Annotated in this window: 54 protein-coding genes (2 of these 54 running past the window's edge); 34 read left to right on the top strand and 20 right to left on the bottom strand. The window is 63.8% G+C overall.

Annotated elements, in window-relative coordinates:
- From BN1118_RS01580 to BN1118_RS01550, 7 genes are all read left to right on the top strand, one after another.
- Positions 1–2,075, top strand: partial view of a heavy metal translocating P-type ATPase gene (locus BN1118_RS01580; protein ID WP_043554264.1) — the 3' portion only. Its footprint begins 346 nt before the window's first position; the window shows 2,075 of its 2,421 coding nt (coding positions 347–2,421); its start codon lies beyond the left edge, outside the window; its stop codon occupies positions 2,073–2,075.
- 10 nt (positions 2,076–2,085) lie between these two features.
- Positions 2,086–2,475: a Cu(I)-responsive transcriptional regulator gene (cueR, locus tag BN1118_RS01575; protein ID WP_042035872.1), complete on the top strand. Its 390-nt coding sequence runs from the start codon at positions 2,086–2,088 to the stop codon at positions 2,473–2,475.
- An 84-nt stretch (positions 2,476–2,559) separates the two neighbouring features.
- Complete coding sequence (locus BN1118_RS01570; RefSeq protein WP_043142562.1) at positions 2,560–3,714, top strand: GGDEF domain-containing protein; 1,155 nt, start codon at positions 2,560–2,562, stop codon at positions 3,712–3,714.
- Positions 3,715–3,745: 31 nt separating this feature from the next.
- Positions 3,746–4,009, top strand: coding sequence for a YihD family protein (locus BN1118_RS01565; RefSeq protein WP_042870400.1), 264 nt, complete (start codon positions 3,746–3,748; stop codon positions 4,007–4,009).
- Between the two features lie 195 nt (positions 4,010–4,204).
- A complete protein-coding gene (ccoG, locus tag BN1118_RS01560; RefSeq protein WP_043142559.1) occupies positions 4,205–5,653 on the top strand; it encodes a cytochrome c oxidase accessory protein CcoG in 1,449 nt (482 codons plus the stop codon).
- A 141-nt stretch (positions 5,654–5,794) separates the two neighbouring features.
- Positions 5,795–6,784, top strand: a complete 990-nt coding sequence (locus BN1118_RS01555) for a serine/threonine protein kinase (protein WP_043554263.1) — start codon at positions 5,795–5,797, stop codon at positions 6,782–6,784.
- Positions 6,785–7,197: 413 nt separating this feature from the next.
- Positions 7,198–7,806: a thiol:disulfide interchange protein DsbA/DsbL gene (locus tag BN1118_RS01550; RefSeq protein ID WP_042870394.1), complete on the top strand. Its 609-nt coding sequence runs from the start codon at positions 7,198–7,200 to the stop codon at positions 7,804–7,806.
- Between the two features lie 93 nt (positions 7,807–7,899).
- Here BN1118_RS01550 and phnE read toward each other — a convergent pair whose 3' ends face one another.
- The 5 genes from phnE to BN1118_RS01525 form a co-directional block, all read right to left on the bottom strand.
- Complete coding sequence (gene phnE, locus BN1118_RS01545) at positions 7,900–9,435, bottom strand: phosphonate ABC transporter, permease protein PhnE (protein ID WP_043554290.1); 1,536 nt, start codon at positions 9,433–9,435, stop codon at positions 7,900–7,902.
- On the bottom strand, positions 9,435–10,196 hold the full coding sequence (locus BN1118_RS01540) for a phosphonate ABC transporter ATP-binding protein (protein WP_043554261.1): 762 nt from the start codon (positions 10,194–10,196) through the stop codon (positions 9,435–9,437). Before BN1118_RS01540 ends, phnE begins: the two co-directional genes overlap by 1 nt.
- Complete coding sequence (locus BN1118_RS01535; RefSeq protein ID WP_043554260.1) at positions 10,193–11,038, bottom strand: putative selenate ABC transporter substrate-binding protein; 846 nt, start codon at positions 11,036–11,038, stop codon at positions 10,193–10,195. The genes BN1118_RS01540 and BN1118_RS01535 overlap by 4 nt, the downstream gene beginning before the upstream one ends.
- 124 nt (positions 11,039–11,162) lie before the next feature.
- Entirely contained in the window at positions 11,163–12,341 is a 1,179-nt protein-coding gene (gene pncB / locus BN1118_RS01530) for a nicotinate phosphoribosyltransferase (protein WP_043554258.1), read from the bottom strand.
- A gap of 101 nt (positions 12,342–12,442) precedes the next feature.
- Positions 12,443–13,078, bottom strand: a complete 636-nt coding sequence (locus BN1118_RS01525) for a nicotinamidase (protein ID WP_043554257.1) — start codon at positions 13,076–13,078, stop codon at positions 12,443–12,445.
- Positions 13,079–13,153: 75 nt separating this feature from the next.
- Between BN1118_RS01525 and BN1118_RS01520 the strand changes: the two genes are divergently transcribed.
- Together BN1118_RS01520 and BN1118_RS01515 are read left to right on the top strand one after the other, a co-directional pair.
- Complete coding sequence (locus tag BN1118_RS01520; protein ID WP_043142945.1) at positions 13,154–13,804, top strand: NUDIX hydrolase; 651 nt, start codon at positions 13,154–13,156, stop codon at positions 13,802–13,804.
- Positions 13,801–14,298: a 2-thiouracil desulfurase family protein gene (locus tag BN1118_RS01515; RefSeq protein ID WP_043554256.1), complete on the top strand. Its 498-nt coding sequence runs from the start codon at positions 13,801–13,803 to the stop codon at positions 14,296–14,298. The genes BN1118_RS01520 and BN1118_RS01515 overlap by 4 nt, the downstream gene beginning before the upstream one ends.
- Here the strand turns inward: BN1118_RS01515 and BN1118_RS01510 are convergent.
- The 3 genes from BN1118_RS01510 to BN1118_RS01500 all read right to left on the bottom strand — a co-directional run bounded on the left by BN1118_RS01510 (position 14,229) and on the right by BN1118_RS01500 (position 17,751).
- The gene (locus tag BN1118_RS01510) at positions 14,229–15,188 is read right to left on the bottom strand and encodes an acyltransferase (protein ID WP_043554255.1); all 960 of its coding nucleotides are present in this window, start codon (positions 15,186–15,188) and stop codon (positions 14,229–14,231) included. The genes BN1118_RS01515 and BN1118_RS01510 overlap by 70 nt on opposite strands.
- A gap of 7 nt (positions 15,189–15,195) precedes the next feature.
- Positions 15,196–16,095 carry an acyltransferase gene (locus tag BN1118_RS01505; RefSeq protein ID WP_043554253.1) on the bottom strand — a complete coding sequence of 300 codons (900 nt, stop codon included), beginning with the start codon at positions 16,093–16,095 and terminating at the stop codon, positions 15,196–15,198.
- 141 nt (positions 16,096–16,236) lie between these two features.
- Positions 16,237–17,751, bottom strand: coding sequence for a YifB family Mg chelatase-like AAA ATPase (locus BN1118_RS01500; RefSeq protein WP_043554252.1), 1,515 nt, complete (start codon positions 17,749–17,751; stop codon positions 16,237–16,239).
- 384 nt (positions 17,752–18,135) lie between these two features.
- On the opposite strand from BN1118_RS01500, the gene ilvG reads away from it, so the two are divergent.
- The 6 genes from ilvG to ompA all read left to right on the top strand — a co-directional run bounded on the left by ilvG (position 18,136) and on the right by ompA (position 26,017).
- The gene (gene ilvG / locus BN1118_RS01495) at positions 18,136–19,782 is read left to right on the top strand and encodes an acetolactate synthase 2 catalytic subunit (RefSeq protein ID WP_043554251.1); all 1,647 of its coding nucleotides are present in this window, start codon (positions 18,136–18,138) and stop codon (positions 19,780–19,782) included.
- Positions 19,779–20,069 carry an acetolactate synthase 2 small subunit gene (ilvM, locus tag BN1118_RS01490; protein WP_043554250.1) on the top strand — a complete coding sequence of 97 codons (291 nt, stop codon included), beginning with the start codon at positions 19,779–19,781 and terminating at the stop codon, positions 20,067–20,069. Before ilvG ends, ilvM begins: the two co-directional genes overlap by 4 nt.
- A gap of 12 nt (positions 20,070–20,081) precedes the next feature.
- A complete protein-coding gene (locus tag BN1118_RS01485) occupies positions 20,082–21,026 on the top strand; it encodes a branched-chain amino acid transaminase (protein ID WP_043142926.1) in 945 nt (314 codons plus the stop codon).
- A gap of 142 nt (positions 21,027–21,168) precedes the next feature.
- The gene (ilvD, locus tag BN1118_RS01480) at positions 21,169–23,010 is read left to right on the top strand and encodes a dihydroxy-acid dehydratase (protein ID WP_043554248.1); all 1,842 of its coding nucleotides are present in this window, start codon (positions 21,169–21,171) and stop codon (positions 23,008–23,010) included.
- Between the two features lie 88 nt (positions 23,011–23,098).
- A complete protein-coding gene (gene ilvA / locus BN1118_RS01475) occupies positions 23,099–24,619 on the top strand; it encodes a threonine ammonia-lyase, biosynthetic (RefSeq protein ID WP_043554247.1) in 1,521 nt (506 codons plus the stop codon).
- A gap of 291 nt (positions 24,620–24,910) precedes the next feature.
- Positions 24,911–26,017, top strand: coding sequence for a porin OmpA (gene ompA / locus BN1118_RS01470; RefSeq protein WP_043554246.1), 1,107 nt, complete (start codon positions 24,911–24,913; stop codon positions 26,015–26,017).
- Positions 26,018–26,065: 48 nt separating this feature from the next.
- On the opposite strand, the gene BN1118_RS01465 is transcribed toward ompA, so the two are convergent.
- Positions 26,066–26,518, bottom strand: a complete 453-nt coding sequence (locus BN1118_RS01465; RefSeq protein WP_043554245.1) for an HPP family protein — start codon at positions 26,516–26,518, stop codon at positions 26,066–26,068.
- Between the two features lie 78 nt (positions 26,519–26,596).
- On the opposite strand from BN1118_RS01465, the gene BN1118_RS01460 reads away from it, so the two are divergent.
- Both BN1118_RS01460 and BN1118_RS01455 read left to right on the top strand, forming a co-directional pair.
- Entirely contained in the window at positions 26,597–27,151 is a 555-nt protein-coding gene (locus BN1118_RS01460; RefSeq protein ID WP_043554243.1) for a TetR/AcrR family transcriptional regulator, read from the top strand.
- Positions 27,152–27,203: 52 nt separating this feature from the next.
- Positions 27,204–28,301, top strand: a complete 1,098-nt coding sequence (locus BN1118_RS01455; RefSeq protein ID WP_043554241.1) for an EF-hand domain-containing protein — start codon at positions 27,204–27,206, stop codon at positions 28,299–28,301.
- A 70-nt stretch (positions 28,302–28,371) separates the two neighbouring features.
- Here the strand turns inward: BN1118_RS01455 and priA are convergent, their stop codons facing one another.
- Complete coding sequence (gene priA, locus BN1118_RS01450) at positions 28,372–30,579, bottom strand: primosomal protein N' (RefSeq protein WP_084213974.1); 2,208 nt, start codon at positions 30,577–30,579, stop codon at positions 28,372–28,374.
- Positions 30,580–30,725: 146 nt separating this feature from the next.
- Here priA and rpmE point away from each other — a divergent pair, with 146 nt between their 5' ends.
- The 3 genes from rpmE to BN1118_RS01435 all read left to right on the top strand — a co-directional run bounded on the left by rpmE (position 30,726) and on the right by BN1118_RS01435 (position 33,929).
- Positions 30,726–30,941, top strand: coding sequence for a 50S ribosomal protein L31 (gene rpmE, locus BN1118_RS01445; protein WP_033129027.1), 216 nt, complete (start codon positions 30,726–30,728; stop codon positions 30,939–30,941).
- Positions 30,942–31,057: 116 nt separating this feature from the next.
- Positions 31,058–32,491 (top strand): DUF2867 domain-containing protein, encoded by a 1,434-nt coding sequence (locus BN1118_RS01440; protein WP_043554287.1) that lies wholly within the window; start codon positions 31,058–31,060, stop codon positions 32,489–32,491.
- Positions 32,492–32,672: 181 nt separating this feature from the next.
- Positions 32,673–33,929, top strand: a complete 1,257-nt coding sequence (locus BN1118_RS01435; RefSeq protein WP_043554239.1) for a malic enzyme-like NAD(P)-binding protein — start codon at positions 32,673–32,675, stop codon at positions 33,927–33,929.
- 76 nt (positions 33,930–34,005) lie between these two features.
- Here the strand turns inward: BN1118_RS01435 and BN1118_RS01430 are convergent, their stop codons facing one another.
- From BN1118_RS01430 to trmA, 4 genes are all read right to left on the bottom strand, one after another.
- Positions 34,006–34,188: a hypothetical protein gene (locus BN1118_RS01430; protein ID WP_021138483.1), complete on the bottom strand. Its 183-nt coding sequence runs from the start codon at positions 34,186–34,188 to the stop codon at positions 34,006–34,008.
- Between the two features lie 54 nt (positions 34,189–34,242).
- Positions 34,243–35,568, bottom strand: coding sequence for a two-component system sensor histidine kinase RstB (rstB, locus tag BN1118_RS01425; RefSeq protein WP_043554238.1), 1,326 nt, complete (start codon positions 35,566–35,568; stop codon positions 34,243–34,245).
- An 85-nt stretch (positions 35,569–35,653) separates the two neighbouring features.
- Entirely contained in the window at positions 35,654–36,361 is a 708-nt protein-coding gene (gene rstA / locus BN1118_RS01420) for a two-component system response regulator RstA (protein WP_043554237.1), read from the bottom strand.
- 206 nt (positions 36,362–36,567) lie between these two features.
- Complete coding sequence (gene trmA, locus BN1118_RS01415) at positions 36,568–37,701, bottom strand: tRNA (uridine(54)-C5)-methyltransferase TrmA (protein ID WP_043554235.1); 1,134 nt, start codon at positions 37,699–37,701, stop codon at positions 36,568–36,570.
- A 171-nt stretch (positions 37,702–37,872) separates the two neighbouring features.
- Between trmA and BN1118_RS01410 the strand changes: the two genes are divergently transcribed.
- The 7 genes from BN1118_RS01410 to BN1118_RS01380 all read left to right on the top strand — a co-directional run bounded on the left by BN1118_RS01410 (position 37,873) and on the right by BN1118_RS01380 (position 44,157).
- Positions 37,873–39,015 carry a DUF5610 domain-containing protein gene (locus BN1118_RS01410; protein WP_043554233.1) on the top strand — a complete coding sequence of 381 codons (1,143 nt, stop codon included), beginning with the start codon at positions 37,873–37,875 and terminating at the stop codon, positions 39,013–39,015.
- 90 nt (positions 39,016–39,105) lie between these two features.
- Positions 39,106–39,639: an ATP--cob(I)alamin adenosyltransferase gene (locus BN1118_RS01405; RefSeq protein WP_043554231.1), complete on the top strand. Its 534-nt coding sequence runs from the start codon at positions 39,106–39,108 to the stop codon at positions 39,637–39,639.
- Between the two features lie 99 nt (positions 39,640–39,738).
- On the top strand, positions 39,739–41,421 hold the full coding sequence (locus BN1118_RS01400; protein WP_043554230.1) for an HAD-IIIC family phosphatase: 1,683 nt from the start codon (positions 39,739–39,741) through the stop codon (positions 41,419–41,421).
- Positions 41,414–41,644, top strand: coding sequence for an acyl carrier protein (locus BN1118_RS01395; RefSeq protein ID WP_043554228.1), 231 nt, complete (start codon positions 41,414–41,416; stop codon positions 41,642–41,644). Before BN1118_RS01400 ends, BN1118_RS01395 begins: the two co-directional genes overlap by 8 nt.
- On the top strand, positions 41,641–42,405 hold the full coding sequence (locus BN1118_RS01390; RefSeq protein ID WP_043554226.1) for an AAC(3) family N-acetyltransferase: 765 nt from the start codon (positions 41,641–41,643) through the stop codon (positions 42,403–42,405). The genes BN1118_RS01395 and BN1118_RS01390 overlap by 4 nt, the downstream gene beginning before the upstream one ends.
- The gene (locus BN1118_RS01385; protein WP_043554225.1) at positions 42,395–42,799 is read left to right on the top strand and encodes a VOC family protein; all 405 of its coding nucleotides are present in this window, start codon (positions 42,395–42,397) and stop codon (positions 42,797–42,799) included. The genes BN1118_RS01390 and BN1118_RS01385 overlap by 11 nt, the downstream gene beginning before the upstream one ends.
- The gene (locus BN1118_RS01380) at positions 42,796–44,157 is read left to right on the top strand and encodes a DUF4910 domain-containing protein (protein WP_043554224.1); all 1,362 of its coding nucleotides are present in this window, start codon (positions 42,796–42,798) and stop codon (positions 44,155–44,157) included. The genes BN1118_RS01385 and BN1118_RS01380 overlap by 4 nt, the downstream gene beginning before the upstream one ends.
- Here the strand turns inward: BN1118_RS01380 and BN1118_RS01375 are convergent.
- The 6 genes from BN1118_RS01375 to pseF are packed head-to-tail and all read right to left on the bottom strand — an operon-like array spanning position 44,139 to position 49,424.
- Complete coding sequence (locus tag BN1118_RS01375) at positions 44,139–44,885, bottom strand: crotonobetainyl-CoA--carnitine CoA-transferase (RefSeq protein ID WP_043554223.1); 747 nt, start codon at positions 44,883–44,885, stop codon at positions 44,139–44,141. The genes BN1118_RS01380 and BN1118_RS01375 overlap by 19 nt on opposite strands.
- Positions 44,882–45,145: a hypothetical protein gene (locus BN1118_RS01370; RefSeq protein WP_043142876.1), complete on the bottom strand. Its 264-nt coding sequence runs from the start codon at positions 45,143–45,145 to the stop codon at positions 44,882–44,884. Before BN1118_RS01370 ends, BN1118_RS01375 begins: the two co-directional genes overlap by 4 nt.
- Positions 45,142–46,437 (bottom strand): motility associated factor glycosyltransferase family protein, encoded by a 1,296-nt coding sequence (locus BN1118_RS01365; RefSeq protein WP_043554222.1) that lies wholly within the window; start codon positions 46,435–46,437, stop codon positions 45,142–45,144. The genes BN1118_RS01370 and BN1118_RS01365 overlap by 4 nt, the downstream gene beginning before the upstream one ends.
- Positions 46,430–47,476 (bottom strand): pseudaminic acid synthase, encoded by a 1,047-nt coding sequence (gene pseI / locus BN1118_RS01360; RefSeq protein ID WP_043554221.1) that lies wholly within the window; start codon positions 47,474–47,476, stop codon positions 46,430–46,432. The genes BN1118_RS01365 and pseI overlap by 8 nt, the downstream gene beginning before the upstream one ends.
- A 6-nt stretch (positions 47,477–47,482) precedes the next feature.
- On the bottom strand, positions 47,483–48,739 hold the full coding sequence (pseG, locus tag BN1118_RS01355; protein WP_043554220.1) for a UDP-2,4-diacetamido-2,4,6-trideoxy-beta-L-altropyranose hydrolase: 1,257 nt from the start codon (positions 48,737–48,739) through the stop codon (positions 47,483–47,485).
- Entirely contained in the window at positions 48,729–49,424 is a 696-nt protein-coding gene (gene pseF / locus BN1118_RS01350; RefSeq protein ID WP_043554219.1) for a pseudaminic acid cytidylyltransferase, read from the bottom strand. Before pseF ends, pseG begins: the two co-directional genes overlap by 11 nt.
- Positions 49,425–49,589: 165 nt before the next feature.
- On the opposite strand from pseF, the gene BN1118_RS01345 reads away from it, so the two are divergent.
- The 7 genes from BN1118_RS01345 to BN1118_RS01315 form a co-directional block, all read left to right on the top strand.
- The gene (locus tag BN1118_RS01345) at positions 49,590–50,126 is read left to right on the top strand and encodes a GNAT family N-acetyltransferase (RefSeq protein WP_122974396.1); all 537 of its coding nucleotides are present in this window, start codon (positions 49,590–49,592) and stop codon (positions 50,124–50,126) included.
- Positions 50,123–50,356, top strand: a complete 234-nt coding sequence (locus BN1118_RS01340) for an acyl carrier protein (RefSeq protein WP_005318271.1) — start codon at positions 50,123–50,125, stop codon at positions 50,354–50,356. The genes BN1118_RS01345 and BN1118_RS01340 overlap by 4 nt, the downstream gene beginning before the upstream one ends.
- Positions 50,356–51,105, top strand: coding sequence for an SDR family NAD(P)-dependent oxidoreductase (locus tag BN1118_RS01335; protein ID WP_043554217.1), 750 nt, complete (start codon positions 50,356–50,358; stop codon positions 51,103–51,105). Before BN1118_RS01340 ends, BN1118_RS01335 begins: the two co-directional genes overlap by 1 nt.
- Complete coding sequence (locus BN1118_RS01330; protein ID WP_043554216.1) at positions 51,105–52,475, top strand: AMP-binding protein; 1,371 nt, start codon at positions 51,105–51,107, stop codon at positions 52,473–52,475. The genes BN1118_RS01335 and BN1118_RS01330 overlap by 1 nt, the downstream gene beginning before the upstream one ends.
- A complete protein-coding gene (locus tag BN1118_RS01325) occupies positions 52,475–53,533 on the top strand; it encodes a LuxE/PaaK family acyltransferase (protein ID WP_043554215.1) in 1,059 nt (352 codons plus the stop codon). Before BN1118_RS01330 ends, BN1118_RS01325 begins: the two co-directional genes overlap by 1 nt.
- Positions 53,512–54,717, top strand: coding sequence for an acyl-CoA reductase (locus BN1118_RS01320; protein ID WP_052449143.1), 1,206 nt, complete (start codon positions 53,512–53,514; stop codon positions 54,715–54,717). The genes BN1118_RS01325 and BN1118_RS01320 overlap by 22 nt, the downstream gene beginning before the upstream one ends.
- Before the next feature lie 158 nt (positions 54,718–54,875).
- A protein-coding gene (locus BN1118_RS01315; RefSeq protein ID WP_043554212.1) for a glycosyltransferase family 2 protein crosses the window boundary here: on the top strand, positions 54,876–55,664 show its 5' portion. 195 nt of this gene lie beyond the right edge of the window; the window shows 789 of its 984 coding nt (coding positions 1–789); the start codon lies at positions 54,876–54,878; its stop codon lies beyond the right edge, outside the window.

Below are 55,664 nucleotides of genomic sequence, written 5' to 3'. Positions count from 1 at the left end.
GCATCGAGCTGGTGCCCGGCATGCAGACACCCGCCGCCCTGCGCGAGCAGATAGAGGCGCTCGGCTTTGGTGCCCAGCTGGCGCAGGGCTCGGCCAGTGCGCGCCGCCAACAGTTGCAGGCGCGTGAAGAGCAGGAGGCCGCCGCCGCGCACAAGGCGCTGATCCAGGTTGTTATTTCGGCCCTGCTGACCCTGCCGCTGCTGGTGGGCATGATCGCCATGGCGGGGCTGCTGCCCTGGCATATGCCCGCCTGGCTGGAGCTGGTGCTCGCCACTCCGGTGCAGTTCTGGATCGGGGCCCGTTTCTATCGCGGCGCCTGGCTCGCCCTCAAGAACCGCGCGGCCAATATGGATGTGCTGGTGGCGACCGGCACCAGTGCCGCCTACTTCTACAGCCTCTACCTGCTGCTGACGCTGGGGATGGCCGCCAGCGGCAAGCTCTATTTCGAGGCGAGCGCCATCATCATCACGCTCATTTCGTTGGGCAAACTGCTGGAGGCCCGCGCCCGCCGCAGCACCCAGTCCGCCATTCGCGAACTGATGGCGCTGCGGCCGGAAACCGCCACCGTCTGGCGTGGCGAGAGCTGGCAGAGCCTGGCCATCGACGAGGTGCTGCGCGGTGATCGGCTGCGGGTGCTGGTGGGCGAGCGGGTGCCGGTGGATGGCAAGATAGTGAGCGGCGAGAGTGAGCTGGATGAATCCATTCTCACCGGCGAGAGCCTGCCGGTGCCGCGGGGTATCGGGGAGGGCGTGCTGGGCGGCGCCATCAACCGCTCCGGCGTGCTGGAGATCGAAGCCACGACCGTGGGGGAGGATTCCAGCCTCAGCAAGATCATCGCCCTGGTGGAGAGCGCCCAGATGGGCAAGGCCCCGCTGCAACAGCTGGTGGACAAGGTCTCCGCCGTGTTCGTGCCTGTGGTGATGGCCATAGCCCTGTTTACCCTGCTGGTGTGGTACGCCATCGGCAACGACTTCGGTCAGGCGCTGCTGGCCGCCGTGGCTGTGCTGGTGATCGCCTGTCCCTGCGCGCTGGGGCTGGCGACGCCGGCAGCCATCGTCACCGGCACCGGGGTGGCGGCTCGCCACGGCATCCTGATCAAAGACGTGGATACCCTGCAGAAGGCCCACGCCATCAAGGCGCTCATCTTCGACAAGACAGGCACGCTCACTCAGGGGCGGCCCGTGCTGGCGAGCTGGAGCGGCAATGACGAGCAGTTGCGTCTGGCAGCCGCCTTGCAGCAGGCGAGCGAGCATCCGCTGGCACTGGCCATGCGTGAGGCGGTTGGCACAGACGTGGTGCTGCCCCAGCCGGAGGAGGTCGAGGTGCGGGTCGGTGCCGGGATCAAAGGCCAAGTGGCGGGCCATGAGGTGGCCATCGGCAACGCCTCTTTGCTGGCTCAGCTCGGGATTGAGCAGCCGCAGCAGGATGAACAGCCTGCCGACGGTGCGACCCGGGTCTGGGTCGCCATCGACGGCGTAGCCGTCGGCATAGCCGCCCTGGCCGATACCCTGAGGCCGGAGAGCCCGGAAGCCATCGCCACCCTGCGCCAGCGCGGCATCGCCAGCTGGCTGGTGAGCGGCGATGCGCCAGCACCCGTGGCCCATATCGCCGCCAAGCTGGGGCTGGACGGGGCGTTCGACTCTGTGCTGCCCGCCGGCAAGGTAGACAAGGTGGAGGCGCTGCGCGCACAAACTACCGGGCTGGTGGCCATGGTGGGGGACGGGGTGAACGACGCCCCTGCACTGGCGGCGGCGGACGTGGGCATCGCCATGGGCTCAGGCTCGGACGTGGCGATGGAGACGGCCTCCATCACCCTCATGCGATCGGATCCGCGGCTGGTGGCCGATGCCATCGACATCTCGGCGGCCACCTGGCGCACCATACAGCAGAACCTGTTCTGGGCCTTCGTGTTCAACATCATCGGCATTCCGTTGGCGGCACTGGGCTATCTCAGCCCCGAGCTGGCGGGCGCGGCCATGGCCCTGAGCAGCATCACGGTATTGAGCAATTCCCTGTTACTGAAACGCTGGCAGCCCAAGGCGGGCACCCATGCCGGCGCTCACCTGGATTCGTAAGGAGTCATCAATGAACATCAGCAAGGTTGCCAAGGCCACGGGGCTGACCGCCAAGACCATACGTTACTACGAGAGCATCGGCCTCATCTCGGCGCCGGTACGCAGCGATAACGGCTATCGCAGCTACACGGAAGGGGCGCTGCGGGAGCTGCGCTTCGTCAAGCGGGCGCGGGAGACAGGCTTCAATCTGGAGGAGTGCCAGGAGCTGCTGGCGCTCTACCGGGACGAGCATAGAACCAGTGCCCAGGTGAAGAAGCTGGCGCAGGAGAAGATAGTCGATCTGCGGGCCCGCATCGCCGGCTTGCAGGCCATGCTGGCCTCCCTCGAGGGGCTGGTCTGCTGCTGCCACGGGGATGAAAGCCCCGAGTGTCCCATCCTGGACGAGCTGGAGCGCGGCTGACCAACCGCTTAATAACGGACGTTTTATTGTTGGCCCGGAAGGGGTAGTGGTAGACTGTGCGGCTCTTGTACAGGGAGTACGCAGTTGACTCAGAGTGTGACACGTCAGGTGAAGCAGGCCATCATGGCCCAGCTCTATACTCACGCCTCATTCAGCCTGCCTTGCCTGGGTCTGCTGGCGCTCGGCTGGAGCCTGTTGTTCCACGATTACCTGCCCGCCGGCGAGGCGCTCGGCTGGCTGGCACTGGTCAGCCTGCTGCTGCTGTGTCGCGGCTGGCACCTGCGCTGGCGTCAGCCCAGGCTGGCGCAGATCCCCTTGCCTGTGCTGGAGCGCGAGCTCTTCATCGGGGTCACCATCACCTCCATCATCTGGGCGCTCGGCGTGCTGCTCTACATGGACAAGCTGCCCGACACCTATCGCGCCGCCATGATGATGCTCTCCAGCCTGATCCTCACCGGCAGCGCCATCATGCTGTTTGGCAGCCGCCGCTCCCTCTACGGCGCCGTCTTGCCGCTCGGGCTGGCCATGCTGTTCGAGCTGGGGGCTGGCAACGAGCAGGAGCGGATCGTCTCCTGCATGCTGGCGGGCTATCTGTTTGTCTTCTTGCCGACCCTGCTGCGCCGTCTGCGGCGGGATCAGGTCGCCTCCCTCTATCACCGCTTCTCCAACGCCGATCTGGTGGCCGAGCTGAAGGCGGTCTCAGAGCACCTCAAGCTCACCTCCCGGCTGGATGGCCTGACCGGCATCGCCAATCGCGCCCATCTGGATTACAGCCTGGAGCGGGCCTGGCGCCGCTGTCATCGCGCCAGGGCGCCCCTGTCACTGGTGCTGGTGGATGTGGATTACTTCAAGCAATTCAACGATCTCTATGGTCATCAGCTGGGGGATGAGTGCCTGCAGCGGGTGGCGGGTCTGCTGGCCGAGGTGCAGCGCCGCGAGGATGATCTCGCCGCTCGCTACGGCGGGGAGGAGTTTGCCCTGCTGCTGCCCTGTACCAGCATGCAAGGGGCGCTGCAGATCGCCGAAAACGTGCGGGTGGCGCTCAAGGAGCTGGGCATTCCTCACCAGAAATCCCTGGTTTCCGGCCGGGTCAGTTGCAGCTTCGGGGTGGCGACCCTGGTGCCGGATCAGAGCGGCTCCATCGCCGAGCTTATCCAAAAAGCGGATGCGGCCCTCTATCAGGCCAAGCATAATGGGCGGGATCGTATCGAAGTAGCCTTGATGGGTAAGGTTGCCTGAGTTTCACATGACAGATTTAAAGAGGTTGTCTATGCAATGTCATCGTATCGAAGAGCTGCTGGAGTTGTTGCAGCCTGCCTGGATCAAGGAACAGGACCTCAGCCTGGTGCAGTTCGTGGCCAAACTGGCGGCGGAAGCCGGCTATGAGGGTGCCTTGTCCGACCTGACCGACGACATGCTGATCTACCACCTCAAGATGCGGGAGTCCGACAAGCAGGCGATGATCCCCGGCCTGGCCAAGGATCATGTACCCGACTTCAAGGAAGCCCTGCTCAAGGCGCGCGGCATCAAGTAAAGATTGCTCCAGCTGGAGCCTTTGATGGTGTTCAAAGGAATCTCTGAGAAAGGCGTTTCGTCAACTGGCGACACGCCTTTTTTGTTGCTTGAAATTGCGACATCACTCGAACATTAGATACATTTTACCCACACAATTAGCAGGTTGTTTAAGATATAATCCGCCCCATAACAAATAAGGGAGCTGTGTCTTGCAATGGCCGATCATGAAAAAATCGATATCAAGGATGTCACCGGCGATGTAACGGGGACGTACAACCCCAATACCTTCAAAGCCGGCGATGACAGGTTCAATCCCGGCAACCGCATCTACGTGAGGGCGCAACCCGGTTACTGGCAGCGGGTGCGCAAGGCCATGGGCTGGTTCTTCGTGGTGCTCTTCGTCGCCTTGCCCTGGTTGCGTTATGACGGTCGTCAGGCCGTGTTGTTCGATATCGGCCATCAGCAGTTCCACATCTTCGGTGCCACCATCTGGCCGCAGGACCTGACCCTGCTGGCCTGGATCTTCATGATCGCCGCCTTCGCGCTCTTCTTCGTGACCACCTTCCTCGGCCGGGTCTGGTGTGGCTATCTCTGCCCGCAGACCGTGTGGACCTTCATGTTCATCTGGTTTGAAGAGAAGCTGGAAGGGGCGGCCAACAAACGGCGCAAGCTGGATGCGGCTCCCTGGAGTGGCGAGAAGCTGGCCCGCAAGGGCGCCAAGCATCTGGCCTGGATCCTGCTGTCGCTGGGCACCGGTCTCACCTTCGTTGCCTACTTCCAGGATGTGTTCCAGCTGGTGCCTGACTTCTTCACCCTGCAGGCGAGCGGCTGGGTCATCTTCTGGGTGCTGTTCTTCGCCGCCTGTACTTACGGCAACGCCGGCTGGATGCGCGCCATCATGTGTATCCACATGTGCCCCTATGCCCGCTTCCAGTCCGCCATGTTCGACAAGGATACCTTTATCGTCGGCTACGACACCAAGCGTGGCGAGACCCGGGGAGCCCGTGCCCGCAAGGCCGATCCCAAGGCGTTGGGGCTGGGTGACTGCATCGACTGCGACCTCTGCGTGCAGGTCTGCCCGACCGGCATCGACATCCGCGACGGCCTGCAGTACGAGTGCATCAACTGCGGCGCCTGCGTCGATGCCTGTGACCAGACCATGGATCGCATGGGCTATCCGAAGGGGCTGATCAGCTACACCACCGAGCACAAGCTGGCCCACAACAGCACCCATGTGGCGCGGCCCAAGCTGCTCGGCTACGGCCTGGTGATGGTCATCATGCTGGGGGTGTTCGTCTACAACGCCATGTCCATCATGCCGATGGGGCTCGACATACTGCGGGATCGCAACCAGCTGTTCCGCGAGAACAGCGAGGGGCTCATCGAGAACACCTACACCCTCAAGATCCTCAACAAGACCCTGCATGCCCAGACCTATCAGCTGGATGTGGAAGGGTTGCCGGAGCACCAGTGGTTCGGTCCGCGCGAAGTGACCCTGAAGGCGGGCGAGATCTATACCCTGCCGGTGAGCGTGGCCGTCGACCCCTTCAACCTGAAGAAGCCGACTCTGGACATCCAGTTCGTGCTCAAGCGGGATGGAACGGCACCGGATGACAGCAAGGGCACACTGCGCCAGGCCAGCAAGTTTATCAGCCGGTTGTGATGGCGGAGAGAGCTGTGGGGGGCCGGCCAGTTCAGGCCCCCAGTGACCGCAGTGATGGCAGGAAAGCGTGGCGCAACCGGTTGGGTTGAACGCCATTGAACCGAGTGATGATAGACTGGGGCGCAACGGCGCCCCTTTCTTATGGTGGATGACATGCGTTTCAACTATTCCGACCTCAATCCCGATCTCATCATGGACGCGCTGGATCTCAGCGGCCTGCGTATCGACTCCGGCCTCATCGAGCTCAACAGCTATGAAAACCGGGTCTACCAGTTTCAGGATGAAGAGCGTCGCCGATACGTGGTGAAGTTCTACCGCCCAGGTCGCTGGAGCCGGGCCCAGATCCTCGAGGAGCATGAGTTTGCCGCTCGCCTTTGTGAGACGGAGATCCCGGTCGCCGCCCCCATCGCGTTTGATGGCGAAACCCTGCTGGAACATCAGGGCTATCCCTTCGCCATCTGGCAGAGCGTGGGTGGCCGTCAGTTCGAGGTGGACAATCTGGATCAGCTGGAGTGGGTGGGGCGCTATCTCGGCCGCATCCACCAGATAGGCGCCAGCCGCCCCTTCCATCACAGGGTCCGGCTGGATGTGGAGAGCATGCTGCACGAGCCGCGTCAGCTGCTGGCGTCCGGCGAATGGCTGCCGAGCGGGCTGGCCAAGTCCTTCTTCGGCGTGCTGGACGAGCTGATCAAGCACGTCTGTGACGCCATGACCCTGGATGTGGCACAGATCTCCCTGCATGGCGACTGCCACCCGGGCAACATCCTCTGGCGCGATGGTCCCATGTTCGTCGATCTCGATGACTGCCGTACCGGCCCCGCCATCCAGGATATCTGGATGCTGTTCAACGGCGAGCGTCACGAGCAGCTGATCCAGCTCGATACCCTGCTGGCGGGCTATGAGGAGTTCATGGAGTTCGACCCGCGTGAGCTGGCGCTGATCGAGCCGCTGCGGGCCATGCGTATCGTCCACTACATGGCCTGGCTGGCCCGGCGCTGGGAAGATCCGGCCTTTCCACGCCACTTCCCCTGGTTTAATACCGACCACTACTGGCGCCAGCAGATCGCCATACTGCACGACCAGCTGGAGGCGCTCAAGGCACCGCCTCTGACGCTGACGCCGGGGTGGTGATGCAGCAGATCCCCATATCTGCTGCACGATCAGCTGGAGGCGCTCAAGGCGCCGCCTCTGACGCTGACGCCGGGGTGGTGACGCGGCAGATCACCATATCTGCTGCACGACCAGCTGGAAGCGCTCAAGGCACCGCCTCTGACGCTGACGCCGGGGTGGTGAGGCGGCAGATCTCCATATCTGCTGCACGACCAGCTGGAGGCGCTCAAGGCGCCGCCTCTGACGTTGACGCCGGGGTGGTGAGCAGGTGGGCCGTCGGCATATGCCCAGCGATTGTCAGCCGATGGCACTCGCCGCCGTTGAGCCTGCCGGTGTGGTCCTTTGCCATTGACGCCGACATGGCGACACAATAGGCTTGGCACTGCTTCGGTTCGCCGGGCGTGCCTCACAGTGATCCCTTAACAGGAAACGTCATGAAAAAAGTACTATTTTTCCTCGCTGCCATGCTGATGATCCCCATGGTTCACGCCGCCCCCGAATTCAAGGAAGGCGTTAACTACGACGTGGTCAAACAAACGGGTAGCGCCCAACCTGAAGTGCTGGAGTTCTTCTCCTACTACTGCCCCCATTGCGCCAAATTCGAGCCGATTGCCGCGGATCTGAAGAAGAATCTGCCGGAAGGCGTGCCGATGAAGAAAAACCCGGTGGCCTTCCTGGGCCGCGAGATGGGTCCGGAGATGCAGCGTGCCTACGCCGTTGCCAGCCTGCTGAATGTTGAAGGCAAGCTGACCCCGGCCATCTTCGACAAGATCCACACCCAGCGTCAGTACCCGCAGAGCCGTACCGACGTGAAGCAGATCTTCGTGGACAACGGCGTGCCGGCCGAAGAGTTCGACGGTGCCGTCGATAGCTTCGCCGTCTCCGGCATGGTCTCCCAGTTTGACCGCAACACCGAGAGCTACAACATCCGCGGTGTGCCGGCCTTCCTGGTCAACGGCAAGTACATGGTGAAGATCGAATCCATTACTTCCCAGGAGCAGTTCAACCAGCTGGTGAAATTCCTGCTGGCCAAGAAAGACTGATGGTTGCCTGACCTCATGAAAAAGCCCGCCGGTGCAAACCGGCGGGCTTTTTGTTTATCGGGGCCGGCTCGACGCCGGCAGTTTGCTTTTGATTCAGATCTGGCAGTCCCGCTGGGAGGGCGCGGGGCGCGGCAACCGGGAGCGGCGACTGATCCCCTCCGCCAGCCAGACCAGCAGCAGGATGGCCAGGATCAGGGTGGACGCCTGATCGTAACGGAACAGGCTGAGCGACACATAGAGCTGCTGCCCCAGTCCGCCTGCACCCACCACCCCGAGTATGGTGGCGGCCCTCAGGTTCATCTCGCCGCGATAGAGGCTGTAGGCCAGCCACTGGCGTGACACCAGTGGAAACAGACCGTACCAGAAGCTGGCAACGGGGCCCGCGCCGCTCAATTGCAGGGCGAGGCGAGGGCTCTGATCCGCGTTTTCCAGCGTCTCCACGAACAGCCTGGCCAGCACCCCCGTGGTGTGCAGGGTGAGCGCCAGTATGCCCGCCACCGGCCCCAGTCCGACCGCGATCACCAGCAGGCTGGCGAAAATGAGCTCGGGCACGGATCGCAGCAGGTTGAACAACAGTCGCAGCGGCCAGAAGTTGCGGGCTAGGCAGGCCAGCGGCAGCGCCAGCAGGGCGCTCAACAGGGTACTCAGCAGCGCCATCTGCACCGTATCGAGCAGGCCAAAGCCGACTGTTCGCAGAAAAGGCCCCGACCAGTCCGGTTGCAGAAACTCGCCGATGAACTGGCCCAGTCCGCCGAGGGAGAAGCTCAGCATGCGCCAGTCGAGCTGGTGGAACGCCATGGCGCTGGCCAGCCCCAGGCAGGCCAGCAGTTGCAGGCCGGGGGAGCGGGTGTGGCGCAGCCAGGCGCTGAGCCCATCCGCCAGGGTTACCAGCAGGATGAAGGCCAGCAGCAGGGTCACCACCTCGCCGCCGGCAAACATGCGCAACGAGAGCTCGAGCTGCTGGCCGAGCCCGCCGGCACCGACGAAGCCCATGATGACGGAGGCGCGCAGGGCACACTCCCAGCGATAGACGGTGTAGGAGAGCAGCTCCTGGCGCACCGCGGGCAACACGCCGTAGCAGAGCGCCTGCAGCCGGCCGCTGCCGCCGAGCAGCAGGGCGCGGGCCGGTTGCAGGGCACCGCTCTCCATGATCTCGTTGTAGACCTTGGCCAGCATGCCGCCGTAGCTGACGGCAATGGCCAGGATGGCGGCCAGCGGCCCGAGCCCGGACAGGCGTACGAACAGCAGCGCCCAGATGAGCTCGGGCAGGCTGCGCAGCAGGATGGCGATGAACCGGCTGAAGGCGCGCAAGGCGCCGCGCAGCGGGCTGGGGATGGGGCCCAGCTCGGCCAGCGACAGGGCGCGGGAGCCGAGCAGGGCGAACGGAATGCCGAGCAGCAGGGCGCCGGCCAGCCCCAGGGTCGCCACGGCCAGACTCTCCAGGGTGGCGGTCAGGGTCAGGGCGAGAAAGTCCTGATCCACCCGGGGTGGCCAGCTGGTGGCGAGAAAATTGCCCATCTGTCGCCAGCTCTGGCCTTCGAGCAGGCCGAGCCAGCCGTCGGCCTGCTGCCACAGGCTGTAGCCGACCAGGGCCAGCAGCCAGGGCAGGGGATGGCGCCAGCGGCTCATCAGCCGATGCACGGCAGGGCCTCCTGGTCGCCGGCGTAGAGGGCGGCCAGCATGGCCGGGGTGACGGCGGCGGCAGGGCAGTCGAACTGCAGGCGGCCCTCGCGCAGGCCTATGATGCGGGGAAAGCGTTCGAGCGCCAGGTCGACCGCGTGCAGGCTGGCGATCAGGGTGCTGCCGCGAGTGCGGGCCTGCGTCAGCAGGGCATCCAGGCTGCTTTGAGCGAGCACGGGGTCGAGGGCGGAGACGGGCTCATCGGCCAGCATCAGGTCCGGCTGCTGATAGAGCACCCGGGCTATGCCGACCCGCTGCAACTGGCCGCCGGAGAGTTCGCCACAGCGCTGCTGCCACTTGTCGGCGAGGCCGAGGCGGGCCAGTTCGGCCCGTGCACCTTGCGGATCGCAGGGACGCAGCAGCGAGAGCAGGGCGCGCGCGAGGGACCACTGGCCGAGCCTGCCGGCCAGCACGGCGGTCACCACAGGCTGGGAGGCGGGCAGCGGAGGCTGTTGCCAGACCATGCCGATCCGGCTGCGCAGCCGCTGGCGGGCCCGGGTGGAGAGGGCCCAGGGATCTTCCCCCCAGAGGGAGAGTGCCAGCTCACCGCGCAGCTCTGTGCCGATCAGCCGCAGCAGGCTGGTCTTGCCCGCGCCGCTCGGTCCTATGATGGCGACACACTCCCCCGCCTCGATCCGCAGGCGAAGGGGATGCAGGATGCGACTCTCGCCGAGCCGCAGCCCTGCTCCGTCCAGTGCGACGGCGATCACTTCAGCAGACCGGCCTGAGTCGCGGCCGCTTCTATGCCCTGGTAGTTCTCTGGTTTGGTCTCGATGAAACGGCTGGCCCGCTGCAGCTTGAGGATCTCGGCCTGGGCCGGGACGGCAGGATCCAGGCTGAGGAAGGCCTGCTTGATCTTCTCCTGCAGCACCGGGTCCAGGTCGCCGCGCACCGTCCAGTTGTAGTCAAAGTAGGCCGGCGTGGTCCAGATTACCTTGACCTTGGCGGTATCGACCTTGCCCTCTTCCACCAGCTTGTCCCACACGGAGGCGTTGAGCGCACCGGCCGGCACCTTGCCGGAGGCGACCCAGGCGACGGTGGCGTCGTGAGCACCGGAGAAGGCGACATGGGCGAAGTCACGCTCCGGGTTGATGCCCTGCTCGGCCAGGAAGTGGCGCGGCATCAGGTGGCCAGAGGTGGAGGAGGGGGAGCCGAAGGCGAAGTCCTTGCCTCTGGTGTCCGCCAGGGTCTTGATGCCGCTGTCGGCGTTGGCGATGAACTTGGAGGTGAACTGGGCGTCTTCCTGACGCTGGACCAGCGGCACCACCTTGTCGGCCCGGCGATGGGCCTGCACATAGGTGAAGCCCCCGAGCCAGGCCATGTCGAGCTTGCCGGCGGCCAGCGCCTCGACCACGGCGGCGTAATCGTTGACCGGCACGAACACCACCTCGCGCCCGGTCTTCTCGGCCAGGTATTCGCCCAGCGGGGCAAACTTGCGCTGCAGCTCGGTGGGGGCTTCGTCCGGGATGGCGGAGACCCGCAACGGCTCGGCGGCGGTGGCGCCCAGGCTGGCCAGCAGGGTGGTGAGGGCAAATATCCATTTAGAGGTCATGGGCAGTTCCTTGTGGTCTGTCGTTCGGGCAAGAGAAAGGCCCGACACGAGTCGGACCTTTTCAGTGGGGTCATGGTAGGGGGCCACTGGCGCTCTGCGCAAGATGGGCCCCGCAAAAAGGGTGTTACACCCCGACGTGGAAGGCCTGCTTGAGGTTGCGGATGAAGTCCGCATCCCGGCACAGGGTCTTGCCCGGGCTGTCGGAGATCTTGGCGACCGGACCGCCGTTGCATTCCATCAGCTTGAAGACGATGTTCATCGGGCTGACGCCGGGCAGATCGCAGGTGAGCTTGGTGCCTATGCCGAAGCTGGTGTTGATGCGGCCCCGGAAGTGGCGGAACAGCTGCACCGCCTTGTCGAGGTTGAGCCCATCGGAGAAGACCAGCGTCTTGTCGGTGGGATTGATGCCGAGCTGCTGGTAGTGGCTGATGGCCTTCTCGCCCCACACCACGGGATCGCCTGAGTCGTGGCGCAGCCCCTGATAGCGGCTGGCCAGCTCAAAGTCGAAGTCGCGCAAGAAGGCGTCCATGGTGATGCAGTCGGTCAGGGCTATGCCGAGGTGGTTGGTGAACTCGTCCAGCCAGCTGGTGAGGGCGGCGCGCTGGCTGTGCTCCAGCGGGAAGCCGAGCTGCTGGTGGGCCTGGAACCACTCGTGGGCCTGGGTGCCCACAGCCGACAACTGGTACTTCTGGGCCAGCAGGTAGTTGCTGGTGCCGCGAAACGCCGGCAGGCGCTCCTTGAGACGGCCCACCACGGCATCCTGCACCGCGTGGGAGAAGCGGCGGCGGGTGCCAAAATCGATGAGGTTGAACTCGCTCATCTCGTCGCTGCTCAGCTCATGCTCCAGCCTGTCGATCTTCTGATCGAGCCGATCCAGCGCCTGGCTGACGCCAAACTGGGGGTAGCGGAAGCTGTTGCGCATCTCGCTGATGATGGCGAGCACAGGGATTTCCCACAGGATCACATCCTGCCAGGGCCCTTCGACCCGCACATTGATGCGGCCATCCTGCTCGAACACCTTGAGCAGGGAGGCATCGAGTGGCTTGCGGCGCAGGTGATCCAGATAGTCGGCGGTGAAGAAGGGGCGCTCGGCCAGAAAATTGAGCTCGGGTCTGGTCAGCCGCAGGGAGCCGGCGAGGCGCAGCTGCTCCTCGATCTGGCCCATCATGGGCAGCAGATCCTCTTCGTTGCGGCTGTGGAACTCGGCCACCACCTCGGCATCCGGGTAGCGATGGAACACCGCCTGCTGCATATGCAGCTTGTAGGCATCGGTGTCGAGCAGGCTGGTGAGGATCGGTGGCATATCAGGCTCCCCGCAGGCTGGGGAGCGCGATGACGTTCCCCTGCCGCATAGGTAAGGTGCAGGCGCCGGTATCGGCTTGGCGGGTGAGGATAGGCGGCATATCAGGCATCCAGCAGGCGTTGTACATCGATCAGGGTCTGGGCCATTTCGGCACCCGCCTCGATCATCTGGGTGCAGGCGCAGGCAACCGTCTCGGGAGCTATGCCACGGCAGGCATCGAGATGGACGATCACCCGGAAACCGGCGTGGCGCAGTTGCAGCACGCTGGTCTTGACGCAGTAGTCGGTGGCGAGGCCGCCGACCAGCACGGTACTGACGCCACGGGCATGCAGAAACTCGATGAGCCCGGTGCTGCGCCGTTCGGCCAGATCGTGGAAGCAGGTGCCGTAGGGATGCAGATCCGGCTCGACCCCCTTCCAGACGAAGAAGTCGTAATCTATGGGGGCGGGCAGGCCGTCGAGCAGCTCAAAGCCCTGGGTGCCCGGCACGCAGTGCACAGGCCAGGTGAGATCGGCGTTGGGCAAGTCCAGCGGCAACAGCATGCCGGTGGGATCGCTGACGGCCCAGGCGGCGTTGGCGGGATGCGAATCCTTGCTGCCGATCCGCAGGCTTGCGAGGGTGGCCTGAGCGTTGAGCGCAGCCACAATATCATCCCCGCCCACGACGGGCAGTTCGTTCGGGCAGAGGGGGGTAAATCCCTTCTGCGCATCAATATCCAGGCTGGCGACGGTTCCCATTGAGTGGCTCCTGCACATACTATTCGTGTGATATTATCTACCAAACATTAATCGAAGGCGAGCAGGGCGATCGGCATGTTGAGAATGAGTCTGGATATGGTGGTGCTGCGGTTGAACGAGGAGCGGCTCGAGCTGCTGCTTGAAACCCGCGATCGCCCCCCCTTTGCCCACTGTTGGCAACTGCCGGCGCTGCGCATCGACGAGACTCGGGATCGGGACTTGGACGCGGCTCGCCACCGTCTGCTGGGGGAGTGGGGGCTGGGCCACTGCTACAGCGAGCAGGTCTGCACCCTCGGCAATCTGGAGCGGGATCCCCGCGGCTGGTCCACGACGCTGGTCTATCTCTGTCTGGTCGAACCGGATGTCGAGGCCATCCACGGCTGCTGGCATCCGCTCTCGGCCCTGCCCGGCCTCAGCCTCGCCTTCGATCACACCCAGCTGATCGCCAGAGGGCTGGAGCGGCTGCGGATCAAGAGTCGCTACAGCACCTTGCCGCTGCAACTGCTGGGGCCCGAGTTTACCCTCTCGGAGGTGCAGCGCGCCTTCGAGATCATCCTGCAAACCCCCATGAACACGGCAGCGTTTCGCAAGCGGATCCATCGCGCCGATATTCTGGTGGATACGGGTCGCAAGCGGACCGGCAAGCAGCGTCCCGCCATCCTCTACCGGATGGAGAGCCCCTGCTGCGTCATGTTCGATCAGGTGATGCATGGAGCTGAAGCATGAGCAAAACGCCGCCCCGGGTGCTGGTGAGTGCCTGCCTGCTGGGTCAACCAGTGCGTTACGACGGCCGGAGCAAGGGGATCGTCAGCGACTGGCTGACGGCGCTGGGGGCCGAAGGGCGGGCGCTGGCCTTCTGCCCCGAAGTGGCGGGCGGCTTGCCGACTCCGCGTCCCCCTGCCGAACGACAGGGCGATCTGGTGCTGACCGCGAGCGGGCTGGATGTGACGACCGAGTTTGATCGCGGCGCCGAGCTGGCGCTGGCACTCTGTCAGGCGCAGGGTATTCGCTTTGCCCTGCTCAAGGAGGGGAGCCCTTCCTGTGGCAGCGGCCGCATCTACAATGGCCGCTTCGAAGGCGTGTCAGTGGCGGGCGAGGGCAAGACCACGGCCCTGCTGCGCCGCCACGGTATTGCGGTCTTTTCCGAAGATCAGTTGGCCGAGCTGGCCTCTGCACTCTCTCTGGATCCCTCTTTGGCGGCAACCGGCAGCGGTTCCTGATCCCGCTGCCAGCCGTCCAGCACCTCGTCCTTCTCCTGCCATCGCTGGTTCAGCCAGCCCTGAAAACCCCGTTTGAACTGCTTGTCATTGAAGTAGTCACCGACCAGCGCCTCATCCACCGGCAGCTCCTCGATGCGCACCCGAATGCGCTTCATCCGTCCCATCAGGAAATCCCTGAACGGGGCCTCTGCGTTGTCCGGATAGCTGATGGTGACGTTGATCAGGCTGTCGAACTGTTCCCCCATGGCCGCCAGGGTGAAGGCGAGCCCGGCTGCCTTGGGCGGCATCAGGTGACGGTAGCGGGAGCGCGCTGCATCCCGCTTGGGTTCGGTGAAGCGGGTCCCCTCCACGAAGTTGATGACTGTGGTGGGGATGTGGCGAAACTTCTCGCAGGCGTTGCGGGTGGTCTCTATGTCCTTGCCGCGCAGATGCGGGTTTCTTAACAGAAATTCTCTCGAATAACGGCGCATAAAGGGCATGTCCAGCCCCCAGCAGGCGAGCCCCAGCAGCGGTATGTAGATCAGCTCGTGCTTCATGAAGAACTTGGGCACCGGCAGCCGATCCCGAAACAGGTGGCCCAGCACCACTATGTCGGTCCAGCTCATGTGGTTGCTGACGATGAGATACCAGCCATCCTTGCGCAGTTGAGTGTCATCCTCAACCTGCCAGTCGATGCGGGGAATGAGGCGGATCACCAGGGCGTTGCAGGCCAGCCAGAGGCGCATGAAACGGTTGTTGAGGCGGCTGCAGGCGCGGCCAAAGGCCGGAATGGGCAGCAGCAGCTTGGCCAGCGATACCAGCAGGATCAGGCTGGCGCACAGGGCGGTGAACAAAACGGTCAGGCTGGTGCTGATGAGCAGCACCAGGGGGCCCGGGAGCAGGGTTGGCATGAGTGTCTTACTGCGTCTTGTCCGCCAGCAGCTGGTTCAGGGTCTGGTCCTTCTCGCGCCAGATCCCGTTCAGCCACTGTTGAAACTCTTGTTGGAACTCGGGGTCATTGAAGTAATCCCCCACCAGATTGCGTTCGATCGGCAGAAAGCGGACCTGAACCTTGATTGCCTTGACCCGACCGCACATGAAGTCCCAGTAGCTGGGGATGCCGCCCGGATAGGCGATGGTCACATCCACCAGCTTGTGCAGCTGATCGCCCATGGCCGCCAGGGTGAAGGCGATGCCGCCAGCCCTCGGGTGCAGCAGATGGCGATAGGGCGCGGCCTGTTTGTCGTGTTTGTAGGCGGTGAAGCGGGTGCCCTCCACGAAGTTCATCACGCTCACCGGAATATGGCGAAACTTGGCACAGGCCTGGCGCGTTGTTTCTATGTCTTTTCCCTTCAGATGTGGCCTTTTTTCCAGAAATTTACGCGAATAGCGCCGCATAAAGGGGAAGTCCAGCGCCCACCAGGCCAGCCCGAGAAAAGGTACCCAAATCAGCTCTTTCTTGAGGAAAAACTTCAGGAAGGGGATTTTTTGGTTAAAAATCCGCTGCAGCACCAGTATGTCGACCCAGGATTGATGGTTGGCAATGACCATATACCACTCATTCCGGCGCCCTTTGTCCACTCCGACCACCTCGAAAGGCGTTCTGATGATGGTTTTCTGGATCAGATTGTTGAAACCGATCCAGCAACTGGCGCAGCCGTCCAGCAGGGCATTGCAGAGGGTGCGCCAGCTCTTGAGCGGCAGCAGCAGCTTGATCAGACCAAGCAGCAGTATGGGGACAAACCAGAACAGGGTGTTGAGGAAATAGAGCAGGGTCGAGAGGCTGCCGCGCAGCCGCTCTATCAGCTTGTTGTGCATGAGTCGGGTCCGTCTCGTTGTCTGTGGGTGGCAACCAAGTGGTCAGATCTGTGGCCATAATATCAGCCGATGGCCCGCTAGACCATGCACAGGGCCATCAGCAGCCCAGGGCTCATGTTTTCGGCATTCGGCATTCGGCCTTCAGCCGCTGCGCAGCCGCGACAGCAGCCGGTCCATGGCCCTGTAGCCGAGAGCCTCGATCAGGTGCTCCTTCTCGATGGCGGGCCGTCCCGCCAGATCCGCTATGGTGCGCGATACCCGCAGTATGCGGTGCCAGGCCCGGATGCTAAGCCCCAGCTTCTGGATGGCGTTCTCCAAAAACTCGGCATCTTGCGCTGATAATCGGCAAATATCCTCTATCTCGCGACTATCCAGCAGATTGTTGAGCTTGCCATTGCGGCTCAGCATGCGCTCTCGCGCCGCCAGCACCCGATCGCGGATCTGCTGGCTCGACTCCCCCCGTTCCGCCTTGCCGGTGAGGCTGCCCTTGGGCAGCAGCGGCACCTCCACCGTCAGGTCGAAGCGATCGAGGAAGGGGCCCGAGAGCTTGCCGAGGTAGCGCAGTATCTGATCCGGGCTGGAGCGGGTCTGGCCATCGCCATAGTGGCCGCAGGGGCTGGGATTCATGGCGCCCACCAGCTGGAAGCGGGCGGGGAAATCCACCTGACGGGCGGCCCGGCTGATGGTGATGTGGCCCGTCTCCAGCGGTTCGCGCAGGGAGTCGAGTACCTTGCGCTCGAACTCCGGCAGCTCATCGAGAAACAGCACACCATTGTGGGCCAAGGATATTTCGCCGGGTCTGGGATGGCTGCCACCGCCCACCAGGGCCACGGCGGAGGCACTGTGATGGGGCGTGCGATAGGGTCTGTGGTGCCAGTGACCGGCGCGCGGGGTCAGGCCGCCGATGGAGTGGATGGCGGCGGTCTGCTGCGCCTCCTGCTCACTCAGGGGTGGCAAGATACCGGGCAAACGGCTGGCCAGCATGCTCTTGCCTGTACCGGGCGGGCCTATGAACAGCAGGTTGTGGCTGCCGGCGGCAGCGATCTCCAGCGCCCGCTTGGCCTGGGACTGGCCGATCACATCCTGCAGATCCGGCACATCGGGTAGGGAATCCGTGGTCTGGGGATCCGGCAGCGGCAGCTCATATTGGCCTGCCAGCCAGGCGGTGACGGCCAGCAGCTGGTGGGCGGTACGCACCTCGGCATCCTGGATGAGAGAGGCCTCGGGGCCGTTCTCTCGCGGCACCAGCAGGGTGCGGCCCGCATCGCGGCAGGCGAGCACGGCAGGCAGCACTCCGAGCACGGGCCGGATCTCGCCGGTCAGGGCCAATTCCCCTAAAAATTCATGATCGAGCAGGTATTTTGCGGGTATCTGCTTGGAAGCGGCGAGAATGCCGATGGCGATGGCCAGATCGAAGCGGCCTCCCTCCTTGGGCAGGTCGGCGGGGGCCAGATTGACCGTGATGTGTTTGGAGGGGAACTCGAAGTTGCCGTTGAGCAGGGCGCTGCGCACCCGATCCCGCGACTCCTTCACCGAGGTTTCCGGCAGGCCCACCATGTTGAAAGCGGGCAGGCCATTGGAGAGATGAACTTCCACCGTGACTTGCGGTGCCGCTATCCCCAGGCTGGCACGGCTATAAACCACAGCTAATGACATAAATCCCGTCCTTGGTTTGATGTATGTGCTAGTTAACCGTTTTTTATTAGTTTTTTATGCCAGCTATCCCGATGCGGCTCAGTCAAAATCAGAGTCTTGTCAGGTAAAAAAGGCTTGCCCAATAAAAATCACCGTGCTAGTTCTAATAGCCATTCGCGGTGCAAACCGCCCCAATTTCACAGGATTTCCGGTTGTAACTATGAACATGGCCTCCCGTTTCGTCAGCATTATTGTGGTCCTAGTGGTGATTATTATCTCACCGCTCGGGGCTCGTTTAGCTGCACGGAACAAGGGATAGACCCACCACCGGACAGAACGAAACAAGCGACCCCCGAGCCTCACAGCTCGGGGGTTTTTTTTCGACTACAGGACAGGATTTTCCACATGAACGGCGCGCAGTTTTTGGTACAGGCTCTCAAGAAACAGGGTGTGACCCAGGTGTTTGGTTACCCGGGCGGAGCCATAATGCCGGTCTACGACGCCCTGTATGACGGGGGTCTTGCCCATCAGCTCTGCCGCCACGAGCAGGGGGCCGCCATGGCTGCGGTGGGCTACGCCCGCGCCTCCGGTCAGGTGGGGGTCTGCATCGCCACTTCGGGCCCCGGCGCCACCAATCTGGTGACCGGGCTGGCGGAGGCGCTGCTCGACTCTGTGCCGCTGGTGGCCATCAGTGGTCAGGTGCCCTGTTCTGCCATCGGCACCGATGCATTTCAGGAGGTCGATGTACTCGGCATGTCCCTCTCCTGCACCAAGCACTCCTTCATGGTGACGGATGCCGCCGATCTGGGGCGGGTGCTGGCGGAAGCCTTTGCCATCGCCACCGAAGGGCGCCCGGGTCCGGTGCTGATCGATTTCCCCAAGGATGTGCAACTTGCTGCCGTGCCGCCCCAGAGTCCACTGTTTGCGGTGGAGGAGCCGGAGGCGCTCAACCCGTCAGAGTTGACGGCTGCCCGCGCCCTGCTGGCCGGTGCCGAGCGCCCCGTGCTCTACGTCGGTGGCGGTGTGGGCATGGCCAATGCCGAGCAGCAACTGCGCGAGTTTGCCGCTGCCACCGGCATGCCGGCCGTCACCACCCTCAAGGGGATAGGGGCGCTGGATCCCGACAGCCCCGTCTATCTGGGCATGCTCGGCATGCACGGCACCAAGGCCGCCAACTACGCGGTGCAGCAGAGCGATCTGCTGCTGGTGGTGGGTGCCCGTTTCGATGACAGGGTGACCGGCAAGCTGGAGGAGTTTGCCCCCGAGGCCAAGGTGATCCATCTGGACGTGGACGCCGCCGAGTTCGGCAAGCGCCGCGCCGCCGAGGTGGGCATCACCACGGATCTCAAGCGGGTGTTGCCCGCCCTGGCCATGGCGCTGGCCATAGATCCCTGGCGTGAACACTGCGCGAACATGGCCCGCGACTATGCATTTCGCTACGACCATCCCGGCCAGCCCATCTATGCCCCGGCCCTGCTCAAGCAGCTTTCGGCCCGCCTGCCGGAGACCAGCGTGGTGGCCTGCGACGTCGGTCAGCACCAGATGTGGGTGGCCCAGCACATGCGCTTTACCAGCCCGCGCAACCACCTCTCCAGCGCCGGCCTCGGCACCATGGGTTTCGGCCTGCCCGCCGCCATCGGCGCCAAGATGTCGCGCCCCGATGACGAGGTGGTGCTGGTGAGCGGTGACGGCTCCTTCATGATGAACGTGCAGGAGCTCGGCACCATACGTCGGGCCCAGCTCAAGGTGAAGATGGTGCTGATCGACAACCAGCGTCTCGGCATGGTGCGCCAGTGGCAGGAGCTGTTCTTCGACGGCCGTTACAGCGAAACCATACTCTCCGACAACCCGGATTTCATCGCCCTGGCCGCCGCGTTCGGCATTCCGGGCGAGACCATCACATGCAAGGAGCAGATAGCCGGTGCCCTCGAGCGCCTGCTGGCAAGCGAGAGCGCCTATCTGCTGCATGTGGCTATTTCAGAGGAAGAAAACGTCTGGCCCCTGGTTCCGCCGGGAGTCGCCAACCACAAGATGATGGAGCAACGCCCATGAACCCGCACACCTTTGCGCAGCCTGCAACTGCACAGCACACCCTGCATATTCACGCCCAGCCCAGACCCGAAGTGATGGAGCGGGTACTGAGGGTGGTGCGCCACCGCGGCTTCGCGCTCTGCGCTCTCACTATGGAAACGAGAGCGGAGCAGGATTGCCAACAGCTGCGGATCACGGTTACTGTCGAGTCGGAGCGTCCCATCCAGCAGTTATGGAGCCAGCTGGTCAAGCTGGTGGACGTCTCCCGGGTCGATGCACTGGAACAGCAACCCCGGATCAGAGCTTAAGGAGCAACTGCAATGTCACAGCCTTCACAATCCCCCACTCAGCCCAAGTACATCTGGTTCAACGGCGCCCTGGTGCCATGGCAGGATGCCCAGGTGCACGTCATGAGCCACGCCCTGCACTACGGCTCCTCCGTGTTCGAGGGCGTGCGAGCCTACGACACCCCCAAGGGCACCTGCATCTTCCGGCTGCAGGAGCACACCCGCCGCCTGTTCGACTCCGCCAAGATCTACTGGATGGAGGTGCCCTACAGCGAGGCCGAGGTGAATGAAGCCTGCCGCACAGTGGTGCGCGAGAACGGCCTGAAGAGCGGCTATCTGCGCCCGCTGGCCTTTGTCGGCAACGTGGGGCTGGGGCTGCATCCGCCGCTGGATGCCAAGGCCGATCTCATGGTGGCCGCCCTGCCGTGGGGCGCCTATCTGGGGGAAGAGGGGCTGAAAAACGGGGTGGATGTGTGCGTCACCTCCTGGAACCGGCTCGCCCCCAACACCATCCCCACTGGCGCCAAGGCCGGCGGCAACTACCTCTCCTCCCAGTTGATCAGCCGGGAAGCCAAGCGCAACGGCTATGCCGAAGGGCTGGCGCTGGATGTGAACGGCTACCTGAGCGAGGGGGCGGGGGAGAACCTGTTCCTGGTGAAAAACGGCGTGCTGTTCACCCCGCCCGCCACCGCCGCCATCCTGCCCGGCATCACCCGCGACACCATAATGACGCTGGCCCGGGATCTGGGCTACGAGGTGCGCGAGCAGGCGCTGCCCCGTGAGGCGCTCTACGTCGCAGACGAGATCTTCATGACGGGCACCGCCGCCGAGGTGACACCGGTGCGTTCGGTGGATCGGATGAAGGTAGGCGCCGGCTGTCGTGGTCCCGTGACCGAGCAGTTGCAAAATGCCTTCTTCGGCCTGTTCAACGGCCAGACCGAGGACAAGTGGGGCTGGCTGACGCCAGTCAACGACTGATGAAAGAGGGGAGGCGTCACGCCTCCCCGAGTCGCTTCCGGTCAGGGCATACGTGTTGTGCCCTGACCTGGATCGATTCCCGATCCGCGAGTCACACATTCAAGAAATCATGCGCCCCATGGGCATTCAGGGAGTAGAGACAATGCCGAAGTTGAGATCCGCCACCACCACCCACGGACGTAACATGGCCGGGGCCCGCGCCCTCTGGCGTGCCACCGGCATGACAGATCAGGATTTTGGCAAGCCCATCATAGCCGTGGTCAACTCCTTCACCCAGTTCGTGCCTGGCCACGTGCATCTCAAGGATCTCGGCCAGCTGGTCGCCCGCGAGATCGAAGCCGCCGGTGGCGTCGCCAAGGAGTTCAACACAATCGCCGTGGATGACGGCATCGCCATGGGCCACGGTGGCATGCTCTATTCGCTGCCGTCGCGGGAGCTGATCGCCGATTCCGTGGAGTACATGGTCAACGCCCACTGCGCCGACGCCATGGTCTGCATCTCCAACTGCGACAAGATCACCCCGGGTATGCTGATGGCCGCCCTGCGCATCAACATACCCGTGATCTTCGTCTCCGGCGGCCCCATGGAAGCGGGCAAGACCAAGCTGTCCGATCAGATCATCAAGCTGGATCTGGTGGACGCCATGATCCAGGGCGCCGACCCCAAGGTCTCCGACGCCCAGAGCGAACAAGTGGAGCGCAGTGCCTGTCCCACCTGCGGCTCCTGCTCCGGCATGTTCACCGCCAACTCCATGAACTGCCTGACCGAGGCGCTGGGCCTCTCCCAGCCGGGCAACGGCTCCATGCTGGCGACCCACAGCGACCGCGAGCAGCTGTTCAAGCTGGCGGGCCAGCGTATAGTGACCCTGGCCAAGCGCTGGTATGAGCAGGACGATGCGTCGGCACTGCCGCGCAACATCGCCACCAAGGCGGCATTCGAGAACGCCATGGCGCTGGATATCGCCATGGGCGGCTCCACCAATACCGTGCTGCACCTGCTGGCGGCGGCGCAGGAGGCCGGGGTGGACTTCACCATGGCCGACATCGATCGCATGTCGCGCAAGGTGCCTCAGCTCTGCAAGGTGGCGCCCTCTACCCAGAAGTACCACATGGAAGACGTGCACCGCGCCGGTGGCGTGGTCGCCATCCTGGGCCAGCTGGAGAAGGCGGGTCTGTTGCACGGGGATACCCGTACCGTACTGGGCGGCTCCCTGGCCGAACTGCTCAACGAATACGACGTCAGCCGCCAGCCGAGCCAGGAGGTGGTGGACTTCTACCGTGCCGGTCCGGCCGGGATCCGCACCACCAAGGCCTTTAGTCAGGATTGCCGCTGGCCCGAGCTGGATGTGGATCGCGTCGAAGGGTGCATCCGCTCGCTGGAAAATGCCTACAGCCAGGAGGGCGGCTTGGCCGTGCTCTCCGGCAATCTGGCCCTTGATGGCGCCATCGTCAAAACGGCCGGCGTGGATGACGAAAACCTCTGCTTCCGTGGCCCGGCCCGGGTATTCGAGAGCCAGGACACGGCGGTTGCTGGCATTCTGGATGGCACAGTCAAGGCCGGTGAAGTGGTAGTGATCCGCTACGAAGGGCCCAAGGGCGGCCCCGGCATGCAGGAGATGCTCTATCCCACCACCTATCTCAAGTCCATGGGATTGGGCAAGCAGTGCGCCCTGATCACCGATGGCCGCTTCTCCGGCGGCACCTCGGGTCTTTCCATCGGCCACGTCTCGCCCGAGGCGGCCTCCGGCGGCACCATAGGGCTGGTGGAGGATGGCGACATCATCAACATCAATATTCCGGCTCGCAGCATGGTGCTGGAAGTAGCCGACAGCGTACTGGCCGCTCGCCGCGTTGCCGCCTCGGCCCGTGGCTGGAAGCCGCTGGACCGTCAGCGTCAGGTCTCCTTTGCCCTGCGCGCCTACGCCATGCTCGCCACCAGTGCCGACAAGGGCGCGGTACGAGATCGCAGCAAGCTGGAGGAGTGATGATGACACTTAAGGCAAATTACCCGTATTCCGTCTGCGCCGTGCCGAGCATGGTGCGCGTTCATCCCGGCAAGGCGGAGGAGTAACCATGGTCTCTGCGGCAGATTATCTACGCAAGGTGTTGCTCTCCCCCGTCTATGAGGCGGCGCGGGTGACCCCCTTGCAGACCCTTAAAAAATTGTCCGAACGGCTCGGCAACCAGGTTTCCCTCAAGCGGGAAGACTTGCAGCCGGTGCATTCCTTCAAGCTGCGCGGCGCCTACCACAAGATCGCCACCCTGACCCAGGAGCAGAAGGATCACGGCGTCATCGCCGCCTCTGCCGGCAACCATGCCCAGGGGGTCGCCCTGTCGGCGGCCAAGCTCGGCATCAAGGCCATCATAGTGATGCCCAAGACCACGCCGGACATCAAGATAGATGCGGTGCGCCGGCTGGGTGGCAACGTCATGCTGTTCGGCAACAGCTTCGACGAGGCCTATGCCGAGAGCCGCCGCCTCTCCGAACTGGAGGGCTACACCCTGATACCGCCGTTCGACGACGTCGAAGTGATCGCGGGCCAGGGCACCATAGGCAAGGAGCTGCTGGAGCAGGATACCCACCTCACCCACGTCTTCGTGCCTGTGGGGGGCGGCGGCCTGGCCGCCGGTGTGGCCGTCTACATCAAGCAGCTGCTGCCGGATGTGAAGGTGATCGGGGTGGAGGCGGAAGGCTCCGCCTGCCTCAAGGCCGCCATGGAGGCCGGCGAGCCGGTCAATCTGGATCGGGTCTCGCTGTTTGCCGACGGAGTGGCGGTCAAGCGCATCGGCACAGAGACGTTTCGACTGTGCAACCAGTATCTGGACGAGGTGGTGACTGTCTCCAACGACCAGATCTGCGCCGCGCTCAAAGACATCTTCGACGACTGCCGCGCCATCGCCGAGCCGTCGGGGGCCCTGTCGCTGGCGGGACTCAAGGCCTACAGCGAGCGCGAGCAGGTCAAGGGCGGCCGGATGGCGGCCATTCTGTCCGGCGCCAATGTCAACTTCCACAGCCTGCGCTACGTGTCGGAGCGCTGCGAGATAGGCGAGAAGCGCGAGGGCATGCTGGCGGTGACCATACCCGAGCGCAAGGGGGCCTTCCTCGACTTCTGTCGTCAGCTCGGACCGCGTATGGTGACCGAGTTCAACTACCGCTACGCCGATGCGGAGCAGGCGTCGCTGTTCGTCTCGGTGCGCCTGACCGGCGGTGACGAGGAGCTGACCCAGATCCAGCACCAGCTGGAGGGAAATGGCTACCCTGTGGTCAACATGACAGAGAGCGAGCTGGCCAAGAACCACGTGCGCTACATGATTGGCGGCCGCCCGGCCCGGCCCCTGGGTGAACGTCTCTACAGCTTCAAGTTTCCGGAGCAGCCGGGCGCCCTGATGCGCTTCCTGGAGACCCTGGGCTGTCGCTGGAACATCAGCCTGTTCCACTACCGCAACCACGGCGCCGACTACGGCCGCGTGCTCTGCGCCTTCGAACTGCCGGACGAGGACGTGGCCGCCTTCCACGACTACCTGCGCGAGATTGGCTACGGCTGGAAAGAGGTCAGTGACGACCCCGCCTACCGGCTGTTTCTGGCCAGCTGATGACCCGCAGAACACAAGCAGGGAGGCCGCAAGCCTCCCTCTTTTTTTGTGGTCGTGGCGGTTCGCGATCAGGGGCAACCCGCTGGGCCGGTTGCTGCCCGGACCTTTATTGCGATCCTGCATCTGCGCCGTTTTTCCAGTCGGGAATGTCGTCAGCTTCACACTCTTGAGTCCCAAGTCATTTGAGGCCTGCGAGAGATGGGATAACCTGATGAACGGGGCCGGGTTCGCCCCATCAGGGAAGATAAGCGCATAGCGCGCCCATAACGACTCATTGCAGAGGCTTTCACCATGAACAAATCGATACTTGCCGTGCTGGTCAGCGGCCTGCTTACGACGGGGGCCGTGCAGGCTGCCGCCCAGGACAACACCTGGTATGCCGGCGGCAAGGCCGGTTGGTCCAACTACTTCGACGTCGACCAGAAGCAGGTGGTCTCGGATACCCTGGGCGCGCTGCAAAACACCAGCACCAGCAAGGACGCACTCGGGCTGGGTGCGTTCGCCGGTTATCAGCTCAACCCCAACCTGGGTTTCGAGTTCGGCTATGACTGGTTCGGCAAGTACACCTCGTCCGGTGATCTGAGCGGGGTCAGGGTGGAGGGGGAAGCCAAGAGCCAGATGATCCAGGCCACCATGAAGATAGGGTTCCCGGTCAACGACGCGCTGGATCTCTATGGCCGGATCGGCGGCGGCTACGCCTGGACCAACAGCGAGCTGTCGGCCCAGACCTCGACCGATTTCATCAAGGAGACAGGCAACAAGCACGGGGCCGCGTTTGTCGGGGCGCTGGGGGCCGAATACGCGATTGACCGTGACTGGGCCGTCCGTATCGAATATCAGTACACAACGCCGCTGGGGGACGCCTCCCTCGATCGCTCCGGCATAGAGATGGATAACGGCCTGCTCTCCGTCGGCCTGCTCTATCGCTTCGGTCAGCAGGGGGGCGATGTGGTGGCCCCGGCACCTGCGCCGGCCGCAGCGCCTGCTCCCGCCGCCGTGGTCGTCACCCAGCAGTTCAGCCTGAGCTCGGATGTGCTGTTCGAGTTCAACAAGGCCACCCTGAAGCCGGCCGCCAGCCAGGCGCTCGATACCCTGTTCAGCCAGATAGTGGCCGCCAATCCCAAGGATGGCGTGGCGACCGTGATCGGACATACCGACCGCATAGGCTCCGATGCCTACAACCAGTCCCTGTCGGAGCAGCGTGCCCGCAGCGTGGCCGACTACCTGATCGCCAAGGGACTGTTTGCCGACAAGGTTCGGGTCGAGGGGCGTGGCAAGTCCTCCCCCGTGACCGGTAACAACTGCAGCAGCGGTTCCAAGCCTGCGCTGATCGCCTGTCTGGCACCGGATCGCCGGGTGGAAGTGCGGCTGGAAGGTGTCTCCCAGGCCGCCAAGTAAGGGTATTGGCATGAATCACAACAAGGGAGGCTTGGCCTCCCTTGTTGTTTATATGGCCTTGGGCCGCCACAGCCGCACCCGCTGAAAGCCGTGGCCCAGCAGGATCAGCAGCAAGGCACCGGGCAGCACTGTGTGCCACAGGAAGGGCCACTCTTGCCCCGTCATCAACACCAGCAGGGGGTTGGCGCCGGCGGGCGGGTGTATGAGGTTCAGGCCCTGCATCAGCGCTATGGCCAGCCCCACTCCCAATGCCAGCTGCAGTTCCAGCGGCAAGGGGAGCGACTGCACCAGCAAGCCGACCGTGGCCGTCAGCAGGTGGCCCCCGAGCAGATTGTACGGGCGGGCCAGCGGGCTGGCCGGAAGTGAAAACAGCAGCACGCAGCTTGCCCCGAAGGGCGCCATGATCAGGGCCGTGTGCCAGCTGACGTTCAGCCAGCCCAGTACCCCGATCGCCAGTGCCGCGCCCACGCCTGCCCATAACGGGCCATACCATTTTGCCATCACGTTTCCCTCTTGGTTTGTCTGACGTGATTAGGCACATTAGGTAGACAGATCGGTGTACTTCAAGGAGAAAATGACGTGAGTGAAAAGCGGCAGCAGCTGATGGAAACCGCCTATCGGCTGTTCAATCGTCATGGCTTTCACGCAACCGGCATAGATCGCATCTGGGCGGAGGCAGGGAGCACCAAGCGTACCCTCTATCGTCACTTTCCCACCAAGGATGCGTTGATCGAAGAGGTGCTGCTGTCCCGTGAGCGGGAGTTTTTTGCCCTGCTTGAGATGCGGCTCGCGGGTCGGGAGGGCAGGGAGGATCGGTTGCACGCCCTGTTCGACGGATTCGGGGAGTGGTTTGGCCGCAGCGACTTCTATGGCTGCAACTTCATCAATGCCAGCGCCGAGTTTGCCGACCCGCGTCATCCGGTTCGCAAGCTGGTGGTGGCACACAAGCAGGCGCTGCTGAACTGGGTCAGGGCGCAATTCGGGTGCAGCCTCTCGCAAGCCACCGGGCTCTGCCTGCTGCTGGAGGGGGCAGTGGTGATGGCCCACAGTTATCAGCAGCCGTTGGCGCTGGAGCAGGCCAGATCACTGGCCCTGGCCTTGTTATGTGCCGATGGCGAGGCTGCCACGCTCTGATATAGCCAATCGGTGTTAAGCCTGATGCGACATCCGGTCGATAACTGACCAGATGTATGGCGCCGAGGATCAACGTATGCGCATCGATCACTACGATCTCCAGGGAGAAGTACAGCACCAGTATCAACAGCTGCAGGCTCGCAAGGTACGCAACCTCGGGCCCGTCGCCCCTGCCGTGCCCGGGAGCCCCGCCGGGAATGAGGCCACGCCCACGACGGATCGGGTGGTGGCCGAACTGATGCGCACCGTCAGCGCGAGCGTCATGCAGGGGAGCGTGAGCCAGCCAGGCGGCGCCAGTGCCGAGAGCGTGCCCTCTCTGGTCAAGCCGGAAGAGGAAGAGGCCAATCCCGACGACGGGCTGGATAATCGGCTGCGGCTCATCAAGCTGATGATAGAGGCCATGCTCGGCCACGAGATAGAGCTGCCGACGCCCATCAAACCCGCCGAACAGACCGCGGAGGGGGTGCCGACTCCGCAAGGGGAGGCAACCCAGGCCGCCCCCGAGCCGGATCAGGCGGTGGAGGTAACCGATACCCTGCTGCAGCGGGAGCAGCTCAACGTGGTGGCGGCGGCCAGCGTGGAGACCAAGGATGGCCAGACCCTGCAGCTCGATCTCGGCTTTGTGCTCGACTGGCGCCAGCTCGATATCAGCCAGCGCCGCACCACCCTCAATGCCCTCAAGGATCCGCTGGTGCTCAGTCTGGATGGCAAGATTGCCGATCTGACCGAGGCGCGGGTCAACTTCGACATAGATCAGGATGGCAAGGACGACAGCCTGCCGGGTCTGAGCGAGGGCAGCGGTTTCGTGGCGCTGGATCGCAACGGCAACGGCACCATAGACGATGGCGGCGAACTGTTCGGGGCCCGCTCGGGCAACGGCTTCGGCGAGCTGGCGGCGCTGGATGAGGATGGCAACGGCGTGCTGGATGAAGGCGACAAATCCTTCTCGGCCCTGCAGTTCTGGCGCCCGGACAATGCCCCCATAGCGCTGGTGGAGCTGGGGATAGGCGCCATACTGCTGCACCCTCTGGATACCCCCTTCAATCACCTGGGCGAGGGCGGCAATCAGGGGGTCTTGCGTCAGTCCGGTCTCTACCTCACCGAGCAGGGCAAGGGTGGCTGGGTGCAACAGATAGACCTGAGGGTCTGATCCCGGGCCCAGGCTGGCGAATCGCGGGATCGCGAGTCGCCGCCAGCACCTGAGCAATATACCAACTGGCTCAGTTCAGCTCAGTGGGGTCTATGTCCAGACTCCAGCGCACCTTTTTGGTCTCGGGCCAGCCATCCAGCTCCTTGACCGCCCAATCCAGCAGTTGTGCCAGGGTTGCCCGGTTCGGCCCCTGCACCAGCAACTGCATGCGGAATTTGCCCGCCTTGCGTTCCATGAAGCCGCTGATGGGCCCCAGCACCTGCACGTGGGGGTAACGGGCGCTGCGCAGTGTCTCGGCGAGGCGGGTGAGGAACAGCTGCACCTCCTCACGGCCAGTGGCCTCGGCCCGGAACAGCCCCTGATAGCTGAACGGCGGCAGCCCCAGCAGGCGACGCTCCTTGAGCGCGGTATCCGCGAAATGGCCATAACCGTTCTGGGTCAGATCCTGCAGCAGGGCATGTTCCGGGTGATGGCTCTGCAACACCACCAGCCCGGGCTTGCTGGCACGCCCGGCGCGCCCCGCCACCTGGGTGTAGAGCTGGGCCAGCTTCTCGGCGGCGCGAAAATCGGCGCTGAACAGGGCGCCATCCACATCCAGCAGGCCCACTAGCGTCACATCCGGAAAGTGGTGGCCCTTGGCCAGCATCTGGGTGCCGATCAGGATCTTGTACTTGCCCGCCTTGATGTCGCCGAGATGGGTCTCCAGCTCCCCCTTGCGGCGGGTGTTGTCTCTGTCGATGCGCACCACCGGGTATTGGGGGAAAACCGTGGTGAGCAGCTGTTCCAGCTGTTCTGTGCCGACTCCCGAGCCGATCAGCTCCTTGCTGCCGCACTCGGGGCAGCTGTGGGGCAGGGGGCGCACGCTGTCGCAGTGGTGGCAGTGCAGGCGACGCCCTGCCTGATGCCAGGTGTACCAGGCGTCACAGCGCTCACAGGCGGCGCTCCAGCCACATTGGTGGCAGATCAGCGAGGGGGCATAGCCGCGGCGGTTGAGAAACAGCATCACCTGGTTGCCGGCCACCAGGTGCTCCGCCATCAGCAGCTCCAGCTGGGGGGATAGCCCGGCCTGCAGCCGCACGCTCTTGATGTCCAGGATCACCTGGCGGGCGGTCTGGGCGTTGCCGGCGCGGCGCGTCAGGCTGAGGTGGTGATACTTGCCGGTGCGGGCGTTGTGCAGCGTCTCCAGCGAGGGGGTGGCCGAGCCGAGCAGGATGGGAATGCCGGCGCGATGGGCCCGCATCACCGCCAGATCCCGGGCGTGGTAGCGAAAACCGTCCTGCTGCTTGAAGGAGCCGTCGTGCTCCTCGTCGATGATGATGATGCCGAGGTTCTTGAACGGGGTGAACACGGCGGAGCGGGTGCCGATCAGGATGGCGGCGCCGCCGTCGCGGCAGGCGAGCCAGGCATCCAGCCGTTCCCGATCGTTCATGGCCGAGTTCATCGCCACCACCGGCACCTTGAAGCGGCGACGGAAGCGGTTGATGGTCTGGGGAGTGAGGCCGATTTCGGGCACCATCACCAGCGCCTGCTTGCCCGCCTTGAGCAGGGGCTCGAGTATGCTCAGGTACACCTCTGTCTTGCCTGACCCCGTGATGCCGTCCAGCAGGAAGGCGCCGAACTGGTTGCTCTGACTGGTGACGGCGGATACCGCCAGCGCCTGCTCGCCGTTGAGGCGCAGCCCCTCTCCCGCGTCAAAATGCGTCGCCCAGTCGCCGTCGTGGCTCGGCTCCAGGCTGCGCTTCTCCAGCAGCCCCTTCTTCTCCAGCGCCGTGAGTGCCGCACTCTGGATCTCCTCCTGCTTGAGTGCTGACGGCGTCTGTGGCCCCTTGCGTAGCAGGGCGAGGGCCTGTTGCTGCTTGGCGGCCCGCTTGAGCTCGTTGAGATCGATGGCCATGCCGGCTTGCGTGGCAAACCAGAACTCCAGCTCCCGGTAGGCGGCGGGCTCCCCCTTGCGCACCAGCACCGGCAGGGCGTGGGGTAGCACCTCTCCCAGCGGATGCTGGTAGTAGCTGGCGCTCCAGGCCATCAGCGCCAGTATGTCCGGCCCCAGCACGGGGGCGCTGTCAAGCACTCGCTTGATGGGCTTGAGCTTGTTGCGGGGCACCTGGCTCTCGGTCGGATGCTCCACCACCAGCCCGACCAGGGTCTGGGGGCCGAAAGGGATCTCGACCCGACAGCCGGGCTCAGGCAGGGGCAAGGGAGAGAGATAGTCGAAGTGACGGCGTAACGGCACCGGCACAGCCACACGAACCAGATCCAGCGTTTGGGAAGAATTCACCAGGGATTGCCTATTTTTTCTGCGAAGCCACTTGCCTGATCTCAGGCATTTCCTATATTATTCGCAGCCTTTGAAACTGTGTTCAACAATCGTGTGGTGTCCGACAAGAGATCGGATGGCGACACGGCCTATTATCGAGGTTGTCCATGAAAGCTAATATCCATCCCGAGTACGTCGCCATCACCTGCAAATGCTCTTGCGGTAACGTCATCAATACCTTCTCTACCCTGGGTAAAGATCTGAACCTGGACGTGTGCTCTGCATGCCACCCGTTCTATACCGGCAAGCAGAAAGAAGTTTCTAGCGGCGGCCGCGTAGACAAGTTCAACAAGCGTTTCGGTGGTCTGACTGCCAAGAAGTAATTCTACTTCTGAAGAATTCTGAAAAAGGCGCCCATCGGGCGCCTTTTTTATTGCGTGGCGTTCTGTATTGAAGCGGTTTGCCCTATGGTGTTGGCTCACTCATGGGAGAAAAACAGATGCGCACATGTCTGGTGATGGGAGCGGCAGGATATATAGGGTCTTACCTGGTGCCCCACCTGCAAGGGCTGGGTTATCGGGTGATCGCCGGGGCTCGTCGTCCCTGCCGTCTGCCGCCGGGCGTGGAGTTTCGTCTCGCCGACAGCCTCAAGCCCATTACCCTGCTACCCGCGCTGGCGGGCATAGACACCGTCTTCTATCTGGTGCACGCAATGGGGGCCGGCGCCGATTTTCACCGGCTGGAGCAGCAGGGGGTGAAGAACTTCGCCGCCGCCGCCCGCGCCGCCGGGGTGCGCCGCATCATCTATCTGGGTGCCATCCAGCCCGAGCGCTGCAATAGCCGTCATCTCAACTCCCGCCGCCATTGTGGTGAGCTGTTTCGCGAGGCGGGCGTGCCGACGGTGGAGCTGCGCTCCGGCATCATCATAGGACCGGGCTCGGCCGCCTTCGAGGTGATGCGGGATCTGGTGTTCAACCTGCCCATGATGGTCACGCCCAAGTGGGTGCGCTCCCGCACGCCGCCCATAGCGCTCTCCAACCTGCTGCACTACCTCGGCGGGCTGGTGGAGGTCGAGGGGGTGGATAGCCGGGTGCTCAACGCCGTCGGCCCCGAGCTGCTCAGCTATCAGCAGCAGTTGCAGAAGTTCGCCGCCCATATCGGCAAGCGCTGCCCCATCATCCCCATCCCGTTTCTGAGTCCCCGTCTCTCCGCCTGGTGGCTGCAATTCGTCACGTCTGTGCCGCAACCCGTGGCCAAGGCGCTGGTGGGTGGCCTCAAGCACGACATCCCGGCCGATGACGGCCCGCTGCGGGCCCTGCTGCCGCAAACCCTGCTCAGCTTCGACGAGGCGCTCGGGGAGAGTCTGGCGCTGGAGCAGAAGCTGGGGGCCGAGCAGCAGGGGCAGGAGACGCCGCTGGGGCTGCGCTGGCGCCATCCCGAATACGGCTTTTATGACCGCACCGCCAGCGGGGAGGCCATCTGTCTCGCTTCGCCCGAGGTGGTGTGGCAGGTGTTGCAGCAGCTGGGGGGCGAGCAGCGCTACTTCTACATGAACGAGCTGTGGGTGGTGCGCGAATGGATGGATCACCTGATCGGTGGCCCGGCCCGCACCCGTGGCCGCACCAACCCGGATCGCTTCGTGAAGGGGGACATGCTGGACTCCTGGCAGATCCTCGGGGTCGACGAGGGGCGCAGGCTGGATCTGCTGTTCAACATGAAGGCCCCCGGAGTGGGGCGACTGGAGTTCAACATACTGCCGGAGGAGTCCGGCCTGACCCGCATCAAGGTGACTGCCCACTGGCATCCGCAGGGCGCCTGGGGACTGGCCTACTGGCTCGCCATGCTGCCGTTTCATCTCTTCATCTTTCAGGGGATGACGGAGGCCATCGCCAGGCAGGCGGAGGCGAAAGCGGGCATCCCTGTGATGGGGTGAAACCATATCTATAACTAAATAGGTATTAGTGGTTGGCATGACATGCTAATTACTGGCTTGTCAGTGGCGGCGAGGCGATACTTTCCTCTGTGAAAGCCCGATGGTTTTCTTTATGATCCCCAGCCCTCGCCCGCTGGCGAGCCAATGCACCACTCCATTCACTTCCGTATCGGGGTCCCCCATGTCCGATCTGCGTCACGATCTTCGTCAACAAGCACTCGATTACCATGCCCAGCCCGTACCGGGCAAGATTACCATCGCCCTCACCAAGCCTGCCGAGACAGCCCACGATCTGGCGCTGGCCTACAGTCCGGGTGTGGCCGAGCCGGTGCGCGAGATCGCCGCCAATCCCGATGATGCCTATCGCTACACCGGCAAGGGCAACCTGGTGGCCGTCATCTCCAACGGTACCGCCATCCTGGGACTGGGCAATCTGGGCCCGCTGGCCTCCAAGCCGGTGATGGAGGGCAAGGCCCTGCTATTCAAGCGCTTCGCCGGCATAGACGCCATCGACATAGAGGTGAAGCACGAGACCAGCCAGCAGTTCATCGACACAGTGGCGGCCATCGCCGACACCTTCGGCGGCATCAACCTGGAAGACATCAAGGCGCCCGAGTGCTTCGAGATCGAGCAGGCGCTGATCGCCCGCTGTGACATCCCGGTATTCCATGATGACCAGCACGGTACCGCCATCGTCACCGCCGCCGGTCTGCTCAATGCGCTGGAAGTGCAGGGCAAGCGCATCGAACAGAGCCGCATCGTCTGCATGGGGGCCGGGGCTGCCGCCACCGCCTGCATGGACCTGCTGATCAAGTGCGGCGCCGCGCCACACAACATCTTCATGCTCGATCGCCAGGGGGTGATCCACACAGGCCGCACCGATCTCAACCAGTACAAGCAGCGCTTCGCCAATGACACGCCGCTGCGTACCCTGATGGATGTCATTGAAGGGGCGGATGTGTTTGTCGGCGTCTCCGGCCCGGACGTGTTGCCTCCGGAGGCTGTTGCCCTGATGGCGCCGCGCCCGGTGATCTTCGCCTGCTCCAACCCGGACCCGGAGATCAAGCCATCCCTGGCCCACGCGGTGCGCGACGATCTCATCATGGGCACGGGCCGCTCGGATTATCCGAACCAGATCAACAACGTGCTCTGTTTCCCCTTCATCTTCCGCGGCGCGCTGGACGCCCGCGCCAGCCGCATCAACGATGCGATGAAGATAGCCGCGGTGGAGGCGATCCGCGGTCTGGTCAAGGAGCCTGTGCCGGTCGAGGTGCTGACCGCCGCCGGGGTGAGCGCGCTTTCCTTCGGCAAGGATTACGTCATTCCCAAGCCGATGGATGCCCGCCTGCTGCCACGGGTGGCCCGCGCCGTGGCGCTGGCGGCGGTAGCTTCCGGCGTGGCGCGCATCGCGCTGCCGGCAGATTACATGCTGAAATAAACTGGCGGTGCCATACCGACCACGACAGAAGGGGCCCCTGGGGGCCCCTTTTCATTACGGGAAGCTTGATACGTCGTTATTTGGTCTTGGGAGCGACCTTGACGGCCGGTGCCTTGGCATGAGTCGCCTTGTGGTGCTTTTTCACCACCTTGGTCTGGGTCGCCTGGGGAGCGGCGGCCTTGGTGGGGGTGGCTGCCATGGTGAAGCCGGAGGTCAGGGCGAAGACAGCGGCCAGGCTCAGGGGGATCAGCTTGTTCATATTCCAGTTCCTCATTCGGGTTGATGACATGGAGCGTTTCTCCATGACTTCATCCTAGGGCCGTTCCGCTGGCGGTTCAGTGAGTGGCTGGTGACGGTTTGTATCCAAATGTACGGGCAGCTTCAGGCAGAAGCGGGCGCCGCGGCTGCTCGGCAGCAACTGCACCTCGCCACCGTGGTGGCGGGCTATGCTGCGCACTATGGCGAGGCCGAGGCCGGCGCCGCCGGTACGGCGATCCCGGCTCTGATCCAGCCGCACGAAGGGCTCGAAGATCTGGGGCGCCAGCGCCGGATCTATGCCGGGGCCGTCGTCGGCCACCTCCAGCAGATAGTGATCCTGCTGCTGGCTCATGGCGAGGGTCACCCGGCTGGTGGCGTGGCGCAGGGCATTGCCGATGAGGTTCTCCAGCGCCCGGTCCAGCAATCGGGTATCGCCGCGCCAGGGCAGGGGATTGACGGGGTGACTGAATTCGAGTCGGGTTTGTGGCCGCAGCGCCTGCCAGTCAGGGAGACGGCTGCCGGCCCAGCCGGCCAGCTCCAGCTCGCTGCATTGCAGCGGCAGCTCGGGGCGATCCAGCCTGGCGTAGGTGAGCATCTCCTCGATGAGGGCGTCCAGTGCCCCCAGATCGCGATCCAGCCCCTGTTGTTCTTCTGCCGATGGCTGCGGGTCCAGCATGGCGAGGCGATAGCGCAACCGTACCAGGGGGGTGCGCAGCTCGTGGGCGATGGCATCGGTCAGCTGCTTGCGACTGGCCAGCATGGCCTGCAGCTGTTCCGTCATCTGATCGAAGGTGCGTCCCACCCGGCCCAGGCTGCTGCCGGCGGGCAGGCCGGTGCGGCTGGAGAGATCCCCGTCGCCGACCCGGCGAGCCGTCTGTTCGAGCCGCTGCAGGCCGCGCCAGTGCGGGCGCAGCCAGAGCAGGATCGGCAGACCCAGCGAGAGACCTATGGCCAGCAGCAGCCCCACATCCACCCAGTGCAGCTCGTGCAGGTAGGAGAGGTAGGGGACTGGGCCGACGATCAGCACCTGATCCGTATCGGGGATGCGCTGCAGGAAGGTGTCATCCTCCTCGACTATGACTATGTTGCCCGCCTCGAGAAAGGCCTGATCCTCCTTGGCCAGCGGCTGGTTGGCGAGGGCCCCTATCTGCAGCGGCAGGGTAAGCTGGCGGCTCTGCTCCGCCATGCGCGCGGGCCAGTGTTCCGGCGGCAGGCGGGCCAGTTCGCCGGTGAGCAGGCCGAGGGAGCCTTGCATCATCCGCTCCAGATAGCGGTCACCCGCTCGCTCGGCGCTGACCTGATAGACGATGCCGACCAGCAGTATGGCCAGGGTGAAACAGCCGATCAGCAGCAGGTAGAACTGGATAAACAGGCGGCGCATGGGATCTTTCCTCTTTCCTGGATTGCGTCCGGGCGTTGCTTTGTTGCCCCCTCATCGTTCGCAAGGGAAGAAGGGAGCATCAACTTCATTCCCAGGCGTGGGGCACCAGCAGATAGCCCTTCTGGCGCACCGTCTTGATGCGGGTCGGGTTGTTGCTGTCATCCCCCAGCTTGCGGCGCAGGCGGGAGATGGCCACATCTATGCTGCGGTCCTGGCCATCGTAGTCGCGGCCACGCAGGCTGCGAAACAGCGCCTCCCGTCCCAGGATCTGGCCCGCATGGCAGGCCAGCTCCCACAAGAGGTCAAAATCGGCGGTGGAGAGGGGGATGCTGTCGCCATCGAGGCGCACGTCCCGACCCGGCCCGTCGATCTGCAGGCGACCGAACTGCAGGCGCTGGGGCGGTGTAGTGGCCACGGCTGCTTGCGGTGCCTGTCCCTGCTGGCGGAACTGGACCCGCAGCCGGGCCAGTAGCACGGGGGGCGGCGTTGTCTTGAGGATGTAGTCGTTGGCACCCAGCTCCAGGCTGAGGATCTGGTTCATGTCGCTGTCGAGGGAGGTGAGCATGACGATGGGGCCCTTGAAGCGCGGACGCAGATCCCGGCACAGGGAGAGGCCGTCCTGCCCCGGCAGCATGATGTCGAGCAGCACCAGGTCGGGCTGCTCGGCCAGGGCCCTGACCAGCGCCAGGTCGCCTCTGGGTTCCAGCAGTACCTCCATGTCGTGGCGGGCAAGCCAGCTGCTGATGAGCTGGCCTATTTCGGGATCATCTTCAACAAAAAGAATGCGTTGCATTGTGGCATGACACCCAGGCTGTGGCGCGGATGCGCGTGCCGCCAGCATAACGGCTCCCAGCCCGGCGTGCACTGGGATAAATAATCAAACAGGGCCCGCGGGCCCTGTCGTCATTCTGGTCGTGGAGACGGCTCGAATTCAGCCTGCTTGACGTCTCAAATAACCCCCCCCGGTTTCCATGTGATGGGCCCGGGGAGTTGGCCGGATTAGCCGGCCTTGCGCTTCAGATAGACCCCGGCTTCCATATGGTGGGTCCAGGGGAACTGATCGAACAGGGCGAAGCGGGCGATCTCGTGGGTTTCGCCCAGTACGGCCATGTTGGCCTGCAGTGTCTCTGGGTTGCAGGAGATGTAGAGGATGTTGTCGTACTCCTGTACCAGCCGGACTGTGGCGTCGTCGAGACCGGCGCGGGGCGGGTCGACGAAGATGGTGTTGCACTGGTAGGCGCCCAGATCGACCCCCTTGAGGCGGTTGAACTCCCGCTCGCCGCGCATCGCCATGGTGAACTCCTCGGCCGACATGCGCAGTATGATCAGGTTGTCGACGCCATTGGCGGCGATGTTGAACTGGGCTGAGTCCACGCTCGGCTTGGCGATCTCGGTGGCCAGCACCTTGCGGAAATTCTGGGCCAGGGCGATGGAGAAGTTGCCGTTGCCGCAGTAGAGCTCCAGCAGGTCACCCTCGCTGCCTTTGGTCACGTCCAGCGCCCAGCCCAGCATCTGCTCGTTGATGGCGGCATTGGGCTGGGTGAAGCTGTTCTCCACCTGCTTGTAGAGCAGCTCGCGACCCTGCACCGTCAGCCGCTCGATGACAAACTCATCCCCCAGGCAGATCTTCTGCTTGTGGGCGCGGCCAATCAGTTGCAGCTCGAACCCCTGGGCCCGCAGGTCGGCCTGCAGTGCCTCGGCGGCTTGCTGCCACTCGCTTTCGAGCTTGCGATGGTAGAGCAGGCTGACGCAGATCTGGCCGGACTGGGTGGAGAGGTAGTCTATCTGGAACAGCTTGCGACGCAGCACGGGGTGCGGGCGCAGCCCCTCCAGCAGCACCGGCATCAGCTGGTTGATGAGGCGGCTGGCGGTGGGGAACTGGTCGACCCGGATGATTTCCTTGGTGGCAGGCGCATACATGCAGTGGAACAGGTCATCCCCCTCGTGCCAGATGCGGAACTCGGCGCGCATCCGGTAGTGTTCGGCGGGGGAGGCGTGCACTTCCAGCGCAGGCAGGGTGAAGTCGGCGAACAGCCCGTTGAGGCGCTCGCGCTTCTCGTCGAGCTGGGCCTGGTAGTCGGCGGGAGTCCGCAGGGCCTGGGAGTCGGCGCCAGCTTGCTGGATTTGGGTCATGATATACCTCACATGCACACCGGCAGGGCCGGGTCGAAATCGGGGGAAGGCAACGGGCCACCCAAAGGGTGTGGATTTTAAAAGGCCGTTGCAGATTGTCCAGTATTTTGTGGTCAAGAAGTGTTCAGTCAGGCCGATACCTGATCTACAGGCATGGTGGGAGGACACATTATGCAAATCGACGGCGTGGGCTCAGCCCAATCCAAGGGAGTGGGCGTTTCGCCCAAGGCACCCCAACAGGCACAAGAGAAGCAGATCAGCAGCGCAGAGGAAGTCTCCCTGCACAAGCCGCCCAAGTGGGCTCAGGTGCTGGTGCAGCAGGCGTTGCAGTTTGCGCTGGAGATAAACGGTCAGGGTTATCAGGCACCCAAGGCACAGGAACCCGAGGAGATAACCCCGGAGACCCTGTTCGACTTCCAGTCGGTAGCCGACAACGTGCTGCAGTTCGTCACCGGACGGCTGGGCGCCGCCCGTGCGGACGGCAAGTCCGACGACGACCTGACCGGCATGATGGAGCAGGCCCGCAAGGGGGTGGACAAGGGCTTCGGCGACGCCAGGAAGCAGCTGGGCAAGTGGGCCACCGATAACGAAGACATCAAGACCGGTATCGATCAGAGCTACAAGCTGATCCAGAAGGGGCTCGACGAGTTCGAGAAGGAGTTCTTCGGCAAGGTCTCCTCCACCGACATGGGGCAGGCCGAGATGGCCAGTCGCCAGCAGGGCTCGCTGGAGATCCAGACCAAGGATGGCGACAAGGTGGTGCTGCGCTTCAATGACAGCTGGCAGACCAAGTCCCAGAAAGATGACAGCGGCAGCCAGTTCAGCCTCAAGTCGAGCCAGAGCTTCAGCTTCTCGCTGGAGGGGGATCTCAGCAGCGAGGAGATGGATTCCATCGGCAAGCTGGTCAAGGGGATCGACGATCTGGCGGGGAATTTCTTCTCCGGCAACTTCGAGGATCTGCTGAAGAAGGCGGGTGACCTGCAACTGGATGACAGCCAGCTCGCCTCCTACTCCCTCAAGCTCAAGCAGAGCGTCAAGCTGAGCCAGACCTACCAGGGAGCCCACTCGCTGCAGGATCTCCTCAAGCCGCTGGCGGACTATCTGCCCAAGCTGGATCAGGTGCAGCAACAGGCGGATGCCCTGCTGCCGGAATCGCAGCAGCAGGCGCTGACCCCTGCGGTGCTGGCGGCCCGCGGCCAGAGCGAACCGGCTCAGGTCAACAGCTTCACCAGCTTCAACCAGCGGATGCTGGAGGCGCTGCGAATGATAGACCAGTTCCAGCCTGCGACCGAGCCTGCCAGCAAGAGCGTCTGAGTCGGCATCGCCCGGCTCAAGCCATAAGCTGCCGTTTGCCAGCTCCCCCGGGGGCTGGCAAACTGGCTCTTTTCCCAATCCGGCTACCTTATGAACCCCAAGAAGCCCAGAGACAAGCGCGAGCTCTGCTACCCCTTCATCTTCGAAACCCAGTTCCAGTGTGATTACGAGATCGCCACCGACGAGCTCTGCTGTCAGGTGGGGGCCGTGCTCGCCCAGTTGCCACACGCAGAGGGAACCCGGGAGGTGGTGGCCGATCTGGGGGCCCTGCAGCGGCTCATTTACAACCTCAACGGCTCGGTACGTGGCAAGCTGGGTATCTTCGACGAGGATCTGGCGTGGTTGAAGGAGCGTTACGATCACTACAACGAGGCGAGCCGCGGCCGGGTCACGGGTTTCGTGCTGCCCCAGGGGCCCCAGCCCATTCCCACCCTGCACCTGTGCCGCTGCGGCAGCAAGAAGGTGGTGCGGCTGCTGGTGCGCCTTGAGGAGAGCGGGGTGCGCTTCGATCCCATCCTCTATCGCTTCGCCAACCTGCTTGCCAACTTCTTCTTCGTGCTGACCGTCTACCTCAAGCAGTTGTGGCAGGTGGAAGAAGTGCCCTACGTCAGCATCAATTACTGACCAAGTGGCTGAAAATACTTTTATTTTTCTGAAAGATAAAAGACGATCCAGCCATGCCGTTGCAATCTGGATGGCGCCGATAGCGGAGCGGGGGAAGTCATGACGACGATTCATCTCAGTGGCAGTTCATTCTTGATGCCGGGCAACCTAGCCTGGCGGTCGCTGGCTGCCCACGGCGAGGTGCAGGTCGCACCCCATGGTCAGTGGCTGCAAACCCTGATGACTCCAGCCGAAGAGAGCGCCGCCCAGACTCACATCATCATCTGGCTGTGGGAAGATCTGGTGCCGGCACAGACGCTGGTCAGGTGGAGCGGTTTGGCACAAGAGGCGCAGCAGCTGGCCGTGGCCGCCTTCGTCGCATCACTCTGCCAGCCCCTGCAACAGCGTCTGCAGCGTCGGCCGCAGGACCATCTGCTGGTCGGGGTCTGCAGCCGTTCCCCTGCCTCCGTATTTGGCGCTGCGCCCTCCGCGCTTGCCTGTCTGGCCGGTGAATTTGAGCGTCAGCTTGCCCATTTGCGGCAGCAGTATTCCGGTTTGGATGACCTGCATTTGCCGCTCTGGTTGCAACAGCAGGGTCGCCACCACTGTTTCGACAACCGCAATCACTACCTGATGTCCTGCCCCTTCTCCATGGCCGGGTTGGCCAGTCTGGCACAGTGGATTGCCCCCTTGCTGCAGCGGTTGCACAGGCCAGCTCACAAGGTGCTGGTGCTCGATTGCGACAATACCCTGTGGGGAGGCGTGGTCGGTGAAGATGGCGTGGGGGGCGTCCTGCTGGGGCAGGATGGGGTGGGGCGTCTCTATCAGGCTTTCCAGCAGGCCGCCTGCTACTGGCACGGGCAGGGCGTCATATTGGCGCTCTGTTCCAAGAATCTGGCCGACGATGTGTGGCGGCTGTTCGATCAGCACCAGGGCATGGTGCTTGAGCGCCGGCACATAGCCGCGGCCGAGATTGGCTGGGTGCCCAAGTCCGCCGGCCTGCGGCGCCTGGCTGCGCGGCTCAATGTGGGGCTGGACAGTCTGGTGTTCTGGGATGACAGCGAGCTGGAGCGTGCCGAGGTGCGTGCCAATTGTCCCGAGGTTACCGTCATCACGCCCCCCGTCGAGCTTTGGGGCTGGCCTGATGCATTGATGACGCTCGCCGAGCTGCAGAGCCGCCACCAGAGCCATGATGACAGCTTGCGCCAGGGCTCCTATCTGGCACAGGCAGAGGCGAATGCGGTGCGCCAGCAACTGGGCGACGAACACGCCTTCTTGCAACAGTTGGGGCTACGAGCGAGCTGGCAACCGCTCACCCAGAGCAATCAGCTGCGGGCCGAGCAGCTGAGCCAGAAGACCAACCAGTTCAATCTCTCCGCCCGGCGTTATCAGGCGGGTGAACTGGCACAGCTTGCCAGTACGCAGGGCGAGGTCTGGCTGGCATCACTGCAAGACACGTTTGCCGATCACGGCATGACGGCCCTGTTGGTGGTGCGCCCACTCGATGGGGGAAAGGCGCTGCTGGATACCCTGGCCATCAGCTGTCGGGTGCTGGGGCGAGGTTTCGAATACTGGCTGCTCGCGCAACTGGCTGCCCGACTGATGGCAAAAGGCGTTGACCAACTGGTGATAAGCCTGGTGCCCACGGATCGCAACCAGCCGGCGCGGGATTTTCTGGTGACCCTGCCGACCCGGCCGATAACCACTCCAGTGGGATTGACGCCGCTGGTGGACGAGATGTTCCTCTGCCTGGATCTCCCCTCCCTTTCTCTCCCGTTTCTGGAGTTTTATGCCAATGAATGACCTCATCGCGCTGGTTCGCCAGCAATTTCCACAGGCCAGCATCAACGAGCAGGCCATCCTCGGTCTCGGCAGTTTTCCCGAGTGGGACTCCCTGGGTCACTTCAATCTGCTGCTGCTCATCGAACAGCACTTTGCCGTGCGGTTCGAGCCGCACGAGTTGGCCGAGTTGAAGAGTCTGGCCGACATCCAGCAAGCCCTGCTGCGCAAAGGGGTTGCCGTGTGAAACAGGCACTCGAGCAGGCGCTGACCGAGCTGGGGATCCCCAGAGGCAGCGCCCTTATGGTGCACTCGGACGCCATGGTGGTGGCCCAGTTTGCCGGCATGGGCAATGCCCAGGGGATAGCCGCCTTCTGGATGCACCTGGAGCAGTGGCTGGCGGGTGATCTGCTGGTGCCAACCTTCACCTACAGCCCCATGGCGGGCGAGTGTTTCGACCCGGCCATCACCCCGAGCAAGGTGGGGCTGATGACGGAGGTGTTCAGGCAGCGTGACGGTGTGACCCGCACGCGGGATCCCATCTTCAGCGTGGCCATCAGCGGCCCCCACGGGGCCGAGCTGGCGGCCCGTGAGTGTCACGACTGCTTCGGTCAGGAGAGCCCGTTTGGCTGGCTGGCGGAGCAGGATGGCTGGTTGCTGGGATTGGGCTGTCATCCGGACAGGATCACCTTCACCCACTATGTGGAGCAACGGCTGGCCGTGCCTTATCGCTATCACAAACTGTTCGAGGGACAGGTGTGCGTTGCCGGCGCCTTGCGCGACTGGCAGGCCGACTACTATGTGCGGGACCTGGCGCTGGCCAGCGAGATCGACCTCTCCCGGCTGGTGGCCTTGCTGCAGGAAAGAAGCGCCTGGCATCAGACCCTGTGCCAGCGAGTGCCGGTCTGGGCCGTGTCCTGCCGCGATTTCATCCTGGCCGCCAGTGAGCTGGTGGCGACGGCGCCATACGCCCTGATCCGGGCAGGAGGAGCATCTCATGCAATTTGACCACATAGGTCTGGTGGTGCCGGATCTCGCCAGCGGTGAGGCCTATTGCCGGGAGGTGTTGGGGCTGAGCCGCTTCTCGGTGGCGGTGGAAGATCCGTTGCAGAAGGTATGGGTGCAGTTCGTGCACGATGAGGGCGGACTTTGCTACGAGCTGGTGGCGCCGGCGACAGAGGATAGTCCTGTGACCCAGGTGCTCAAGACCCGGCGCAACGTCATCAATCATCTGGCCTATCGGGTGCCCTGCCTCGCTGAGAGTGCCGCCAGACTGCGGGATCAGCGTCACCTTCCCCTCGGCCCCAGCCAGCCGGCCATCGCCTTCGGCGGTGCCCACGTCCAGTTTTTCCTGAGCCCCCTTGGCCATATAGTCGAGTTGATCGAGGCACCTGTCATATGAGTTCTCCTCACAAGAGCGACTATCTGCCCATAGACTGGGATGACCAGGCGCAGATCGGCGAGCAGCTGCATCGCCTGCTGACCCTGCTGTTCCCCCTCAACCGCAGCCTGACCGGTGATGGCGTGCGCCAGACTCTGGCCCTGATGCGCCAGCACTGTCTGCCTGATCTGCAGATCCGGGAGGTGGCCAGCGGCACCGAATGTTTCGACTGGACTGTGCCCGATGAGTGGAACGTACAGCAGGCCTACATAGTGGGGCCGGATGGCTGCAAGGTGGTGGATTTCAAGGATCACAACCTGCATCTGGTGGGCTATTCGGAGCCGGTGCGCTGCACCCTCTCGCTGGCCGAACTGCAGCCCCATCTGCACTCCCTGCCTGACATGCCGGATGCCATTCCCTATGTCACCTCTTATTACAAGCGTCGCTGGGGCTTCTGCCTGCCACACAGGGTGCGCGAGGCGCTGCCGGAGGGGGATTATGAGGTAGTGATCGATGCCAGCCTGGCGCCCGGCTCGCTCACCTATGGCGATTGGGTGCTGCCTGGAGAGAGCGAGCAGGAGATACTGCTGTCCAGCTACACCTGTCACCCCTCCATGGCCAACAACGAGCTGTCAGGCCCCTGTGTCGGTGTCTTCCTGATGGCCTGGCTCGCCTCCCTGCCAAAGCGCCGTTACAGCTATCGATTGATGCTGGTGCCCGAAACCCTGGGGGCCATCGTCTATCTCTCCCGCCATCTGGATCACCTCAAGCGGCGCACCCTGGCCGGGTTCAATTTGACCTGTCTTGGCGATGAGCGCAGCTACTCCTTCCTGCCCTCACGCCAGGGCAACAGCCTGGCCGATCGCATCGGCCGTCATGTGCTGGGCCACCTGGCGCCGGGTTACAAGGCTTACAGCTTCCTGGAGCGAGGCTCCAACGAACGTCAGCTGTGCGCCCCCGGCATAGATCTGCCGGTCACTACCCTGATGCGCAGCAAATATGGCTGCTATGCCGAGTACCACACCTCGCTGGATGATCTCTCGCTGGTGACCCCGGCTGGTCTGGCGGGCGGCTTCCTGGCGCTGCGTCGGGCCATCGAGTGTCTGGAACTGGATGAGCGTTGCGAGGTGACAGTGTTGGGAGAGCCCCAGCTGGGCAAACGGGGTCTCTATCCGGATCTGTCGACCCGCTATTCCGGTTGGCAGGTGAGGGAGATGATGAATCTGCTGGCCTACAGCGATGGCCAGCTGACCCTGTTCGAGATCGCCGAGACCATCAAGGTGCCTTTCTGGCGGGTGGCGCCACTGGCCAGCATGCTGCTGGAAGCAGGGCTGTTGCGTCGCCTCAGCCCTGAGCCGGATTACTCGATCACCAGATAAGCCGGCCCTGGGTTGTGCGGGGTGCGGCGGATGGCGTAGCGATCCAGCCCCAGCACCTCCTTGAGGGCCAGGGTTTCCCCCGGAAAGGCGGGCCAGTTCAGCTCATCGAAGGCCAGTACCGAACCCCTGGTGAGATGCGGCTTGATGAGCTCGAGGCAGCGGCGGGTCGGTTCGTAGAGATCAAAGTCAAAATAGGCCAGCGCTATCATGGTTTCCGGCTGACGGGCCAGATAGGCGGGCAGCGTCTCGGTCACATCCCCCTTTACCAGCTCGTGCTTGACGATATGGCCCAGCGGACTTTCTGCTTCATGGGCGGCGAGCAGCTGCGCCAGGTGCTGTTCATAGTCGGGGGTGACGCCATAGGCGCCCGGCTGGATGGCCGCATCGGATCCATCCTGCGGAGCGTGGGAGGGAAAGCCGCTGAAGGTGTCGAATCCCACCAGCTTGCGATTGTAGTTGTAGGGCTCGTACATGCCGCGAAACGAGGAGAAGAGCGCCAGGTTCTGACCCCAGCGGGTACCGAAATCCATGATGACGCCGTGTACCGGAATGATCTTCTGGTAGAGCTCGTGCATGAACAGGATGCGGGAGAGCGACTGGCGCTTGAGGTAGAGGCCCAGATTGTTCTGCAGCTCGGCCGGGGGCAGCGGGCTGGCGCGCAATAGCTCGCTGAACGTCTGGCGACGAGACAGCTCCTCGTCGGAGGCATTGGAAATAGCCTTGATCATGAAACGTCTCCTGCTGTGGTGGGGGCGGAAGGGGTCGTCAGGGTATGTACCAGCTCATATTCGAGGTAATCGGCCAGCCCGAGCCAGTCTTGTCGCTCCTGGCTGCGCAGCAGGGCGGCTATCAGCTCGGGGGGCAGGCTGCCCCGTGCGGTGAGGGCTTCCTGCAGCAAACCGGGCAGGGTCTGGCTCGCGGCAAGCGACTGCCCCAGCCTGAACTGGTGTGCCAGCGCCCTGATGCGGGTTGTCAGGCTATCACTCATGACAGGTACTCCGGGTGGTAGCTGCAGCCCGCTATCTCGGCCCCTTCCCGGCTGCTGTTCCAGAAATGCACCTCGGGATGGCGCGCTATGTATCGCTCAAGTTCGGTGCGATAGGCGGAGAAGTTAGGGTTGGTCTTGACCCGGCGACCGTGCCCGTCGAGGGTCCAGCTGAGCGCCTGGCTGGCAGTGGGGCCGAGCGCCCCATCCGCCCATCCTGAGTGGGTGAGCTCGCCGGGGAAGGCAAAATCCGTCCCCAGCAGTATGACCTGCTGGCAGCCCATCTGTACGGCAAGATCCACGGCGGGATGAATGACGCTGCCGCCCGAGTGCAGGGTTCCCTTGGGGATCTCCTGCCTCAGTGTCTGGTACATGGGACTGCGGGAGTAGGCTGCCTTGCGCGGCCCCTGCCAGGCCAGCAGGGCTGCCGTCGGCACTGTGGGGTAGTAGACCAGGGTGGTCTGGGCCGATTGGTCGGCCGGCAACCGGCTGCCGTGAATGGCGTCATCTATGGTGACCACTATGTCTGGCCGGATGCCGTGGCGCAGCAAAAAAGCGAGCGCTGTGTCGACGCTGATCAGCAGGTAGTCCTGACGCCGGGTCTGCAACTGGGCCTGCAAGGTGGCCAGATTGGTTTGCAGGGTCGGGCCGCTGGCGACGATCAGGGCATGTTTGCCTCGCGCCAGCCCGAACAGGCTGGCCACGTCGCCATCGCTTGCCAGCAGTGGCCGGTTCTCGGCCAGCCGGCGGGTCACCGCCGGATGCTCGGCATCGAACCTGGCGTTGGCAAACGGCAGCTCTATCTCGCTCACCAGCCTGTCCCGGATGCGGGCTGCTGCGTCTTCCACCAGCAGCAACTCGGGCGGCAGGGCGAAGAAGGGCAGACGGATCTCGCTCTCGTCCCCCGCCATCATCAGTTCGACCCTGGGGTCCGCCAGCCAGTCCTGCTGGTCCAGCAGCCGCAGCACCAGCGCAAACAGGGCGCCATTCATGATCTTCACTTCCAGCCGCTTGAGGCCGCTGCGGCCCAGCAGGGCGCGCGGCAGATCGCCGAGCCCGGTGCCGTAGAGGTGCAGCACGGCCACCTCGGGCAGGCTGGCAGCCTGCAGCTCGGCCTCTTTCACCCTGTCATGACGACTGGTGAGCTGGATGCCGTCGATGCTGAGGGTCGAGCCCAGCCCTTCGGTCAGCTCGGCCTGGATGCTCTCCACGTCCTGCGTCAGCAGACGGGGCCAGAGGGCTGGCCAGCGCTGGCTGATAAGCCTGCCGTGCTGGGCGAACAGTTCATCACTCATCTTTGTCTATCCACTCCCAGCTCAGCGGCTGATTGGCTGTCATGTCGTGGCTGACCCGCTTGCCGATGAGTCGATCGTAATCGGCGGGAGGCAGGCCGAGGGCGGGGCGCACCGACTTGATGTGGGCGGCGGTGAGCGCCTCTCCGGCCGCAATATCTTTGACCAGATAGAGGGAGCGGCGAAAGGCGCGGTTGCCCTGCTCGCTCTGGGTGAGCCGGTAGTCGGCCACCCCGAGCGCCGCATGGGCGGTGTTGACCGAGGCAATGAGCTCGGTGAGCTCGGCCGGCTCCATGGAGAAGGCGCAATCCGGTCCGCCGTCGGCGCGGGCCAGGGTGAAGTGTTTCTCGATGAGGGTCGCCCCGAGCGCGGTGGCGGCGATGGCGGTGGCCGATCCCAGGGTGTGATCCGAGAGCCCCACCTCGACACCAAAGCGCTGGCGCAGCATGGGGATGGTGCGCAGGTTGTATTCGGCCGCCGGCGCCGGATAGCCGCTGACGCAGTGCAGCAGCGCCAGCTGGCCGCTGCCATGCTTGAGCGCCATCTCGACGGCGGCGGCGATCTCGGCCTCGTTGGCCATGCCGGTGGACATGATGAGCGGCTTGCCGGTCTGGGCGGCGTAGCGGATCAGGGGCAGGTCCACCAGCTCGAAGGAGGCAATCTTGTAGGCCGGGCAGTCGAGGGATTCCAGCAGATCCACGGCGCTGAAATCGAACGGGCTGCTGAATACCGTCAGCCCCAGCTCGCGTCCCTTGGCAAACAGGGCCTGATGCCATTCCCACGGCGTGTGCGCCCACTCGTAGAGGTCGTACAGGCTGTGACCATCCCACAGGCCGCCGTGGATCTGGAACTCGGGTCTGTCGCTTCTGAGGGTGATGGTGTCGGGTCTGTAGGTCTGCAGTTTGACCGCACTGGCTCCGGCCGCCTTGGCGGCGGTCATGATGGCCAGCGCGCGTTCCAGGTTGCCGTTGTGGTTGGCCGAGAGTTCGGCGATCACATAGGGCGCCTGTGCCGGGCCTATGGATTGATGGGCGATCTGCATCTGTGGTCAGGCTCCTGTGCCAAGTTGCCAGCCTTGCGGCGCCGGCTGCCAGGGGGCAGGGGGCGCTATCTGCGGTGGCTCGGCAAGATAGAGGGGAAATTGGGAGAAAATGCTCTGCAAGCGATGTGCCAGCTCTTGCCACTCCGCTGGTTGAAGTGGCCGGGCGGCTTGCCATGTCAGCTGCGGGCCGCACAGGGTCAGGGTGAGCAGATGTTTGTCATCCTGGTGGAACTGCCACTGCTGGCCGTCAGGCTTCAGTTGGTAATCGGCTTGGAGCAGCAGCCAGGCGGCGAGGCGATCCAGCCCCAGGCCATCTACCTGTTGCTGGCCGCGCTGGCGATAGTCATCGGCCTGTCGCTCCAGCCGCTGCAGGGCCTGCAGGAGCCGCGCCGGCTCGGCCAGCTCGCTCAGCGTCAGCCGCTCGGCCAGCTGGAAGCGGGCTATCACTTGATCGTTGAACTGCTGGTTGTCGACTATGGGCACCGCCAGGGTCGGCAGGCCGAGGCAGGCTCGCTCCCAGGTCATGCCGCCGGCGGCGCCGATGGCGAAGTCGTGCTGATTCATCAACTGCGCCATCTGATCGCTCTGGCGCAGCAGCACTATCTTGAGCTCGGACAGCTCGGCCACCCTCTGCTCCAGCTCGGGCCAGAAGGGGTTGGCACCGCCTGCCACCAGGGTCCAGCGGATGGTTCGCGCCCAGGGCAAGCGGGCCAGACTGTTGAGGGTAGTGAGGCAGGCACCGGCCGGGTCGGCGCCGCCGAAGCAGATGAGCCCTCGCTGCCACTGGCTGGTTTGTTGACGTGCCAGCTGGCGATAGGCGGGCCTCAGCAGGGCATAGTCGGTGCCAAGCAATAGTCGGCAATCGGCCGGGATCAGCGGTTGGTAATCGGCGGCTGTGCGCAGTGGTCCCTGATCCAGCAGCAACTGGCAGTGGTGCGGGCGATCGGCCAGATCGTCGATCACCAGCAAGCGGCCACAGTGGATCGCCAGTTTTTGTTCGACCATGTGGTCAATTTGGTAGTGATCGAACACCAGCCAATCGGGCCGCAAGCCAGGCAGCGGGCCGGCGTCGTCCAGCGCGCTCAGGGAATGATGGTGATGGGGTTGCAGCAGCGGCAGCAGATGTGCGGGCAAGTCGTGGCAGAGAAAGTGGCACTCGGCCCCCGCCGCCCGCAGCCGATCGGCGATGGTCAGGCAGCGCATCAGGTGGCCCAGCCCTATTTCGGCGCCGGCATCGAGCCGGAAGGCGACGTTAAACGCCATCCTGGCTCAGCACCCGATAGAGCAGTTCGGCCAGGTGCCAGTCTTCCGGCGTATCTATGTCGACCACCCTGTGCCTCGGTAGAATATGGCCGATCCCTTCCCCGCCCACCGGGCTTATGCCCCCCAGCCAGGCCGCGCGGCTGCCCCAGTAGAACTGGCCTGCATCCTGGTAGGCGGGCTCCAGATCCTGGGATCGTTTCGCCATCTGCTCCGGCCAGAAGGGACTGACTCTGCCCTGTGCGTCCATGCGCACCGCCCGCTGGATGGGGAAGCCGAATTCGGCCACCGTGTAGACGAAGGGCGCCTGGCTGGCGAGCAGGCGGTCGTGGGCGGCGCTCAGATCGCTGGCCTGAATGAGAGGGACAGTGGCATAGATGCAGCAGTAGTATTCCGCCTGCATGCCGAGATCGTCGAGTCGCCGGATGGCATCGATCACCACAGGGGTGGTGCCGGTATGATCGTCGGCCAGGCTGGCGGGGCGCAGGAAGGGCACCTCGGCGCCGAGTTGGCGGGCAACGTCGGCGACCTCCTCATCATCGGTGGAGACCACAATTCGGCTGAAGCAGCCTGCCGCCCTGGCTGCCTGAATGGCGTAGGCGAGCATGGGCTGGCCGCAGAAGGGGCGGATATTCTTGCGGGGAATGCGCTTGCTGCCGCCCCGGGCCGGAATGATGGCGATGGCCATGGTGCTCTCTCCCTGAGGGACGGGATCTGGCATCCCCGTCCGGATAATTGCTGACAACTCTTTGATTATTTTTGAGATTATACCGAGTTTTCATCTTATATTATTGAGCTTTGCTACGGAATCGCACTGCTATGGTCGATAACATGGGCAAGTGATGGGAAGTGGGTGGTATTGAGCATGAGTTATGGTGTCGAGCTGCGCCCGGTTCAGCCGTGGGACTTGCCCACCCTGAGGCGCTGGCGCAATCAGGATGAGGTACGGCTGCAGATGGTCGAACAGGCGCTCATCTCCCCCCGCCAGCAACGGCAGTGGTTTGCCAGCAGCCGTGAGCGGCCGGATCAGCAGCACTGGGTGCTCTGGTGCCGGGGTCAGCGGGCAGGCTACGTCAACCTTAAAGGGGAGACGTGGCAGCCGTTGCAGGGGCAGCCGGTGGCTGACGCCGGCCTCTATCTGGGCACCTCCAGCGTGCGCCATCCCATGCTGGCCGTTGCCGCCGCCCTGTCCCAGCTCGATCAGGGTTTCGATACCTTCGAGCTCGGCTGCATCCGCACCCTGGTGCGCGCGGGCAACGGCGCCGCCCTGCGCCTGAACGAGCAGCTGGGTTATCGCCAACATGGGCAGGAGGGCGACTTTCTCGCCCTTGAACTGCAACCCGCCGATTATTATGCCGCCCGTGAACGGCTACGGAGATTTTTCAGATGACTACAGCGTTGGAACAGGTTTTCGCCGATGCCCTCGGCATAGACGTCGGCACCGTCAGCGACGGGCTGGCGTACAACAGCATTCCCCAGTGGGATTCCGTCGCCCACATGGGCCTGATCGCCCAGCTGGAGGATTGCTACGGCGTCCTGCTCGATACCGATGACATCATCGACATGAGCTCGGTCGCCAAGGCGCGGGAGATCCTCGCCAAATACGGGGTCGCCCTCTGATGCAGGGGCTGCTGCAGGGCAAGCGGGCGCTGATCACGGGTGCTGGGCGCGGCATTGGCCTCGCCATCGCCCGCCAGTTTGCCGCGCAGGGGGCTGAGCTGTGGCTGGGGGGCCGCGATGAAGCTGCCATGAGCCAGCTGGCGGCCGCCCTCGGCGCCGAGTTCGGCGTCCCCTGCCAGCCGCTCTGTTTCGACGTGGCCGAGCCGCAGGCGGTCAAGCAGGCCTTTCAGCAGCTGTTTGCCCAGACCCGTCAGCTGGATGTGCTGGTCAACAATGCCGGGATACTGGAAGAGGGGCTGCTCGGCATGGTCAATCAGGCCCAGCTGGAGCAGACCTTCAGCCACAACACCTTCAGCGTTGTCTATTGCAGCCAGTACGCCGCCCGCCTGATGCAGCGCAGCGGTGGCGGCAGCATCATCAATCTGGCCTCCCTGATGGGGCGGGTGGGCGCCGCCGGGCTCAGCAGCTATGCCGGCAGCAAGGCGGCGGTGATCGGCATCACCCAGTCGCTGGCCAAGGAGCTGGCCGCCAGCCAGATCCGGGTCAATGCCATAGCCCCCGGCTTTATCGATACCGAGATGGCGCGTGCCATCCCGGACCAGAAGTTCGCCGAGCGTCTCGCCAGCATCGCCATGGGGCGGATCGGCACGCCGGACGAGGTGGCCAGGGTAGCGCTGTTCCTCGCCTCCGACCTGTCGAGTTACGTGACCGGTCAGGTCATAGGCGTGGATGGAGGCATGTTGGTTTGATGAAGCAACGCCATCCTCTACTCGCCCATCTGCATGAGGATAACCCGGCGCCGGCCTGGCGGGATCCGCTGGATGGCTGGCTCTCCTACGGCGAGCTGGCACAGCGGGTGACACAAGTGGCGGCGACTTACCCGAGTGAGCGCAGCCTCGTCTATCTGCCCTTCTTCACCCGTACCTCCCATCTGCTGCATTATCTGGCAGCCCTCAGGCTGGGACATGCTGTGATGCTGGCGGACCCTGCTCTCCCTTCGTGCCAGCACGATGCCAGCTGCCAGCAGTTCGCCGTGACTTGCCGGGTAAATGAAGCAGGGGAGTTGATCCGTCTCAGGGATACCAGCCCACTGTTGCACCCCGAGCTGGTGGTGCTGTTGCCTACCTCGGGCAGTACCGGCAGTGCCAAGTGGGTGCGCCTATCGGGCCGCAATCTGGCGGCCAACGCCGCCTCCATCGCCGACTATCTGGCGCTGACGGCGGCCGAGCGGGCCATCACCAGCCTGCCGCTGTTCTACTCCTATGGCCTCTCGGTGCTCAACAGCCATCTGCTGGTGGGCGCCTCCCTGGTGCAGAGCGAGGGGAGCGTGCTGGAGCGCGACTTCTGGCAGTTGGTCGAGCAGCACGGCGTGAGCAGTTTTGCCGGGGTGCCCTTTACCTATCAGATGCTGGCTCGGCTGCGCTTTGACTGGGCCCGGTATCCCTCTTTGCAGACCCTGACCCAGGCGGGGGGGCGACTCGAACCCGCGCTGGCGCAGCAGTTTGCCAAGCAGGCCCTGCGGCTGGGGCGCCGTTTCTTCGTCATGTATGGCCAGACAGAGGCCACCGCCCGCATGGCCTGGCTGGCGGCGCACGAGGTGGTCACTCATCCGGATGCCATCGGCCGCGCCATTCCCGGCGGCCACTTCTCCCTGCGCGAGCTGGAGGGGGGCAAGCCCGGGGAGGGGGAACTGGTCTATCGCGGCGACAACGTCATGCTGGGCTATGCCACTACCGTCGAGGATCTGGTGCAGGGCGCCCTGTTGCAGGAGCTGGCCACCGGCGATCTGGCTCGCAGTGACGAGGCGGGACGCTACTATATCTGCGGCCGTCTCAGTCGTTTTCTAAAGCTGTTCGGCAAGCGGATCAGCCTGGCAGAGGTCGAGAGCCAGCTCCATCGCTGGGGCTGGTCGGGGGCCTGCGGCGGGCGTGATGACTGCCTGCTGGCGGTCGTCGAACCCCATGGCGAACTGACGGCCGACGGCTTGCAGCGTGAGCTGGCGCAGTGGCTGCAAGCACCGCCACGGGCGGTGCGGGTGATAGAGGTGGCACAGCTGCCGCGCACCGCCAACCACAAGATTGACTATACCGCCCTGAGCAGACTGGCGGAGGAGGCGTGATGGAAAGCTTGCTCGCTGCCCCCATCTTCGACCTGCCACAGGCCGCCAAACAGGCGCTGTTGCTGGCGCGGCTCAATGCCCTGACCCGTCACCATGTCGAGCACTGCCCCCCTTATGCCAATGTGCTGCATGCCTTCGGCTGGACGGCAGAGGCTGCCGATTATGGCGCTCAGCCCTATCTGGCGGCCCGGCTGTTCAAGCTGGCCCAGTGGCAGAGCGTGTCCGAGGCTGAGGTGTTCAAGGTGCTCACCTCGTCGGGCACCACGGGGGCGCCGTCACGGATAGTGCTGGACCGGGAGACCGCAGCTTTGCAGAGCAAGGTGCTGGTGAAGATACTGCAGGAGTTTATCGGCAAGCAGCGGCTGCCCATGCTGCTGGTGGAGCAGCCCGCCCTCATCCAGAACCGCAGCGGCTTTTCGGCGCGTGGCGCTGGCGCCCTGGGGCTCTCCTTCCTCGGCCGGGACCACACCTATGCCCTCGACGAGCAGATGCGGCCAAACTGGCCGGTGATAGAGGCATTTTGCGACAAATACGCCGGTCAGCCTGTGCTGCTGTTCGGCTTTACCTTCATGGTCTGGCAATGCCTGCTGGAGCCCCTGCGCGAGCGCGGACTGCACCTGCCCTTTGAGCAGGGCATTTTGTTTCACAGCGGCGGCTGGAAGAAGCTGCAGCATCTGGCGGTGGACAATCCCGCCTTCAAGGCGTGTTGCCGCGATCAGCTGGGGCTGGGCCGGGTACACAACTTCTACGGCATGGTGGAGCAGGTGGGTTCCATCTTCGTCGAGTGCGAGCAGGGGCACCTGCATGCCCCCGTGTTTGCCGATCTGCAGGTGCGCGATCCGCTCACCCATCAGCCGCTCGGGGTCGGTCAGCCCGGTTTGTTGCAGGTGCTCTCCGCCATTCCTGGCAGTTATCCTGGCCACAGCCTGCTGACCGAGGATCTCGGCGTGCTGCTGGGGGAGGATGACTGCCCCTGTGGCCGCCATGGCCGTTATTTTCAGGTATCAGGGCGCCAGCAAGGCGCCGAGGTGAGGGGATGCAGCGACACCTTCCAGTGACGCCGCCGCAGGCGGTAGAGGGGCTTTGGCAGGCGGGACCCGAGGTGAGCTTCGTATCACCGGCTGCCAGCTGGCAGACGTTCTGCCCGCAGCCGCTGCCCTGTTTTGCCCCCGTCATCTGCGACTTCGTGGCGGCCCTGTCGACACGCCTGCAGCAGGAGGGGCGGCGCCATCCCGATCTGGCCGCGTTCGGCTTCTGGCTACGGCCGCGCCAGCTGGCCAGAGAGCGGCAACGGCTGCAGGGGCAGGGGCCGGTGGGCGTCACGTTTCACCTGGTGCCCTCCAACGTGCCGACCGTGGCCTTCTACTCCTGGCTGATGGCCCTGCTGATGGGCAATCCCTGCGTGGTGCGGCTGTCATCGCGCCGCGATCCGGTGCAGGAGGCCATGCTGGCCATCCTCAATGAACTCTTCAGCCTGAGTGAGTGGCAAGGGATCGCCGCCCGCACCCGCTTCATTCGCTATAGCCACGACGAAGGCACCACAGGCTGGTTGTCGGCCCGCTGTCGGCTGCGCATCATCTGGGGTGGCGACGAGACCATTCGCCAGGTGCGGGCCATTCCTCTCTCCCCAAGTGCGCAGGAAGTGGTATTTCCGGATCGGCGCTCCATGGCGGTGCTCGACAGCCACTGGCTGGCCGGGCTGGATGTTGTGGGCTGGCAACAGACCCTGGGGGCCCTGCAGCAGGACTGTACCCGTTTCAATCAGCAGGCCTGTGCCTCCCCCACCACCCTCTGCTGGCTGGGCGAGCCCGACGACGAGTTGCGCCACCGACTGCTACAGGCCCTGTTTGCTCCCTTTGCCGACGATCCCGCTCTGGTGATGGAGCGGCTCATCCACAGTCAACAAAATGCCGCCCTGGACGGTGAGATGCAGCTGAGCGTATTCCCGGGTGTCACCTTATTGACTCCGGCCGCCTCCCTGCGGCTCGCACACGTCGGAGGAGGTACAGTCGCCGAGTTTGTGGCCGATACCCTTAATGAGCTGCTGTTGCAGCCGTGGGATATGCAGACCTGTGTCTGGGTCGGTGCACACAAGGCACAGCTTGAGGATGCCTTGCCGAATGCGCCCGCCTGCCGCATAGACAGGGTGGTGGCGCCGGGACAGGCGCTGGCATTCGAGTGGCACTGGGATGGCATCGACATGCTGCACGTTTGCAGCCGTGGCCTCGTCCAGCATGAATAATCGGGTGTGGCTCACATAAATCCCGCAGCTTCAATGGATTAGCTTGGTCAGGCATATCTCTTGCAGTAAAACCTGACAGAGAGGGGGAAGGGTTGACAGGGACCGTGCGGTAGCCTTGCCCATTTTCTCCCATCAGCTTCTTTTCTACTCATCTTCTCTTGGATTTCCCTATGAAAGTCAGCGTATTGGTGCCTGTCTACAATCTGGCGCGCTTCATCGAACCCTGCCTGCTCAGCCTGCTCGAGCAGCAAACGGATTTCGAGTTCGAGGTGATCGCCATCGATGACGGCTCGAATGATGACTCCTGGGCTATCTTGCAGCGGCTGGCGCGGCAGTGGCCGACACTGCGCATTCTGCAGAACGAACAGAACATGGGGCTGGCCAAAACCCAGAAGCGGTTGCTTGCAGAGGCAAGGGGTGACTATCTCGCCTATGTGGATGGGGATGATCTGGCCCTGCCGGACAAGCTGCAGCGCCAGGCCGACTATCTGGATGCACACCCGGGTTGCACCCTCTGCTACCACGAAGCAGAGATGTTCGATGATGAGACAGGAGCACGGATCAAGTTGTTTACCCGTGACTACTACAACAGCCGTTATCTCGAACCTGTCATGACGCGGGAGGCCTTGATCCGCTTCGGGGTATTCGTCAATGCCAGCTCCATCATGTTTCGGCGCTATGAAGGGATGGAAAATGCCATCGACGAGGGGTGCAAGATCATCCTCGACTACCCTTGGCATATTCTGAATCTCTCTCTCAACCCGGGAACCCTCGACTTTATCCCCGAGCTGCTGGGACGTTATCGCTTCCACACCCAGAGCTTTGGCGGGCAGACCCGCAAATCGGCCGAGCGTCGTGAGCAGTCGCTGCGCGACCTGCTGCGGGCTTGCGACAATGCCGGTGACTTTGGCGCCGATCCAGTGACCATTGCCCAGGGGCGTGCCCAT

The organism is Aeromonas bestiarum, assembly GCF_000819745.1.
GTDB classification, from domain to species: domain Bacteria; phylum Pseudomonadota; class Gammaproteobacteria; order Enterobacterales; family Aeromonadaceae; genus Aeromonas; species Aeromonas bestiarum.
Note: the sequence above shows the minus strand (reverse complement) of the source record. Positions and strands in the feature narration are given on the sequence as shown.

Excerpts from the sequence above, each read along its gene's own strand:
- BN1118_RS01405 (WP_043554231.1), top strand. The coding sequence starts at position 39,106 with ATGAACCCCAAGAAGCCCAGAGACAAGCGCGAGCTCTGCTACCCCTTC.
- BN1118_RS01565 (WP_042870400.1), top strand. The coding sequence starts at position 3,746 with ATGCAATGTCATCGTATCGAAGAGCTGCTGGAGTTGTTGCAGCCTGCC.
- BN1118_RS01330 (WP_043554216.1), top strand. The coding sequence starts at position 51,105 with ATGAAGCAACGCCATCCTCTACTCGCCCATCTGCATGAGGATAACCCG.
- BN1118_RS01375 (WP_043554223.1), bottom strand. The coding sequence starts at position 44,885 with ATGATCAAGGCTATTTCCAATGCCTCCGACGAGGAGCTGTCTCGTCGC.
- BN1118_RS01500 (WP_043554252.1), bottom strand. The coding sequence starts at position 17,751 with ATGTCATTAGCTGTGGTTTATAGCCGTGCCAGCCTGGGGATAGCGGCA.
- BN1118_RS01550 (WP_042870394.1), top strand. The coding sequence starts at position 7,198 with ATGAAAAAAGTACTATTTTTCCTCGCTGCCATGCTGATGATCCCCATG.
- pncB (WP_043554258.1), bottom strand. The coding sequence starts at position 12,341 with ATGCCACCGATCCTCACCAGCCTGCTCGACACCGATGCCTACAAGCTG.
- BN1118_RS01525 (WP_043554257.1), bottom strand. The coding sequence starts at position 13,078 with ATGGGAACCGTCGCCAGCCTGGATATTGATGCGCAGAAGGGATTTACC.
- BN1118_RS01370 (WP_043142876.1), bottom strand. The coding sequence starts at position 45,145 with ATGAGTGATAGCCTGACAACCCGCATCAGGGCGCTGGCACACCAGTTC.
- BN1118_RS01485 (WP_043142926.1), top strand. The coding sequence starts at position 20,082 with ATGTCACAGCCTTCACAATCCCCCACTCAGCCCAAGTACATCTGGTTC.
- BN1118_RS01365 (WP_043554222.1), bottom strand. The coding sequence starts at position 46,437 with ATGAGTGATGAACTGTTCGCCCAGCACGGCAGGCTTATCAGCCAGCGC.
- ompA (WP_043554246.1), top strand. The coding sequence starts at position 24,911 with ATGAACAAATCGATACTTGCCGTGCTGGTCAGCGGCCTGCTTACGACG.
- pseI (WP_043554221.1), bottom strand. The coding sequence starts at position 47,476 with ATGCAGATCGCCCATCAATCCATAGGCCCGGCACAGGCGCCCTATGTG.
- pseF (WP_043554219.1), bottom strand. The coding sequence starts at position 49,424 with ATGGCCATCGCCATCATTCCGGCCCGGGGCGGCAGCAAGCGCATTCCC.
- ilvD (WP_043554248.1), top strand. The coding sequence starts at position 21,169 with ATGCCGAAGTTGAGATCCGCCACCACCACCCACGGACGTAACATGGCC.
- rpmE (WP_033129027.1), top strand. The coding sequence starts at position 30,726 with ATGAAAGCTAATATCCATCCCGAGTACGTCGCCATCACCTGCAAATGC.
- BN1118_RS01395 (WP_043554228.1), top strand. The coding sequence starts at position 41,414 with ATGAATGACCTCATCGCGCTGGTTCGCCAGCAATTTCCACAGGCCAGC.
- BN1118_RS01335 (WP_043554217.1), top strand. The coding sequence starts at position 50,356 with ATGCAGGGGCTGCTGCAGGGCAAGCGGGCGCTGATCACGGGTGCTGGG.
- trmA (WP_043554235.1), bottom strand. The coding sequence starts at position 37,701 with ATGACCCAAATCCAGCAAGCTGGCGCCGACTCCCAGGCCCTGCGGACT.
- BN1118_RS01325 (WP_043554215.1), top strand. The coding sequence starts at position 52,475 with ATGGAAAGCTTGCTCGCTGCCCCCATCTTCGACCTGCCACAGGCCGCC.
- BN1118_RS01400 (WP_043554230.1), top strand. The coding sequence starts at position 39,739 with ATGACGACGATTCATCTCAGTGGCAGTTCATTCTTGATGCCGGGCAAC.
- BN1118_RS01440 (WP_043554287.1), top strand. The coding sequence starts at position 31,058 with ATGCGCACATGTCTGGTGATGGGAGCGGCAGGATATATAGGGTCTTAC.
- BN1118_RS01320 (WP_052449143.1), top strand. The coding sequence starts at position 53,512 with ATGCAGCGACACCTTCCAGTGACGCCGCCGCAGGCGGTAGAGGGGCTT.
- ilvA (WP_043554247.1), top strand. The coding sequence starts at position 23,099 with ATGGTCTCTGCGGCAGATTATCTACGCAAGGTGTTGCTCTCCCCCGTC.
- BN1118_RS01410 (WP_043554233.1), top strand. The coding sequence starts at position 37,873 with ATGCAAATCGACGGCGTGGGCTCAGCCCAATCCAAGGGAGTGGGCGTT.
- BN1118_RS01380 (WP_043554224.1), top strand. The coding sequence starts at position 42,796 with ATGAGTTCTCCTCACAAGAGCGACTATCTGCCCATAGACTGGGATGAC.
- rstA (WP_043554237.1), bottom strand. The coding sequence starts at position 36,361 with ATGCAACGCATTCTTTTTGTTGAAGATGATCCCGAAATAGGCCAGCTC.
- ilvM (WP_043554250.1), top strand. The coding sequence starts at position 19,779 with ATGAACCCGCACACCTTTGCGCAGCCTGCAACTGCACAGCACACCCTG.
- ccoG (WP_043142559.1), top strand. The coding sequence starts at position 4,205 with ATGGCCGATCATGAAAAAATCGATATCAAGGATGTCACCGGCGATGTA.
- BN1118_RS01505 (WP_043554253.1), bottom strand. The coding sequence starts at position 16,095 with ATGCACAACAAGCTGATAGAGCGGCTGCGCGGCAGCCTCTCGACCCTG.
- BN1118_RS01465 (WP_043554245.1), bottom strand. The coding sequence starts at position 26,518 with ATGGCAAAATGGTATGGCCCGTTATGGGCAGGCGTGGGCGCGGCACTG.
- BN1118_RS01340 (WP_005318271.1), top strand. The coding sequence starts at position 50,123 with ATGACTACAGCGTTGGAACAGGTTTTCGCCGATGCCCTCGGCATAGAC.
- BN1118_RS01430 (WP_021138483.1), bottom strand. The coding sequence starts at position 34,188 with ATGAACAAGCTGATCCCCCTGAGCCTGGCCGCTGTCTTCGCCCTGACC.
- BN1118_RS01535 (WP_043554260.1), bottom strand. The coding sequence starts at position 11,038 with ATGACCTCTAAATGGATATTTGCCCTCACCACCCTGCTGGCCAGCCTG.
- BN1118_RS01515 (WP_043554256.1), top strand. The coding sequence starts at position 13,801 with ATGAGCAAAACGCCGCCCCGGGTGCTGGTGAGTGCCTGCCTGCTGGGT.
- ilvG (WP_043554251.1), top strand. The coding sequence starts at position 18,136 with ATGAACGGCGCGCAGTTTTTGGTACAGGCTCTCAAGAAACAGGGTGTG.
- BN1118_RS01455 (WP_043554241.1), top strand. The coding sequence starts at position 27,204 with ATGTATGGCGCCGAGGATCAACGTATGCGCATCGATCACTACGATCTC.
- BN1118_RS01555 (WP_043554263.1), top strand. The coding sequence starts at position 5,795 with ATGGTGGATGACATGCGTTTCAACTATTCCGACCTCAATCCCGATCTC.
- cueR (WP_042035872.1), top strand. The coding sequence starts at position 2,086 with ATGAACATCAGCAAGGTTGCCAAGGCCACGGGGCTGACCGCCAAGACC.
- BN1118_RS01435 (WP_043554239.1), top strand. The coding sequence starts at position 32,673 with ATGTCCGATCTGCGTCACGATCTTCGTCAACAAGCACTCGATTACCAT.
- BN1118_RS01385 (WP_043554225.1), top strand. The coding sequence starts at position 42,395 with ATGCAATTTGACCACATAGGTCTGGTGGTGCCGGATCTCGCCAGCGGT.
- BN1118_RS01520 (WP_043142945.1), top strand. The coding sequence starts at position 13,154 with ATGTTGAGAATGAGTCTGGATATGGTGGTGCTGCGGTTGAACGAGGAG.
- phnE (WP_043554290.1), bottom strand. The coding sequence starts at position 9,435 with ATGAGCCGCTGGCGCCATCCCCTGCCCTGGCTGCTGGCCCTGGTCGGC.
- BN1118_RS01510 (WP_043554255.1), bottom strand. The coding sequence starts at position 15,188 with ATGCCAACCCTGCTCCCGGGCCCCCTGGTGCTGCTCATCAGCACCAGC.
- rstB (WP_043554238.1), bottom strand. The coding sequence starts at position 35,568 with ATGCGCCGCCTGTTTATCCAGTTCTACCTGCTGCTGATCGGCTGTTTC.
- pseG (WP_043554220.1), bottom strand. The coding sequence starts at position 48,739 with ATGGCGTTTAACGTCGCCTTCCGGCTCGATGCCGGCGCCGAAATAGGG.